Annotated in this window: 50 protein-coding genes, 1 tRNA gene and 1 pseudogene (2 of these 52 running past the window's edge); 32 read left to right on the top strand and 20 right to left on the bottom strand. The window is 42.0% G+C overall.

Annotated elements, in window-relative coordinates:
- The 5 genes from SIB79_RS12410 to SIB79_RS12390 all read left to right on the top strand — a co-directional run.
- Positions 1-664, top strand: the 3' portion of a protein-coding gene (locus tag SIB79_RS12410; protein ID WP_063404178.1) for a glycosyltransferase family 4 protein. The gene continues 533 nt to the left of window position 1, outside the view; the window shows 664 of its 1,197 coding nt (coding positions 534-1,197); its start codon lies off the left edge, out of view; its stop codon occupies positions 662-664.
- Between the two features lie 179 nt (positions 665-843).
- Complete coding sequence (locus tag SIB79_RS12405) at positions 844-1,236, top strand: hypothetical protein (RefSeq protein WP_063404180.1); 393 nt, start codon at positions 844-846, stop codon at positions 1,234-1,236.
- The gene (locus SIB79_RS12400) at positions 1,217-1,495 is read left to right on the top strand and encodes a hypothetical protein (RefSeq protein ID WP_063404182.1); all 279 of its coding nucleotides are present in this window, start codon (positions 1,217-1,219) and stop codon (positions 1,493-1,495) included. The genes SIB79_RS12405 and SIB79_RS12400 overlap by 20 nt, the downstream gene beginning before the upstream one ends.
- Positions 1,496-1,771: 276 nt before the next feature.
- Complete coding sequence (gmd, locus tag SIB79_RS12395; protein WP_063405284.1) at positions 1,772-2,887, top strand: GDP-mannose 4,6-dehydratase; 1,116 nt, start codon at positions 1,772-1,774, stop codon at positions 2,885-2,887.
- A 13-nt stretch (positions 2,888-2,900) separates the two neighbouring features.
- Complete coding sequence (locus SIB79_RS12390) at positions 2,901-3,914, top strand: GDP-L-fucose synthase family protein (RefSeq protein WP_063404184.1); 1,014 nt, start codon at positions 2,901-2,903, stop codon at positions 3,912-3,914.
- 19 nt (positions 3,915-3,933) lie between these two features.
- Here SIB79_RS12390 and rfbB read toward each other — a convergent pair whose 3' ends face one another.
- From rfbB to rfbA, 4 genes are read right to left on the bottom strand one after another with little or no spacing between them, the layout of a single operon-like run.
- Positions 3,934-5,031 carry a dTDP-glucose 4,6-dehydratase gene (rfbB, locus tag SIB79_RS12385; RefSeq protein ID WP_063404186.1) on the bottom strand — a complete coding sequence of 366 codons (1,098 nt, stop codon included), beginning with the start codon at positions 5,029-5,031 and terminating at the stop codon, positions 3,934-3,936.
- Positions 5,031-5,942 (bottom strand): dTDP-4-dehydrorhamnose reductase, encoded by a 912-nt coding sequence (gene rfbD / locus SIB79_RS12380; RefSeq protein WP_063404188.1) that lies wholly within the window; start codon positions 5,940-5,942, stop codon positions 5,031-5,033. The genes rfbB and rfbD overlap by 1 nt, the downstream gene beginning before the upstream one ends.
- On the bottom strand, positions 5,939-6,532 hold the full coding sequence (gene rfbC / locus SIB79_RS12375; protein WP_063404190.1) for a dTDP-4-dehydrorhamnose 3,5-epimerase: 594 nt from the start codon (positions 6,530-6,532) through the stop codon (positions 5,939-5,941). Before rfbC ends, rfbD begins: the two co-directional genes overlap by 4 nt.
- Positions 6,522-7,451, bottom strand: coding sequence for a glucose-1-phosphate thymidylyltransferase RfbA (rfbA, locus tag SIB79_RS12370; RefSeq protein WP_236072687.1), 930 nt, complete (start codon positions 7,449-7,451; stop codon positions 6,522-6,524). Before rfbA ends, rfbC begins: the two co-directional genes overlap by 11 nt.
- 12 nt (positions 7,452-7,463) lie before the next feature.
- Here rfbA and SIB79_RS12365 point away from each other — a divergent pair, with 12 nt between their 5' ends.
- The gene (locus tag SIB79_RS12365) at positions 7,464-7,943 is read left to right on the top strand and encodes a GNAT family N-acetyltransferase (RefSeq protein ID WP_063404192.1); all 480 of its coding nucleotides are present in this window, start codon (positions 7,464-7,466) and stop codon (positions 7,941-7,943) included.
- Positions 7,944-7,945: 2 nt separating this feature from the next.
- Here SIB79_RS12365 and SIB79_RS12360 read toward each other — a convergent pair.
- From SIB79_RS12360 to SIB79_RS12335, 6 genes are all read right to left on the bottom strand, one after another.
- Positions 7,946-8,017 (bottom strand) — tRNA-Gly (locus SIB79_RS12360).
- A gap of 78 nt (positions 8,018-8,095) precedes the next feature.
- Entirely contained in the window at positions 8,096-8,590 is a 495-nt protein-coding gene (gene ribH, locus SIB79_RS12355; protein WP_063404194.1) for a 6,7-dimethyl-8-ribityllumazine synthase, read from the bottom strand.
- Positions 8,591-9,893: 1,303 nt separating this feature from the next.
- The gene (locus SIB79_RS12350) at positions 9,894-11,360 is read right to left on the bottom strand and encodes a glycosyltransferase (RefSeq protein ID WP_155724681.1); all 1,467 of its coding nucleotides are present in this window, start codon (positions 11,358-11,360) and stop codon (positions 9,894-9,896) included.
- A 10-nt stretch (positions 11,361-11,370) separates the two neighbouring features.
- Positions 11,371-12,222 (bottom strand): FkbM family methyltransferase, encoded by an 852-nt coding sequence (locus SIB79_RS12345; protein WP_155724682.1) that lies wholly within the window; start codon positions 12,220-12,222, stop codon positions 11,371-11,373.
- Positions 12,223-12,504: 282 nt separating this feature from the next.
- Positions 12,505-13,437, bottom strand: coding sequence for a hypothetical protein (locus SIB79_RS12340; RefSeq protein WP_155724683.1), 933 nt, complete (start codon positions 13,435-13,437; stop codon positions 12,505-12,507).
- Between the two features lie 56 nt (positions 13,438-13,493).
- The gene (locus tag SIB79_RS12335; RefSeq protein ID WP_196757639.1) at positions 13,494-15,044 is read right to left on the bottom strand and encodes a hypothetical protein; all 1,551 of its coding nucleotides are present in this window, start codon (positions 15,042-15,044) and stop codon (positions 13,494-13,496) included.
- Positions 15,045-15,190: 146 nt separating this feature from the next.
- On the opposite strand from SIB79_RS12335, the gene SIB79_RS12330 reads away from it, so the two are divergent.
- The 5 genes from SIB79_RS12330 to SIB79_RS12310 all read left to right on the top strand — a co-directional run bounded on the left by SIB79_RS12330 (position 15,191) and on the right by SIB79_RS12310 (position 19,071).
- Complete coding sequence (locus tag SIB79_RS12330) at positions 15,191-15,733, top strand: D-glycero-alpha-D-manno-heptose-1,7-bisphosphate 7-phosphatase (RefSeq protein WP_063404198.1); 543 nt, start codon at positions 15,191-15,193, stop codon at positions 15,731-15,733.
- A 132-nt stretch (positions 15,734-15,865) separates the two neighbouring features.
- Positions 15,866-16,744, top strand: a complete 879-nt coding sequence (locus tag SIB79_RS12325) for a thiamine pyrophosphate-dependent dehydrogenase E1 component subunit alpha (RefSeq protein WP_196757640.1) — start codon at positions 15,866-15,868, stop codon at positions 16,742-16,744.
- Positions 16,734-17,789 (top strand): alpha-ketoacid dehydrogenase subunit beta, encoded by a 1,056-nt coding sequence (locus tag SIB79_RS12320; RefSeq protein WP_063404200.1) that lies wholly within the window; start codon positions 16,734-16,736, stop codon positions 17,787-17,789. Before SIB79_RS12325 ends, SIB79_RS12320 begins: the two co-directional genes overlap by 11 nt.
- A 38-nt stretch (positions 17,790-17,827) precedes the next feature.
- Entirely contained in the window at positions 17,828-18,643 is an 816-nt protein-coding gene (locus tag SIB79_RS12315; RefSeq protein WP_063404202.1) for a hypothetical protein, read from the top strand.
- A gap of 23 nt (positions 18,644-18,666) precedes the next feature.
- Positions 18,667-19,071, top strand: a complete 405-nt coding sequence (locus SIB79_RS12310; protein ID WP_196757641.1) for a GNAT family N-acetyltransferase — start codon at positions 18,667-18,669, stop codon at positions 19,069-19,071.
- On the opposite strand, the gene SIB79_RS12305 is transcribed toward SIB79_RS12310, so the two are convergent.
- The 6 genes from SIB79_RS12305 to SIB79_RS12280 all read right to left on the bottom strand — a co-directional run bounded on the left by SIB79_RS12305 (position 19,054) and on the right by SIB79_RS12280 (position 25,280).
- The gene (locus tag SIB79_RS12305) at positions 19,054-20,163 is read right to left on the bottom strand and encodes a DegT/DnrJ/EryC1/StrS family aminotransferase (RefSeq protein WP_074161352.1); all 1,110 of its coding nucleotides are present in this window, start codon (positions 20,161-20,163) and stop codon (positions 19,054-19,056) included. The two genes, SIB79_RS12310 and SIB79_RS12305, sit on opposite strands and share 18 nt — an antisense overlap.
- A complete protein-coding gene (locus SIB79_RS12300; RefSeq protein ID WP_063404207.1) occupies positions 20,160-21,155 on the bottom strand; it encodes an NAD-dependent epimerase/dehydratase family protein in 996 nt (331 codons plus the stop codon). The genes SIB79_RS12305 and SIB79_RS12300 overlap by 4 nt, the downstream gene beginning before the upstream one ends.
- A gap of 118 nt (positions 21,156-21,273) precedes the next feature.
- Entirely contained in the window at positions 21,274-22,377 is a 1,104-nt protein-coding gene (gene rfbG / locus SIB79_RS12295; protein WP_063404209.1) for a CDP-glucose 4,6-dehydratase, read from the bottom strand.
- The gene (gene rfbF / locus SIB79_RS12290) at positions 22,378-23,139 is read right to left on the bottom strand and encodes a glucose-1-phosphate cytidylyltransferase (protein ID WP_063405290.1); all 762 of its coding nucleotides are present in this window, start codon (positions 23,137-23,139) and stop codon (positions 22,378-22,380) included. It abuts the gene before it with no gap.
- 57 nt (positions 23,140-23,196) lie between these two features.
- Positions 23,197-24,084, bottom strand: coding sequence for a hypothetical protein (locus tag SIB79_RS12285; protein ID WP_063404211.1), 888 nt, complete (start codon positions 24,082-24,084; stop codon positions 23,197-23,199).
- Between the two features lie 2 nt (positions 24,085-24,086).
- Positions 24,087-25,280, bottom strand: a complete 1,194-nt coding sequence (locus tag SIB79_RS12280; protein WP_063404213.1) for a class I SAM-dependent methyltransferase — start codon at positions 25,278-25,280, stop codon at positions 24,087-24,089.
- A gap of 1,039 nt (positions 25,281-26,319) precedes the next feature.
- On the opposite strand from SIB79_RS12280, the gene SIB79_RS12275 reads away from it, so the two are divergent.
- The 14 genes from SIB79_RS12275 (at position 26,320) to SIB79_RS12210 (ending at position 42,471) form a co-directional block, all read left to right on the top strand.
- Positions 26,320-27,195, top strand: a complete 876-nt coding sequence (locus SIB79_RS12275) for a glycosyltransferase family A protein (RefSeq protein WP_155724685.1) — start codon at positions 26,320-26,322, stop codon at positions 27,193-27,195.
- A gap of 141 nt (positions 27,196-27,336) precedes the next feature.
- The gene (locus SIB79_RS12270) at positions 27,337-28,263 is read left to right on the top strand and encodes a hypothetical protein (protein WP_063404219.1); all 927 of its coding nucleotides are present in this window, start codon (positions 27,337-27,339) and stop codon (positions 28,261-28,263) included.
- A 59-nt stretch (positions 28,264-28,322) separates the two neighbouring features.
- Positions 28,323-30,167: a carbamoyltransferase gene (locus SIB79_RS12265; RefSeq protein ID WP_155724686.1), complete on the top strand. Its 1,845-nt coding sequence runs from the start codon at positions 28,323-28,325 to the stop codon at positions 30,165-30,167.
- 101 nt (positions 30,168-30,268) lie between these two features.
- The gene (locus SIB79_RS12260) at positions 30,269-31,678 is read left to right on the top strand and encodes a hypothetical protein (protein WP_196757643.1); all 1,410 of its coding nucleotides are present in this window, start codon (positions 30,269-30,271) and stop codon (positions 31,676-31,678) included.
- A gap of 1,239 nt (positions 31,679-32,917) precedes the next feature.
- Complete coding sequence (locus tag SIB79_RS12255; protein ID WP_063404226.1) at positions 32,918-33,934, top strand: GDP-mannose 4,6-dehydratase; 1,017 nt, start codon at positions 32,918-32,920, stop codon at positions 33,932-33,934.
- Positions 33,931-34,533 (top strand): NUDIX hydrolase, encoded by a 603-nt coding sequence (locus SIB79_RS12250; protein ID WP_063404228.1) that lies wholly within the window; start codon positions 33,931-33,933, stop codon positions 34,531-34,533. The genes SIB79_RS12255 and SIB79_RS12250 overlap by 4 nt, the downstream gene beginning before the upstream one ends.
- Entirely contained in the window at positions 34,530-35,261 is a 732-nt protein-coding gene (locus SIB79_RS12245; RefSeq protein ID WP_063404230.1) for a sugar phosphate nucleotidyltransferase, read from the top strand. Before SIB79_RS12250 ends, SIB79_RS12245 begins: the two co-directional genes overlap by 4 nt.
- Before the next feature lie 14 nt (positions 35,262-35,275).
- Positions 35,276-35,788, top strand: coding sequence for a dTDP-4-dehydrorhamnose 3,5-epimerase family protein (locus SIB79_RS12240; RefSeq protein WP_063404232.1), 513 nt, complete (start codon positions 35,276-35,278; stop codon positions 35,786-35,788).
- A 1-nt stretch (position 35,789) separates the two neighbouring features.
- Positions 35,790-36,752, top strand: a complete 963-nt coding sequence (locus SIB79_RS12235; protein WP_063404234.1) for an NAD-dependent epimerase/dehydratase family protein — start codon at positions 35,790-35,792, stop codon at positions 36,750-36,752.
- Positions 36,753-36,826: 74 nt separating this feature from the next.
- Entirely contained in the window at positions 36,827-37,813 is a 987-nt protein-coding gene (locus SIB79_RS12230; RefSeq protein ID WP_063404236.1) for a kinase, read from the top strand.
- A 6-nt stretch (positions 37,814-37,819) separates the two neighbouring features.
- Complete coding sequence (locus tag SIB79_RS12225) at positions 37,820-38,389, top strand: SIS domain-containing protein (RefSeq protein WP_081215689.1); 570 nt, start codon at positions 37,820-37,822, stop codon at positions 38,387-38,389.
- 176 nt (positions 38,390-38,565) lie between these two features.
- Positions 38,566-40,542: a B12-binding domain-containing radical SAM protein gene (locus SIB79_RS12220; RefSeq protein ID WP_063404240.1), complete on the top strand. Its 1,977-nt coding sequence runs from the start codon at positions 38,566-38,568 to the stop codon at positions 40,540-40,542.
- Positions 40,542-41,441, top strand: coding sequence for an aldo/keto reductase (locus SIB79_RS12215; RefSeq protein WP_063404242.1), 900 nt, complete (start codon positions 40,542-40,544; stop codon positions 41,439-41,441). The genes SIB79_RS12220 and SIB79_RS12215 overlap by 1 nt, the downstream gene beginning before the upstream one ends.
- A 118-nt stretch (positions 41,442-41,559) precedes the next feature.
- Positions 41,560-42,471, top strand: a complete 912-nt coding sequence (locus SIB79_RS12210; protein ID WP_155724688.1) for an alpha-1,2-fucosyltransferase — start codon at positions 41,560-41,562, stop codon at positions 42,469-42,471.
- Positions 42,472-43,699: 1,228 nt separating this feature from the next.
- Here the strand turns inward: SIB79_RS12210 and SIB79_RS12205 are convergent.
- Positions 43,700-44,577: pseudogene (locus SIB79_RS12205) on the bottom strand (excinuclease ABC subunit B); the annotation flags it as partial.
- A gap of 24 nt (positions 44,578-44,601) precedes the next feature.
- Here SIB79_RS12205 and SIB79_RS12200 point away from each other — a divergent pair.
- A complete protein-coding gene (locus SIB79_RS12200; protein ID WP_063405292.1) occupies positions 44,602-45,495 on the top strand; it encodes a glycosyltransferase in 894 nt (297 codons plus the stop codon).
- Positions 45,496-45,727: 232 nt separating this feature from the next.
- Here SIB79_RS12200 and SIB79_RS12195 read toward each other — a convergent pair whose 3' ends face one another.
- Together SIB79_RS12195 and psbZ are read right to left on the bottom strand one after the other, a co-directional pair.
- Complete coding sequence (locus tag SIB79_RS12195) at positions 45,728-46,270, bottom strand: hypothetical protein (protein WP_063404248.1); 543 nt, start codon at positions 46,268-46,270, stop codon at positions 45,728-45,730.
- Positions 46,271-46,539: 269 nt separating this feature from the next.
- A complete protein-coding gene (psbZ, locus tag SIB79_RS12190) occupies positions 46,540-46,740 on the bottom strand; it encodes a photosystem II reaction center protein PsbZ (protein ID WP_011129459.1) in 201 nt (66 codons plus the stop codon).
- 156 nt (positions 46,741-46,896) lie between these two features.
- Here psbZ and mutS point away from each other — a divergent pair, with 156 nt between their 5' ends.
- From mutS to SIB79_RS12170, 4 genes are read left to right on the top strand one after another with little or no spacing between them, the layout of a single operon-like run.
- Positions 46,897-49,680 (top strand): DNA mismatch repair protein MutS, encoded by a 2,784-nt coding sequence (gene mutS / locus SIB79_RS12185; protein WP_063404250.1) that lies wholly within the window; start codon positions 46,897-46,899, stop codon positions 49,678-49,680.
- A 54-nt stretch (positions 49,681-49,734) separates the two neighbouring features.
- Complete coding sequence (locus SIB79_RS12180) at positions 49,735-50,496, top strand: peptidylprolyl isomerase (protein ID WP_063405294.1); 762 nt, start codon at positions 49,735-49,737, stop codon at positions 50,494-50,496.
- A complete protein-coding gene (locus tag SIB79_RS12175) occupies positions 50,493-53,420 on the top strand; it encodes a peptidase domain-containing ABC transporter (RefSeq protein WP_063404252.1) in 2,928 nt (975 codons plus the stop codon). The genes SIB79_RS12180 and SIB79_RS12175 overlap by 4 nt, the downstream gene beginning before the upstream one ends.
- Position 53,421: 1 nt before the next feature.
- Positions 53,422-54,597, top strand: coding sequence for an HlyD family secretion protein (locus SIB79_RS12170; protein ID WP_063404254.1), 1,176 nt, complete (start codon positions 53,422-53,424; stop codon positions 54,595-54,597).
- Here SIB79_RS12170 and SIB79_RS12165 read toward each other — a convergent pair.
- Positions 54,580-55,188 (bottom strand): precorrin-8X methylmutase, encoded by a 609-nt coding sequence (locus SIB79_RS12165; protein ID WP_063405296.1) that lies wholly within the window; start codon positions 55,186-55,188, stop codon positions 54,580-54,582. The two genes, SIB79_RS12170 and SIB79_RS12165, sit on opposite strands and share 18 nt — an antisense overlap.
- Before the next feature lie 92 nt (positions 55,189-55,280).
- On the opposite strand from SIB79_RS12165, the gene holA reads away from it, so the two are divergent.
- Positions 55,281-56,291, top strand: a complete 1,011-nt coding sequence (gene holA / locus SIB79_RS12160; protein WP_063404256.1) for a DNA polymerase III subunit delta — start codon at positions 55,281-55,283, stop codon at positions 56,289-56,291.
- A 48-nt stretch (positions 56,292-56,339) separates the two neighbouring features.
- Positions 56,340-57,671 carry the 5' portion of an aspartate kinase gene (locus tag SIB79_RS12155; protein ID WP_063404258.1) on the top strand. It continues 456 nt past the right edge of the window, so the window shows 1,332 of its 1,788 coding nt (coding positions 1-1,332); its start codon is at positions 56,340-56,342; the stop codon falls past the right edge of the window.

Here is a 57,671-nt window from a genome sequence, read left to right as displayed (position 1 = left end):
AGGCGCACGCATTGATCTGTTTGGATACTCAGTCACAGGAATGCCCCGACCCTTGCCTGCCACTGGGTCACCAGATCGTCCCCTAAAAGTCTGTTTTGCCGGACTACTGATGGCAAGCAAAGGAGCCCACACCCTAGTGGAGGCACTGATTCGTCTTCAGCAACAAGGCCTAGCTATACAAGCCTCTTTGGCAGGTGACAAGTTCCAGAGCGGCTACCAGGAACAACTGGAGCAACTACTAATCAGACACGGCCTTGCCGACATGGTGCAATTCGTAGGGCAACTGAACCGGCAGACCCTGGCCCGCTTCTACGCACTGCACCATGTCGGTGTCTTCCCATCAATCCACCCAGAAGCCTTCGGCATCGTGGCAGCCGAAATGATGGCATCAGGTTTAGCTCTGATAACCAGCGGCGTCGGCGGTGCCGCTGAGCTAATTGATGATGGGATTACTGGGCTCAGATTTGCAGCCGGTGACTCAGATGCTCTTAGCGAATGCCTGAAGCGCTTAATACTCCAACCAGAATTTACCGTAAATCTAGCCACACAGGGCCGAAAAAGAGTAGTGGAAAAGTTCAGCGTAATGGTTGCAGCAGAACAACTAGAAGAATGGTTTAAGAGAGAAAGCTTTCATATCAGAAATCAACCTGTCACAAAATTCTGAACAAATAGGAAGTCAAAAAAGAATCAAATTTTAAACTCTGATTGTTTTGCACGATTCCAGGGGTCGCTGAATCTAAATAAATTCAGTCCAAAGCATTTATTCATGCCTGATACTGCTTGAGGTAGCTTGCTAAGGACTGATCTCATGATCATAGCTAATAAGAGTTCAACCAAAATCCGATGCTTCGCTTTTTAAAAAAATTAATCAACAGAAAGCCCCTCAAGGAAAGTGCGGCCGCCCCACCCAGGCGCTGGGAATACAAAGTCGTGCAAATGGTGGCAGAAGCACCTGCCAATGCGAAAGACGCCAGCGATAGACTGGGTGGCGCCTTAAGTGCGGAAGCGCTTAAGGCGCAATTTCCCGAGTACTTCGCCGAAAACAACGGCAGACAACAGATTCAAGATTTTCTCAATCGTATGGGGCAAGAGGGATGGGAGATGATGCAAATCCAACAGGTTGGAGGGTTGCCATTAATGCTCTTTAAACGTCCCTTTGCCATGCATCCTCAAGCAAATGGGACTAAAAAAGAAGCAGGTAGTTCAAAACCATCTCATGCCCCAAAAAACACCTGAAAATCCAGAGTTTACCCATTTAGGCTGGCAACATGGTACTAGTTCACAAGCTACAGAACAGGACCATCTAGTCCTCCACGTTGATCAACCTGCTACATCCGCTGCACCAGAGTTCCAAGAAGTCGAGGATGCGGCGATGCCATCACCAACTTACCTCTGGCCAGCTGAAGATGAGCAATTCACAACTGAAGGGACCTCAATGATTGTGTTCGACGACCAAAACGACGGCCAATCAGCTAACAACCCTGTCTTTAGCTGAACCAGTTAAAACCCCGAAAGCCCAATAGCTGAATAGGGTTGTGAAACAAAGACCTGGATCCATAGCAATGAATTACCAGCGCAAAAGCTAATTAAAAACTAAGAAAATGATTTTTTTTCTTACTGGTTTCCCCTCCAATGGTGCATGAATCTTGAAACCGAGACAACCCAAGCTTCGCATTAGGCTTAAGTTCATTATATGAATGCGGAACTGTTGCAGCAGTTTTGCAAAAACATCAGTGACTTCTTAAACCACTTTCGGCACATTGCTCTCATCATGGCCTCAAGCAAAACTGCCCTAATCACGGGGATCACAGGCCAGGATGGCAGCTATCTCGCAGAGCTACTTCTTGAAAAAGGATATACAGTGCATGGCATTAAGCGCCGAGCCAGCAGTTTTAATACCAGCCGCATCGACCACCTTTATCAGGATCCACACGAGCTGGAACAACGCCTAGTGCTGCATTACGGGGATCTAGCTGACAGCAGCAACCTGATCGGAATCATCCAGAAAATCCAACCGGATGAGATCTACAACCTAGGAGCTCAGAGCCATGTGGCCGTGAGCTTTGAGGCGCCCGAGTACACCGCTAACTGTGACGCCCTAGGCACCTTGCGCATTCTGGAAGCCGTACGCATGCTCGGGCTTTCCAACAAGACCCGCATCTATCAAGCCAGTACCTCCGAGCTCTATGGGCTGGTGCAAGAAATCCCCCAAAGGGAACTGACTCCTTTTCATCCCCGCAGCCCCTATGGCGTCGCCAAGCTTTACGCGTATTGGATCACCGTAAATTATCGCGAGGCCTATGGGATGTATGCCTGCAACGGAATCCTGTTCAACCACGAAAGCCCACGACGCGGAGAAACCTTTGTAACCCGCAAAATAAGCCGCGGCCTAGCCCGAATTGATGCAGGACTTGATGAATGCATATACATGGGCAACCTCGATTCCTTGCGCGACTGGGGCCATGCCCGAGATTACGTCGAGATGCAGTGGCGGATGTTGCAACAAGACACTCCCGAAGACTTCGTTATCGCTACTGGAAGGCAGGAGAGAGTGCGACGATTTATTGAACTAACAGCAGCCAAACTGGATTGGAACACTGTGAATGGCGATTCAGCAATCCACTGGGAAGGTGAAGGGCTTGAAGAAATTGGACGGCGGGCAGATACAGGGAACGTAGTAATTCGCATCGATCCGCGTTACTTCCGACCTGCTGAGGTAGAAACGCTCATAGGTGATCCCACTAAGGCCAGAGAGAAGCTCGGCTGGACACCAACCAGCAGCTTAGAGGAGCTTGTATCAGAAATGGTTGAACACGACCGCGAAGAAGCCCGCAAGGAGGCCTACCTGAAACAAAAAGGCTTCAAGGTCGTTGGGCCCCGCGAATGAACCTTGCTTAAGAATGAGCCTGATACACCTAAGTGATCGCTTCTTTGTGGCAGGTGCCAGTGGCATGGCTGGTGGTGCCATCGTGCGTGCACTTAAGGCAGGCGGCTTCGGCGACAGCTCCCATGGAGGGGCGCTACTGACCCCTGGCCGGAAGACACTGGATCTTCTCGATGACAACGCTGTCAAAGACTGGATGTCTAGAAATCAGCCCGATATCGTCGTGCTTGCCGCAGCCACTGTGGGTGGGATTGAAGCCAATCGAAGTCGACCTACTGATTTTTTACTTCAAAACCTTCGAATCGAAACCCAAGTCATCGAAGCGGCATGGAGGTGCGGAGTGCGCCGGCTTTTGTTTCTAGGCAGCAGCTGCATCTACCCCAAGTTTGCTGCACAACCGATTCGGGAAGAAGCACTGCTCACAGGAGCACTGGAATTAACAAATGAATGGTATGCCATCGCCAAAATCGCTGGAATCAAACTAGGAGAGGCATTGCGGTTAGAGCATGACTTCGATGCGATTAGCCTGATGCCCACAAATCTCTACGGGCCAGGTGACAACTATCACCCTACCGGCAGCCATGTTTTGCCTGCCCTGATACGCAGATTCAACGAAGCAAAAGAATCTCGGGCAGATTGCGTGACCTGCTGGGGGAGCGGTACCCCCTTAAGGGAATTTCTCCATGCCGATGATCTCGGTGAGGCCTGTGTGTTCGCTCTAAAGCATTGGGATCCAGCATCCACTGATGCCCCACGCAATGACGAAGGCACGCCTTTGGGATTCCTCAATGTCGGCACGGGGGTGGATCTTTCGATCAAAGACCTAGCTGAACAGGTAGCTGCAACCGTCGGATTCCAGGGCAACATTCAATGGGACAGCAGCAAGCCAGATGGCACGCCGAAAAAGCTTCTTGATGTCAGCAGGCTGGCAACCATGGGTTGGAAGCCAAAAATCTCCCTGGAAAAAGGCTTGAAGTTGGCCTACGGCGACTTCCTTTCAAGCTTGAAGACAGGAAATTTACGTCGCTAACGCGCTCGAGGATTCATTTCTAACGAGCCTTTCCAATCCGTTCGCCACTGTATCCGGCATTGGCTCGAACTTTCTTGCACCACTCGAAATGATCGAGATACCAGCGAACTGTTGCCTCCAGACCCTGATGGAAATCATGCCGCGGTTGCCAACCGAGCTCAGTACTAATGCGCGTCGAATCAATCGCATAGCGTCGATCATGCCCTGGACGATCAGCAACGCGTGTGATCAAACGCGCGTGAGGTGCACCATCCAGCCTCAGTTTGTCCATCATCGTGCAGATTGCTTCCACAACCTGCTTGTTCGTCTTTTCTCCATACCCACCTACGCAATAGCTGCGACCAAGTTCGCCGCGTGTTGCCGCCAATATCAAGGCATCAACATGATCCTCTACGTACAACCAATCGCGAATATTCGCACCATCTCCATACAGCGGAATTGGCTCACCAGCCAAAGCTTTGAGAATCACCACTGGGATGAGCTTCTCGGGGAACTGCCAAGGCCCATAATTGTTACTGCAATTGGTACGCACAACTGGAAGGCCATAGGTGTGGTGCCAGGCATTCACCAAATGATCACTGGCGGCCTTAGAGGCGGAATAAGGGCTGCGAGGGTCATAAGGCGTGGCTTCTGAGAAATACCCCTCTGCACCCAGCGAGCCAAACACCTCATCCGTGCTGATATGGTGAAATCGAAAGCGGTCTTGACGCTCCTTGGGTAGCTGCTCCCAATGACCACGCACAGCCTGGAGCAACGAGAGCGTACCACTTACGTTGCTAGACAGGAACACCTCCGGGCCGTCGATGGAGCGGTCGACATGGCTCTCGGCGGCAAGATGCAGTACCAGATCAGGATCTGACTGTCTTACGGCGGCAGCGGTAGCCTCGCCATCAGTTAGATCAACACGTATAAACTCATGTCTCTTCTCAGCTGATGATCGGAGCTCCTGCAGTTGCTGTTCAATGCCGCTTAGGTCACTCGCATAACCAATTTTATCTAGATTGAAGATGATGACGCTGGTATCGCGAAGCAAGCGCCGAACCAATGCTCCTCCAATGAAGCCAGCACCTCCGGTTACTAAAACGCGTTCAATAGTCTGTGGCAGCAGGACAGACATCAACTTGATGCTGGCTGGGGTGAGCGCAATTGCTTAACCTCTTTGAAAACCTCCTCCAGTGCCTTGACCCAATGCTGTTGCTCCAGATCAAGCAGACAACGGGTCTCGGTGCAATCCAAAAGCGAATAAGAAGGCCTCCTGGCTGGGGTGGGGTAATCAGCCGAAGTAATCGCTAGCACCTGAGCAGGACTATCAACCAGTGCCAACTGCTTACCAATTTCGCCAACAGCCTGCGCCACGTCATACCAACTCGATGCTCCTGCATCACACCAATGCATCAGCGAAGGCAACACAGTGCCATTCTCAGCCATCTCAATCACGCGCCAGCAGGCCTTCGCCAAGGTGAGTGTACTAGTGGGGCAACCCACCTGATCTGCGACAACACGAATTTCCTCACAGTCCTGATGCAGACGAAGCATTTTAAGAGCGAAATTGCTGCCCACAGGTCCCATCAGCCAACTGGTACGCAATATCAACCCTCGGCCAACATCACCGAGCCGTTCTTCCACGGCCTCTTCTCCAGCGGCTTTACTAGCGCCATAGGCCCCAAGGGGGTTACGGGCCTGAAAAGGGCTATAGGGCCACCCCTGGCGGCCATTGAACACAAAATCTGTGCTGAGCTGTAGCAATCGGCCTCCAGTCTCCAAAAGCGACTCAGCGAAAGCTTGGGGCGCATAGGCATTAATTGCATAGGCCAATTCTGGCTCACTTTCGGCTTTGTCTACCGCCGTATAGGCACCTGCATTAAGCACCCAGTCAGGCCGATTGTTCAGAACAATGTCTCGACATCCCTGCATATCTCCTAAATCAAGCTGTTCCCGGGTACTGGCTATGAGCTCAATCCCATCAGGTTTAGCTGCAACAAGTGCGTGACCTAATTGGCCGGCCGCCCCTGTGAGCAGTACTTTCATGAGAACAATTCCTCGCCCGTCAAAGCCTCTAAGAAGAGCTGAGAGACCTCATCCTTGTTAGATAGCTTTGGAAACCCGACGATCTCCGGCCAGGTAATAGCTAAACGAGGATCATCCCAACGAATCGCCCTTTCACAGTCGCGACTCCAGAAACCAGTGGCTTTATAGAGCACCTCAGCATGGGTACTCAACGTCAGGAACCCATGGGCAAAGCCAACCGGCAGCCAAAGCAGCTTATGGTTCTCATCGCTCAGATGAGCTGCAACCCACTGCCCAAAGGTGGGGGAAGCTACACGGAGATCGACAGCCACATCAAAAATCTTTCCCTGTACACAGCGCACCAACTTGCCCTGAGGATATGGCGGCAACTGGTAATGCAAGCCACGCAAAACACCTCTAGACGAACTCGAGTGATTGTCTTGCACAAAAGCACTAGCTTCCTGCCCATAACTGGCCAACAAGGCTTCCCACCTACGCTGATTCCAACTCTCAAAGAAAAATCCCCGCTCATCGCGATGCACCTCAGGAGACAACAACAACGGTCCATTCAGCTGGATCCCATTCGCAGTATTCAAGATTTCAGCTTGCATCTGCTGACACCTCTTGGGGATTCTCAAGCACCTGCAACAAGTAGTTGCCATAACCGCTCTTGCACAACGGAACAGCCAAATCAGCAAGCTGCTCCCCGGTAATCCAGCCCAACCGCCAAGCCACCTCTTCGGGACAGCCCACTTTGAGTCCCTGTCGATGCTCCAAGGTGCGGATATAAGCGGCCGCCTCATGCAGGGAGTCACACGTGCCCGTATCGAGCCAGGCCATCCCACGACCCATTAATTCCACTTTAAGTAATCCTTCGCTCAAATATTGACGATTGAGGTCGGTAATCTCAAGTTCTCCACGATGAGAAGGTCGAACCCGACGCGCACGCTCGACCACCGTGGAGTCATAAAAATACAAGCCAGTCACGGCATAGCGACTCTTCGGATTAGTAGGCTTCTCCTCAATGCTCAACACCTGCCCATCGACATCGAACTCGACAACGCCATAACTCTCAGGATCACGCACCGGATAGGCAAACACTGTGGCCCCTGCCCCTGAAGCATTGCTAGCCAGAAGCTGGGGGACAAAATCATGGCCGTGAAACAAATTATCTCCGAGCACTAATACCGCTGGAGCTCCTGCTAAAAAATCAGCACCAATCAAAAAAGCCTGAGCCAAACCATCAGGACTGGACTGCACCGCATAACGAATTTCCATACCCCAGGCACTGCCATCACCAAGCAAACGCTGAAATGCCGACTGATCATATGGAGTGGTGATAATCAGCACCTCGCGAATACCCGCCAACATCAAGGTACTAAGCGGATAGAACACCATCGGCTTGTCGTAAACAGGCAACAGTTGCTTACTTACCGCTTGGGTAATCGGATGCAGACGCGTACCACTGCCGCCAGCAAGGATGATGCCTTTGCGCATCATTGAACTCTGTCGCTGAGAGGATGTTGCCATGGAGCTCGATCAATGGCAGCAATCCGCCTAATCCGACACGCCCCTGGAGCGCCTGGACTGCGTTGGTTTGGCCTTGGACCAGGCCTACTACCAACACGCGGCTTACTGAAGTTACAGCGCTTATTCAATAAGCACGCTTTCTGGGCTAGTGACCGCACCATCGCCCAGCTTCGGCGCCTCCTTTCTGGCAGCACGGTAGTGATCACCCTCTGGCGTAACAAACGCATGATCGGCTTTGGCCGAGCTACCAGTGATGGCATCTGCCGTGCCGTACTTTGGGATGTGGTGGTTGCAGGAGACCTTCAAGGTTGTGGCCTAGGCCGCCAAGTTGTTGAAGCCCTGCTCAATGCACCCAGTATCAGCAGTGTTGAGAGAGTTTATCTTATGACAACCATAAGTACAGACTTCTACCAAAAGCTCGGCTTCGAGCAAACCAAGAATCAGAAATTACTTTTTTTAGAACATGTTTTGAGCAGTCCTTTAAATCCTTGACAAGCGGATGAAGAGATTCGAACTCTCGACCCTCTCCTTGGCAAGGAGATGCTCTACCACTGAGCTACATCCGCAAAAAGTGCCTTGGGGATGTCTCCCCTGCAACATCAACAGCATGCACCACCGAAGGGGGACTGGTCAATTCCAATCAATCAGCTGGTGGAAGTGGCTGAGCAAAGCGCTCCCATGAGTGAGCCCATTTCTAAAGCCTGTAGCCCATAACTCCAGCCCAAATTGCTCTTGATGCCAGCCCGTTCAAGCGCCTGCTGCATGGTGTCGGTTGTGAGAACACCAAAAATCACGGGGACTCCTGTCTCCCTAGACACTGAAGCAATGCCCTTACTGGCTTCCGAAACCACAACATCAAAATGGGGTGTATCACCACGGATCACAGCTCCCAGTGTGATGACAACCTGATAGCGACCACTACGCGCAAGATTCTGAGCAACAAGAGGCAATTCAAAAGAGCCAGGCACCCAGGCCAAATCAAGTTGTGAACTGCATGCAGATGTATCGACGCCATGGCGAGCCAAACAATCTAAACAGCCACTTAACAACTTTGTAGTGACCAGATCATTGAACCTGGCAATCACAATAGAAATTCTGAGCCCCGACGCATCCGTGAAGCGTCCTTCATATGTGGTCATCCTAAAAGCGCAACAACTTTCTCCATGATCCCATCAGAAGAGGCAAATTTCTAAATCTGTACGTGCAGAAAGCAACTCATTAGCTGATTAAAGAGCAGCAGTGCGAGCAAAAGAGTGGAGGCAAGCAAGGTCAATTGATTGGGAACGACCACGGTCTTTTTTTAGTTGTATAGAATCGAAACACAAAGAGCATAGCGAGCCACAAGAGGACTATAAAGCATAGGTTTATATTCGCTTGGATAAGTAACAGAGAGCGATGCAGACAAAATGCAAATCCTCTTGTCTAAACAAGATTCAGACGACACAGATTCAGGTATAATAAAAACTTACAAAAAACCTTCCATACGTTGTTACGCTTAAATAGTACCTGAATGCTAAGAACCCGAGCAAGAAAGTTCTCCAAACTATTAAGGTCAGGCAACCGTTCATGGATGAATTTGGTAAAGCTAATCAATCACTGAAGGGAAGTCTTTATATGATGCGCCTGAAGGAGAAAAAACTTAACCAGGTGTTGAGAGATGAACAAAAGCAGAGATAGAGTTAAAGTCAGACAACACTTTATCGATGGCTAGCCGAACCTAATGAAGGAAAAGAGGTTATTAAAAATCGTACACGGGAAAAGAGAATGAAGTAAAAAGTTAACGGTGGGCCTGGCAAAGTGGCGTGGATTGAAATAAATGCTAACAAGGGGGGGTGTTGGATCCGTTAAACCTCAGAAAAAAATAAGGTAATTTAAAATCATGAAAACGTGTAGCTTCAAAGAATCTAAATCTTAAACAACGTGGACATTATGCTAATATGTTAGATAATTGAGCGATAATGGTATCATTGACTAGAGCTCATCTTTGAGGGTAGAGTCGCAATGAAGAATCTAAAGTAGTGTAATGCTAACACGAACATAGCCGATCCTCAGACCCTGGCATGAGTAGACTGTTTCATTAGGCTCGAGTGTAAGACCTGGGAATGCTGAGTTGGACAACTAAAAACCTCGATAGGCGAAGTGATGTGGAAATGTTCTTACAACTCCAAAAAATGTAGTAAAATTATTTAGGATGTAGCGAAAGGCAAAAGTGTGCGTAATCGTTTACCTAGGTGCGTAAGAGTAGGGGTGGGTAAGAGTAGATGAAAGCTCAAGGGCAAAACAGTTCTAAAAACAAGTGACAAATCTATTATTCAGAGGATAAAAAAGATCTTAAAAGAGGGAAAAAGGCAAAGAATGAATTTGCAGCAAGAAAGGTGATGGAATTGAAGAAATTGTCAAGGAACATTAAATAAATAAAACTGATTTTATGATAAAAGTGAATTATTGATTAATCAACCTAAAGCCGGAAGAAATCAATTGCTGAAGTGGGTAGTCCATAAGCGAGCCTTTTCCAGATACGGAAATCGCTTCGTCTCCTGAACCAGCCTGAGCACCTTTGGTGCTACCCCAAAAACTCATATCATCAGCAGGGTGTGGAGGAACTTTGGTAGGTATACCTAACAACTGAAGAGCATAGGAAAAATGCATATCTTCTCCGCAGTAGTCAGTGCCAATAAAATATTCTTTATGTTGCCAATAAGTACGAAGCCATGATGTCCTAAAAAACCAACTATGTCCGACTATATCTACATACATTGAGGTGGTATTAGGATTGGGCCAACCATGGCGGTCATGATCCATATAATGAGAAGAAGAGCGAAAAATAAGTCCTACAGTGCCATACAAAGCTTCTTCAAGGGTCATTTCTCGTAAACAGTTTTCGATCCATTTATTGCCAGGTATTGTGTCATCATCAAAGACAACAGTGTATTCTGTTAAATTATTAAGGGAATAAGCGAACCGGGCCCAAACGCCAAGATTGTCTTCGCAATAGACAATACTCAAAGAAGGAAAAAGATTTTTTAATCTGGTGATATCAGTAATACCAGTACCTTGATTTATCCAGACAATAATATTAGATGCGGGGACAGTCTGGGCGTGAAGAGAATTAATGATCTCGACAACAGAGTCAAAACGCCTATAGAGATTGATCACAGCTGTGACCTGACCCTTATATAAAAGATTCGATGACTGTTGACATAAATATTGTGTAGAAGAAGAAGTGGGCATATGAATGCTTGTATCTGGCAAAAATAAGTCACTTGAAGTAGAAGTTACAAGGGATGATGTTGATACGCGATAACTAAAGATATCTGCACATAGAATTACAGATTTTAGAGGAAGATTATACAAGCATGAAGCTAATATCGAAGATGCAGATCCAAATGATTCATCAACGACGAAAAAATTGTAATCATTATGATTGACAGACGAGAGCAAAAAAGAAATATAGGTTTTATAAAGAGTAAAAGTAGACTTGGAAGATTGGCAAAATTGTGAATATTCTGATTCTAAAAAGGCGGGAAAATGAAAGACATTGTCAAAAAGGTGATTCAGTAGTAAGCTTGAATGAAAGCTGGATGGACAAAGAAAAGTCTTCTTGATGTCAGCAATTAAATAAGAGTGCGTGATATGTTCACCGAAACTTGAAATAATTTCAGTGACACTATTTATATCTAAGAAGACAAGAGAGGTTTGTCCATATGCAGAAATCACAATGTTAGAATCTAGGAGATTAATATCAGCTTGGCTTAAGCAGTAGATCCAATCTTTGCTAGAACATATTGGATAAGAAGGGTCAATTGAAAGCTTATTGGGAGATAAATAAGGTTTGGAAATTACAAGTTTAAAGAAATTATCTCTCCTAGAGTCTATTAGTTGTGATAAAGAGTGGATTTTTTTATTCATGTGAGATTAATTAATTTATAGAAATCTCTGAAGATAAATGTTTAAGATAATAGGAAACAAAAAGCTCTCGAAATTCCTGAAGATGTGTGGGATGGATCGAGCCTCCGATATGTGAAAAAGGAAGGAATTGCCTATCCCCAAGTGAAGTAAGTAGAGAAGGTGTTAAAGTGCGTAAATCATTTGGTATATCTTTCGGTAGAACGGTACGAGAAAATTTATCTCGAAGAATTTTGAGGTGGGGTTTAATATATGTAAAATTACATTTTGAATTGAAAAAGAGATAACTTTCAGTGATGCCTTGAGGGTGTATTATTGGTTCAAAACCTGCTTTTAAAAGATGCAATGTCACATGCTTCCAATTGTCCTTAGACACAGAATACTGAAGTGTATCTGTCATTAGCTCTACATCAATAACCTTGAAATGGTGTGACAGAAAATCAATAGGGGTTGAACAGAGTATTTCTCGCTCAAATCCTTGTGTATCAATACATAAATAATCAATAATGGAATGCTTGAAAGTTAATAACGTAAGGTCAAACAAAGAAATTGTCGAAACGTGATACTCAATAAAATTATCGCCTACGAACTCTATTGTTCTAGAACCTGGCTGAACCAAAGAAGATTGACCACCTCCATTGGCATAAAAATTCAAAGATTGGTCAGATTGTGAAGAACATGCCTTTGGAATGACAAGAATCTCCATCGGTTGTGAGATGTTGCGGGATGTATAATCAGAAATGTTTTTATTTAGGGTATCTAAACATGAGATGTCTGGCTCTGAATAAACTAACTTAGAAACACCTAGGTTAGCATAATAGTATATCTCACCAGACGAAGCTCCAACATGAAGAACATTTGGCATTAATGTCTAATAATTCAAATATATTCTAGGCAAGTTATCCTATAAAGTCAAGGCAAAGGTTGATTTAAATATTGATTATGTTAACACAAAAGGCATAAAGATACCATTGAAAGATCAGGCAAAGTTAAGGTAGTTTTTGTATAGAGCAGAAAGTGTGCAGGCTAAATATGACAAGAAGAACGACTAAACTGCTAAAAGATACTAAGAGCTGGGTAGAGTTTAAATTAGAAGTTAAAAAGGATTAGAAAAAATTGACGAGCACAAACTGTACGTAACGAAGGCTCAGAGTTGCTTGGAGATCTGATCATGTATCTGTGTTGCGACTATTCTCGAGATGGAATGCAGGTCGAGGCAATTAGATCTGGCAAGGTCTAAACATTTAGAAGCTGTATAGCATCGTTCTATATAATCTGAATCTGTCATAGAAGAGAGGATATCAGAAATTGATCTGGAGCTATGATTAGAGGCATCAATAGAAATATTACGAAGCCCTGTCAATAGGTTTTGGCTAAAATCATTAGTAGGGATATAGTTGAAATGATAAATTGGAATACATTTCATAAAAACTGAATGCAAGATCTTCTCAGTAATATAAGATGGTGCTGCGCTATTTTCAGAGCAGATATTATATTTATAGGATCTCAAGATTTGTAGTTTTGTAGAAACCCAAGAGTCAAGGTCACGAGTTGGTTTAGAAAATAAAAAGGACTTAGACCAACCTTTGCCTAGGATATCACATAAATTCTGTAGCCAAAGCTTAATCGCTAGTGAGCAACGTATAGTACAAATTGATTTATTATTGGGAAGATTATACTTGAAGACTGGTTCTTGGCGATATTGGCCAAGAAAAATAGCCTTATCTTTTTTGGAGTGCAGGGAATCTAACGATGGAGCAGAAAACAAAGAGGGGAAATAATAATTAGAGAGGAAAGCATGGATTTGCCAACTAAAATCACAGTTAATATGAGTCACAACAGCAATTTGCACGGAATAGATTTGTCTTAATTCAGAGACGTAAGACATAATATCAAAACCATCTAAGCCAAGCCAAAGGGGTTCATCGCACCATATCAAATAACGATATTTATGAAGATAGTTAAAAATATAAGGTAAAATTTCTGAAATAGTAGAACAACAAATTATTTCTACTTGATCTGAAAGCTCTGTGGTAATATTAAGGTGTGAAGAATCTGAGGAAAGAAAACCATTATTCAAGTGGAATTCGAAAGAATAATTAGATCCTGGTGGTCTATAAATAGTAAGCATAAGAGCTAGGAAAACATTTCTGTTCGAGATGCATTGCGCTGGTTATAACGCAAATCTGAAATAGATGATATATTTTCAGTTAATAAATATACAAGATGCGCTACTGATGATGGAATAAACCAATAGTGGTTGTTGTCAAAGTCATTCGTGAACCCTTTGTGATCGAGAAAAAGAATATTGTCATAGTTAGCTCGTAAAAGGTTAGACTTTACATCAAAAGTGCGTTCCATTAGTTGTTGTTCAAATAAAAGGATGCGTTCTGAATGATGTTGTTCTGGCCTGTACTCAATCAAAGGAACTGAGGTAAGGTGTGCCATCAAGCACCAACCAGAACCGAATGGATATATTCCTACATTTGCATCAGTCATATAATTAATTTTTTGTTGCATTGTGAAACCTAACAAGGAAGTTAAAGAGATATTGGAAGGCAAGTCACTATGAGATAAGGAGTCCCAGATATTTTTTTCCAAAAGGGCAACAGATGATTGGGAAGAAGTGTCGAGAAGGGAAGAGTCAAAGTCAAAGGTATGAAAATCAAAGGCAAATTCTATATGAGGGAGTTCTTGATGACAAAAGTAAGAATTGTAGTGATGGGCAAAAGTCTTGATGATATTAGAATCTAACTTAGAATGTATACCTAGCCTTTCATGTACTCTAATTCCAAAAATAATTTTACGATGGTTTGAATATTTATGTAATTGGGGTTGAATAGTAAGGCCAGAAGGATGCAAAAGATGATAAGATTTGGAGGTTGATTGAGCTAGTGGAAAGATGATATTAGATGATGCTGGAATATATCTTATAGGCGATTGAAAGCTATAAGACATTGAATCAAGCCTAGAAGGAAAATAGGTAACGTCTAGATGTTGTTTATCTAGAAATAAGGCACGTGTCCCGAAAGTATGAGAATGTATGTAGGAAACATTAGGGTCATAGCCAAATTCATATAAGGTATAAATATTATTAATACAACTCATTTCTTCTTGTATGAAATGACCAATGGATTTAGTCAAACCAAAAAAGATAGTGTTTTTGGATTTGACTGGATTAAGAGGAAGAAAGTATTTCAGAAAAGATGCAATACGTTTAAGCTTGGTAAAGTCACCGAAAAGGCGTTTCAACATGTGGGGGTCTGGTGATTGAGTAAAAAAAGATATTTCATCATTGAAGATTAATGTAATAGCCAAAAGTGGAAAAAAATATTCTCCGACAAAAACTAATGCTATAAGGGAGTTATTTAAATCTTTAAAAACAGAGATCACTATAGGAGAAGATCTATTTGCAGAAGGAATAAGAAAGTCTCGATAGTGACAAAACTCAAGAGAATAGGTGTGATTAAATGGGTCAATAATTCTAAGACGTTTATCACATGAAAAAAGTTCTTGCCAAAAAAGCTGTTTTGAAACTGTTGTATAATGTTGTGGTTGGAAATAAGATTTTGCTATAAGATCGTCAAATTTGTCTAGTAGTTCTACTTGAAGACGATATATAGAATTCTTCATCAAGCTAGGAATAGCAGCAAAGTTCAAGATTTTTCTATGTATCAGAGCTGTCATGGAATTATAATTTATTAAATAATATTTTTTTACTATATCATATGGTTAGAGGTTGCTGTTGAAGGGGTACTGATGAAATACAATAAAACCTCACCTTATGTTAGTAAAGATCCTATTAACTTTTAGAGTATGGAGGGACAAATAGAATGAAAGGCAAAGCGTTATTCTTGGATAGAGATGGTGTAGTGAACTACGACTATGGTTATGTGCATTCTGTTGAAAAATTAGAATTCATAGAGGGTATATTTGACATATGCAAAATAGCTAATACATTTGACTATAGTATTATTATTATAACAAATCAATCAGGAATAGGGAGAGGCTACTACAGCGAAGAAACATTCAAAATTTTCATGGCATACATATTGTCTAGTTTCAATATGAGAGGTATAACAATAACCGATTATTATTACTGTCCATATCACTCTGAGAAAGGAATAGGTAAGTTCAAGAAGGAATCGTATTTCAGGAAGCCAAATCCAGGAATGATATATAAAGCTGCTTATGATTATTCTATCTCTTTACCGCATTCATTACTAATTGGGGATAAAATGACGGATATAGAAGCAGGAAATAGGGCAGGGATTGGCAGAAATATATTATTGAATAGAAAATCGGTGGCACGTAAAGGAAGTATAAAACACTCAGAAATCAAAGAATTACATGAAGTCGTAAAATACTTCAAATAAGAACAAGCTCTGAATTAAGGGTAAGTAGAGAATAGACATCACTATAGCTCATGGTATAATATGTGTATATATAAAATGGTAACAGTGTTAAACAAAAGGAATCAATTGCTTTATGAATGCCTAAGAATAAGAATGGTAGAAGAAAAAATTATTGAACTGTATCCGTCAGACCTAATACAAAGCCCCGTACATTTGTCGATTGGACAAGAGGCAGTTGCGGTTGGTGTTTGCGATAATCTCTTAAACAAAGACCAGTTATTTATAAACTATAGAGGTCATGCTTTTTATCTTGCGAAAGGGGGACCAATGGCACAATTTTTTGCAGAACTAATGGGAAAAGTAACAGGATTAAGCAAAGGGAAAGCAGGGTCAATGCACTTAGCAGCACCTGAGAAAGGTGTAATGGGATCTTCTGCAGTTGTTGCCTCAACAATTTCACATGCAGTTGGTGCAGCATTAGCGTCTAATATTAAGGGTGAGAAAGAAAAAATCTGTGTATCGGTATTTGGAGACGGTGCGATGGAACAAGGGGTGTTCTATGAATCACTTAATTTTGCGGCATTGCATGAGACTCCTGTACTGTTTCTTTGTGAAGATAATGGGTTGGCAGTCCATACGCATTTAAACGAAAGACAGGCATTTGATATATTGGGGTTAATTTCAGCATTTGAAATACCAATGTATAGCGTAAGTGAAGGGTATGATCCTGAAATTGTCAGCAATAATTCAGAAAAAGCTATAGATTATGTACGCCGAAAGCGTAAGCCTGCATTTTTAAAGATAAAAACAGCGCGCTATCGAGAACATGTTGGGCCAGGAGAAGATTTTGAGTCTGGTTATAGATCATTAACAGAAATAGCTCAATGGAAAGAAAAGGATCCACTATTAGTGCATAAGGAAATATTTAATGAATTCCGAAGTAAAATCGCAATAGAAATTGATGACGCCCTAGAATTTGCAATTAATTCACCTTCACCAACCATCAAGGATTTATTAACTGATGTCCTCTAAAACTTATCGAGAAGCACTAGCTGATGCAATGCATAATGCAATGGATAACTATGACAACACGATAATTATCGGACAGGGGGTAGCTGATTTCAAAGGATTATTTGGAACAACATCAAATCTTGCAAAGAAGTACCCTAAAAGAGTAATTGAGACACCACTAGCCGAAGACTCCATAGCAGGGATATGTTTAGGTGCTGCCCTGAACGGAATTTATCCCATAAATACACACATAAGAGCAGATTTTGGGCTACTTGTTTTTAATCAATTAATTAATCTGGGAGCAAAATACAAATATATGTTCGGGGGGTTATTTGAAGTGCCCATAATGATGAGAATGATTGTTGGGAGGAGTTGGGGACAGGGGGCACAACACTCACAAAGCCTGCAATCATTATTGGCACATATACCAGGCTTGGTAGTAGTAATGCCATCATCTCCAAAATCAATAATCCAAAGCTACAAATATGCAATAGAAAAACATCGCTCGCCTGTGATAATGCTAGAACATAGATTACTGTATGAAATAAGTTTTGAAGATAACGATCCAATGTATAAAAATGTAAGCATGTTTGGTTCTGTAATTGCAAGGATCGGAAAAGATCTAACTATCGTTGCAACATCGATAATGGTTCTGGAATCGAAGAGAGCAGCTCAGTACCTTGAAAGATTTGGATTAGATATAGAGATTATTGACTTGAATTCAATATCACATCCGGATGAATCATTGATAATAGAAAGCGTACGGAAAACTGGAAGACTTCTTGTATGTGATACGTCGTGGAAAGCGTATGGAGTGGCTGCTGAAATAAATAGAATAATAAATGAACATGATCCTAAGCTACTAAAAGAACCATCAAGAAGTCTTAGTATGCAACCATCACCATGCCCAACAGCAAAGGTACTTGAAGAAATGTATTATCCCGACATGAAAGATATTGTTTCTGCGGCTATTAATTTAATTAAGGGAGATATGCAAACAAATATAGAGTTGCCAAAAAAAGAATCCATGACTTCATACTATAAACATTTTAAGGGGCCATTCTAGATTGATTAGTAAATTAAGTAATCTTATTAAAATGAAAGATGGATTTCATTAAATCACTAGAATCACACGATCCGGCGAAACACTTAAGAGGACTGGTGTACAACTTAGGCTGCAAAATACCATTCCAGTTTACAAGATTTAGTGATGGGGAATTATTTATGCTTTCGAATAAAGAAATTCAACTTACACCAAGGGGAGCTTGGGTAGATGGAAAACAAGTAAATGGGCAAAAGTACGAGGATCATGATTGTAAAACGTTTTTTCCGTATGCAGATGCTGAAATATCCAGTATGCTTAGGGAATCACTATATTCTTCATCATCTAGTTTTGTATTAGGGCTGCCTCTCCCTTGTTGCGCTGGAGAAACTATGTACAGAGATTTTAAGTTAAATAATAACATAAAGTCTACAAAGATTACCACAGCGAACTTATTAATTAATCATAATTATCCGTACTTTGTTACCAAGTGCTTGCCAGTCCTACATATAAGGCCGATCGTAATGGTCGCTAATAGACGAGCTGATCTATCCTGCTTTCCATCTGTAATTAAACATATAAAAATTGGAGACGACGCAAAGGCTGATATCGAAACGTATTTAAGCGAGCTGATTGAATTTCTAAAGAGTTTAAGCATGTATGATCAACAAGAGCTTATAATTTTATTTGCCGCTAGTTATTTTAGTAATATATTAATTTCAAAGCTATCAAATACGCATGAACATGTTACGATGATAGACATAGGCACTGCCCTCCATCCACAAATGAATCTTGGTCTGATAAGACACTATCTTCAATTATATTATTTAAATAAAGAAAACTATGAGTACCACCAGTGTAGTACAAAAGATATATGAGTTTTAAAATAAAAAAGGCAACATTGAATGATGCTCTAAAAGTCTACAATCTTCGTTTTTTGCAATCAGATCTGAGAAATTATTTTAGTCAGGAGGTAGTTACATATAAAGAACATCAAAGCTTTTGGATTAAAAACTATAGGCATTACCATATAGGAGTGATAGGGGTGGAATTTGCTGGTTATTATGGCTACGTAAACAATGATTTTAGATATGCAGTGATCCCAAAATATAGAGGAAGAGGCATAGGGAAAAAGTTAGTTGCAGACGCACTAAGAAATTACCATATCAAAACAATAAGGGTAATCAAAACGAATTTATCGAGTATAAAGTGCTTAAAAAAATGTGGTTTTAAAGTAAACAGCATAAGGGAATTTAATGGTATTAAATTTGTTGAATTAGAAAATAGTTTAGGCAGAAAGTATTGAAATGACACACGAGGCTATATATTCAATATCAAGTTCTGAAAGATGGGGACCTAATGGTAGAGTGAGAGCAGATCTTGAATAAAACTCAGAGTTAGGTAGAATTATATTAGAATTGTAGAGGATTGATTTATGAAGAGGCGGATAGTGATAATAGGCGCCTATGGAGAGTTTATTCAAAGAGTTAAATAGATGATCTCTCTTGTCATGAGGGACTAATATAATGTAAAGATTAAAAGCACTAGTAGAAGGATGAGCGTGGGTTTTTATAGCTGGGGTTTCTGAGAAAATTTTATTATACAAAGACGTCTGATAACGTCTTGCCTGGACAAAAGAGTTAAGCTTGTCTAATTGCACAATAGCAATTGCACTCTGAATATCTGTAAGATGAAAATTACTGGAAACGGTTAAAAGTTCATAATTTGCTTTGTGGATTCCAGCTAAAGCGTTCCTTCGTACACCACCTGAGCGGTATAAATTTAGTAGCTCATGTATTTCAGGATGATGAGTTGTAATTATACCGCCCTCACCACAAGTAATATTTTTGGCAGGATGCATGCTAAAGGTAGCAGAATAAGAATTAGAACTACTGCCGATGGGTCTGCCGTCAATGTATTTTCCACCAAGTGCATGTGCACAGTCTTCAATAATTTTCAAGTCATATTGGGTAGAAAGTTGCCAAATTGGTTCTAGGTCAACAGCTATACCGCCGAAATGAACTGGAATAATAGCTTTAGTTCGATCGGAGATATTACTAATAATAGAATCATAGTCTATACAATAATTGTCAAGAGAAATATCTGCGAAGATAGGTTTTGCTCCTACCATTGACACAGATGTCGCGGTTGAAACCCATGTTATTGATGGAACAATGACTTCATCTCCATATCCAATTCCAGCTGCTCTTAGGGATATCTCAAGAGCAGCACTTCCATTACTGCAAGCTGTTGAATAAGAATGGCTGAGTACCTCAGAAAATTTTTTTTCAAAGCTAGTAGTCGTTGGGCCTCTCGCTATACTTTTATTAGATAGGATATCAAGGGCTGCAGATATTTCACATCTGTCAAAAAGATGCTTTGCATAAGGATATTTCATTCGTCGACTTCGGAAAAATAAGATGTATTTAAGTGATTTTGATAGGCTAATTGATGGTCAACCATTTTTTGTAATCCGGTTTTTAACTGTACTTTAGGTGACCAGTTAAGTTCGGCTAATGCAAGAGAATAGTCAGGTACTCTTCTAGGTATATCTTCGTAAGACGTACCGATTGCTTTCGAGTGAGGTAGATATTCAATAAAGTGTATGGGATCTAATTCAAGAATCTCGCATGTTAGCTTAGCTAACTGAATTATTGATGTTTCAACATTATTACCTATATTATAAAACTTATTCGAAGTGGCTTTAGATGTTGTGAGAGTAGATAAAGCTAAAATTAAATCATCAATATATGTAAAACATCTGGTCTGAGATCCATCTCCATGGATTAGTAGCTTTTGTTTATTAATGGCAGAATTAACGAAGGAGTCAACGACTCTTCCATGAAGGCGAGGTCCGTAACAATTAAAAATGCGAACTCCTGAAAAATCAAGACTACCTTCTTGGTGACAGGCATATAAATAATGCTCAATCATTGATTTAGAAGTAGAGTAACACCAACGGTTAATATCAGTACTACCGAGCACTCTATCATCCAACTCCTTCCAAGGGATGTTAGGGTTTTTACCATAAATCTCTGAAGTTGAGGTATAAATGATTTTTTTGCCAGTGAATCGCAGTGCTTCAATAATTGAAATCGAGGCGTTAAGGTTAAGGTCAATAGTGCGTTTAGGTTCCTTTACATAATACTCTGGACTTGCAATTGCAGCCAAATGAACAACAACATCAGAGCGGTCGATGAGCTTATTAAGTAGGCTTTGGTCAAGAACACTACCTACAACCATATCTACATTACCAGTAAGTGAAAATATAGATTTAACTTCATTAGAAAACCCAAGATCTAAAGCGCAGATGTTATGCCCACTTCTTGCTAAAGAGTCGCAAAGATGAGATCCGACAAAGCCTGCTGCACCCGTTACAAGGTAATTCATATTTAAGTAAAGAGAATACGATAGGAGGGTAAGGTTAAGAGAAGCAACTAGGGGAGAACAACTTCATACTAATTAATATATATATGAGAGTAGAAAAAGATAGTAGCTAATGCTAATTTCAGAATGAGTCAATCGAAAAATAGTTAGAAATGTCATTAAGGCAGCATGTAGTAGCTGCATGCCCACGTAGCATGACATTTTTGTACCACATGGAGGTTCGTTCTACTGTATAGTTAAAGCTCCAACGAGGTGACCAGTGCAGTAAGTTTACGGCCTTATCGATATTCAACTGTAGTGTTGAAGCTTCATGAAAAGATTGTTTGTCTGAAACATCTGTCCAAGTTCCAGACCAATATTTGAAAAAACAATCCAATAGTTCATTCACTGAATTCGAAGGATCATTAAGAGGGCCAAAATTAAATGAGGTTGTAAATTTTGAAGTGGAGATAGGTGTTTGTGAATCACTTAGCAAGGCCTCGGCAAGAATCAAATAACCAGTTAAAGGTTCTAATACGTGCTGCCAAGGCCTTATATATTTTGGATTACGAATATTGATAATTTTACCAGCAATTAACGAGCGAACTACATCAGGTATAAGTCGATCTTGTGACCAGTCACCGCCGCCTATGACATTACCTGCTCTGGCTGTAGAAATAAGTAAGTAAGGGTTCTGATGCTTCTGTGTTCCACAGAAGCTCCTCCTCCAACTTTCCACAAGTATTTCAACCGCAGCCTTACTAGAACTATAAGGATCCCAGCCTCCAAGCTTATCGGATTCTGTATAGGCATAATGATTTTCATTATTTTCGTAGACCTTATCGGTTGTGACAACAACAACAGCACAAGGCTTGGAGGATTTTAATAGAAATTGCAATAAGTTTAATGTTCCCATGACATTTGTTTGCCAAGTTGAAACGGGAGAACGATAAGATTCACGAACAAGAGGTTGAGCAGCCATGTGGAATACTACATCGTAATCAGGAGTAAGAGTATTAGAAAGAGGAGTTGAAGCAATATCGATAAACATATTAGTATTTATTTTCTCTATTAGATTTAATTGGCTAAAAAGATTAAAGTCGCTGACCGGTGGCAGACTGATACCATTAACATCGCAGTTAAGTTGATTGAGTAAAAAAGAAAGCCAAGATCCCTTGAAACCTGTATGGCCTGTAACAAGTACTTTCTTTCCTCTCCAGAAACTAAAGTTGGGATTTGAGAACATCTACCAAACCTTCCAATCAGCAGAACCTGAATCCCACAACTTATTAAGTCTTTGTTTATCTCTTAGTGTGTCCATTGGATGCCAAAATCCGGAATGAAAATAAGCATTGAGCTGGTGATTAGAAGCCAGTTTTTCTAATGGATTTTGCTCCCAAATGGTGTGGTCGTCTATAATTAGATCTAGAACTTCTGGTTCAAGAACGAAAAAGCCGCCGTTAATCCAACCACCATTCATAGGTTTTTCTTGAAAACGAAGTATACTAGCTCCATCAAGTTCTAACAAACCAAAACGACCAGGAGGTTGAACTGCTGTAAGTGTGGCTTTTTTTCCTGAATGAATATGGCAATGTACTAAAGAATTAATATTCACATCGGCTAATCCATCTCCATACGTAAAGCAAAAAGTATCCTCTAAATAATCCCTTGCCTTTCGCAATCGACCACCGGTGTTAGTGTTGATACCAGTGTTTAGAAGCGTGACTCTCCAGGGCTCAGAATTTCGTTTATGAATAATCACTTCATTATTTTTGAGGTCAAAGGTGACGTCACTTGTATGTAGAAAATAGTTGGCAAAATATTCCTTTATAAGGTAGCCTTTATAACCGCAACAGATGACAAAATCATTAATATTGTAATGGCTATAGATTTTCATGATATGCCATAAAATCGGTTTACCTCCTATCTCAACCATCGGCTTGGGTTTTAAATGAGTTTCTTCTGACAATCTGGTTCCCAAACCGCCAGCTAGTATTACTGCTTTCATTTTTTGAGATTTTAGCATAGAGTAAGATCAGAAGAAAAGTATTAGCAAGCAATAATATCAAATTATTCGCATCTGCAACTCGATTCGCTCCCATAGATCCAATGTTGCAAACAAAAGGTCTGGCTGGAATAGTAGGGAGGATTTAAAAGTCATACCTTGTAGTAATTCTTTTATCAATATTTGGCGTGAGTCGTTAGTAATAGAGTGATAATTTACTATCGGACTATTGGATATAAAAAATCTACGGTTGCCAGAGGATATAGTAAAAGTAGGTTCTGATGAATTCGAGTCAATATCGATTATTATCACTTTACCTGAAGTATGCTGAAGCTTTATCGAGCATTTCTGCCATAAAAGATCTCTAAAGGAATGAAGAACTTCAGTGAAACCTAAATAAGTGGCAATGGCTATAAAATGTATACCATAAAAACTTAAAACGCCTCCTCCTTGAGAAAAATCACTTTTCCAAGTAAGTAGATTATTAACAATATGGTGGGCTTTAAAATTCCAAGTTAGATGAAAAGAATCGTCATTCTTAAGCTGATGCTCAAGAATATCAAACCAATAGCAAAAAAATAATAGGTAGCAAATACAAGTCTTAGAACTACACTGAAGCGCTTTATGCAATATTGTCTTTGCTTTTAAAGGGTTAACTGCAATAGGCTTTTCAAGGTATAAGGTTTCTACATGTGATATATTCTCAATGATATTTAGATTTTGTGCCGGCCTGCGCGCAAGTACAAGTTCATCGGAACCTTGAATGATTTCGGATTCGACATCGAAATAATTTATCTTTTTAGAGTCGGCGTCAAATTCATTTCTTGAATGAATAATTCGTTTATATTTTGATGGCAATAAAATTAAAGAGTACTTGTCGAGAGACAAAGCAGTAGCTGTATAACCATAAAGACCAAATCCCCCCCCTAGGATGCCTAAAGAAGTCATAATTACAAAATATTGATTATATCTGCAGAGAAGCCCTTGTTTTTTAAATAAACTGATATTTCATCACCTATATGCCATGCTAAGTTAATTATGGGCTGTTGTTCAGTTTTAAAGTCTATTGATTCATCTGAAAGAATAGGGATTTTAGTACCAGGAATATAATGTCCAATCTTTGGCGAATTAGGCTGTTCATAAGTAGCAGAAATATGAGATGTATCTAATTGCAATAGCTTTATCAAAATTGCTGCTCTACCTGGAAATGCTTTAGCCTTAAGTGGACCGTATTGGGTTACTAGTGAATTAATCTCTGAATATTTACTAATTTTCCAGGATTTTATGAAATCTGTCATTAAAGCCAGTTTATTACAAAATTGGGATTCGTTTAAAATTAATGAGTCAAAGGTGGTCTCATTATCCTGAGATGAGTTTTCCTTACTTTTAAGAATTACTCTGATGTTACCACCGTATCTCTTGGGAAACTCAACACTAGATATGTACATAGACAAAGAATCTGCTATAAACTCAAAAGATGAAAAACTGTATGTTCTTGGATGTTCGTGATAGAAAGTGTCAAACTGGTTTTTATCTAAAATACTTCCAAGATAATGATTTTCAATTGCGAGAATAGTATGAGGTTGTTTTAGGAGGAGAAGAGATTGGATTACCTTATTAAGGTCTTCTATATGAGCAAAGACATTAGTAAATGTGATTATGTCAGGACAGCCTAGTTCACTCTTAATCTTATCAATGTTATCAATCCCAAAAAAAGTATTAATAACATTGTGGCCTTTTGCTGAAGCTTCTTGACAGGCGCCTGTCGGTTCAACGCCTGTGGTAATCATTCCCTTTTCCTTAAATATGTCTAGCAAAGAGCCATCGTTACAGCCAATATCCAAAACAACCTTGCCATTGAGAGAGCCATAAGTGTTCTCTATACTATCTACTAAGTTAAACATGCCATTTATAACATCTTGCGTTAGGGCTGACCTATAGTGATAAGTAGAAGGAAAAAGATCTGCTTTGGGGACCCGAAAGCCTTGATGTGCTGTGTAGCATTTGTTACAGAACAAAATATCAATGGGATATTCAACACAAGTACGATTTTCTCCAATTGGAATGAGATCATCACACAATGGGTGAGGGCCTAAGGACATCACAATGTCTAGGTCTTTGAGGCCACAAACTTCACAATCCATAGTTTATGAATTAATAGATCAATAATAACATTGAGTAGGTAGACAATATATATTAAAGGACAGTCAATGTATTGTTGTTGAATTTCTTAACAATATATTTTATTGAAACTAAGGCATATAGCGGAAGATGACGTATTGGCAACAGACAAGCAATAAAAATAATAAGTAGGTTAATTCTGAGATATAATATAAATAGTATCGAATACTTGGAAAGAGATTTAATAGACCATGGGGGGAATAGTAAATTAGTTTGACTTTTAAACTTGAGGAGGTAAAGTATAGGAGCCGCAGAATAAATGAAAGAGTGAAAAATTTAAATAGTAACTGGCTTGGCTTTGGTGGGTAGAGAGCTGACTAAAGACTTGGCATTGAATGTAAATCGTGCGCAATATATAGATAAGACGATAATCTATTTGAATATTATAAATAACTATAGAGTTAGTATAAAATTAGAATTGAGTTTGATTATTAAAATATTGAGAAAAGTAATATTGAGCCAATTCAAGAAGCGTAATATAGAATAAAGGAAGCAAATAAATTAAACTAGGGAAAGCGGAGGGTTAAACATTGTTTTAATAAAAATTAAGTTGATTGAAAGATTTATAAAAAAAGGAAGAATTGAATCTGAATTGATCGAACCATAGCTTTCAGTTTATAGAAAATGGTAAATTTACTGTATTGTAAAAAAAATTTTTAAGTTGATATTGTTTAGCAGGTTTTTTTGTTGAGGCAATCCTTATAGATATCCAGGTAGAGAATTAATCAACACTAATAATATGAAATGAATTGGTAAAGGAAAAATGTGGAAAATCTAATATATAGAATTGATAAAGACCAAAATATAATAGATTTTGTTTGGGAAACAAAAAGAAGAAAAGCGCAAATGCAGAATAGGGGTTTTGAATTCAATGCAGATCAAAGCCAGGCTACTGCAATGTGTAATAAAGCGAAACGATTCGTTTAAAGTGAAAGCGAACTATGGAAAAATCATAATAAGCATATAGTCGTTAGAATATAAAAAAGGAGCTTATTCGAGCTTATGAAAAAATTGACAATTGTCATGCCAGCCAAAAATGCCTCACATTACATAAGAAATACACTGCAAAGCATAGCTCTTCAGACGTGCAAAAATGAAATTCTCATTTCAATGCTATATGCTGAAAGCAACGATGATACTTTAGAACTATTCAAATTAACCTGTGCAGAGTTTGGTATTGACTATGAAATACTTTACGAAGGGAATTCATATTATCAATCTATATACGATCTGTACCAAAATGTAAAAACAGAATATTTCTCAGTTACATGTTTTTCAGATGCTTATATAAATCAACATTACCTCGAAGAGGCAATGTACATCATGCGCAATAATAAGAATATTTCCTATGTCCACGCTGATTTATATACAAAGGCTCTTAACGGTCAATTGGTACCTGCATTACAACAAAGACTTGTGGTGAAACCAGAGTCAGGAAGTAGATTTCACGCAAACATAATAATGCTAAATGATGGAGTAAATGAACTAACTTGGGTTGGAAGGACTCAGCAGATGCAAGAGCTTCAAACTATTGGAATAAAATCAAATAGTTTGAGATACAACGTAATTGGAGGATGTTTTGTAATGTATATGATAATGGGCTGTACTGGTCATTATGTTAATAGATACTCGGCATTTGGTAGGCATCACCATGATAGTAGGAATTTCCAGAAATCAATTCAGAAAGACGATCAAAAGTGGGCTTATCTGTTTGAATATGCGACAAAGCAAGCTGAATTAAAGCTAAAAGAAGACTCATATATTTGGAGAGATGCCTACTTACAGAAGCTAGATTCAAGTAACAGAGAAAGATTCAATCAAGAATATAGGTCTCAACAAGATTATATAAATATGCTTCTAAGCAATTCATGGAAATAACTCAGAAAATCTTATGGAAAGTATATTTTAGTTGATCCTTGAAGAGGAGTCGCTGTTGAGAAAGGGATCGATCATCCGAAAATTTCATGGCCTGTAGATAGTATATGATATGGTAAAATAACTTTAAAGGCAAGTAATTCAATGAAAAAGATTAATGTCGGAGATCTAAAAAAGTCATTTGGAATTGGCCATAATGAGAAACTTCCAGATGATACTATAACATTATATGAGGGTATGGATCTTGATTACGAAGAAGTCTCAACGGAGCAACAAGAAAAAATAATTGATAAAATCTATGCTGAAATAAACCATGGATTCTCTCGAGTAGGTAAAGAAAGAAATAATATATGGGAGCTGGCATGGAAAGATTTAAAATGTTCATTTATTGAAAATATGTACGATGTGGATTCTCTGATACCGTCATATATCAGCAAGCATGAATTCATACGCTATGGTGGTAAGTATATAAGACCTAAAAGTAAGAATTTTGAGGTAAATTACTTTAGTATATTTAGAAGCTGGCTCTTTTGGAAATATATAAAGGAATATAGTCACATATACGAATTTGGGTCTGGAAGTGGCTATAATATTATTAGGGCCAGTGAAATGTTTCCGGAGAAGATGTTAACAGGATTCGATTGGTCCGAATCGTCCATAGAAATTCTAAATCTTTACGGTAAATATAAAAACTCGAATGTTTCTGGAAAGTATTTAAATTTTTATGAGCCAGATTATAACATCGAAATAGAGCCAGATAGCGTTGTAATGTCATTCTGCGCATTTGAACAAATAGGCAGTGATTTTCAAGAAGTACTTAAATTCATAATCAAAAAAAAACCTGCGTTGATTGTCCAAGTAGAACCGACAAAAGAATATTATGATCCTTCAAAAAAATTCGATCAAATCGCTATAAGATACCATGAGCATAGAAATTATCTAGACGGGTATCTCAAAGAATTGAAATGGCTGGAAGTTAAGGGCAAATTGCGAATACTAAAATCGAAAAGACTATACTTTGGTAATATATATAATGAGTGTTTCTCCTATCATATCTGGAAGCCAATTTAAATAATAAGAGGTACATGAAAGCTAGACAAGGATAAATAAGTACAGACCTACCATTATTGTTGGGTAAAGAAGATGCTAGAATTAATGAAGTAATCAATAACAGGATGAACGTAATAGTTGGATTGTCTTATTCATATCATGATGCTGCAGTAGCAATTATAAGCGAGTCTACAGGTGACATTCTCTATGCAGCACAGGAAGAATTATTTACTAGAGTTAAACACGATCCAGTCATACCATCAAATGCACTTAAATTTGGAATTTGCGATCAAAAGATTAAGCCATCAGATATTATGGCAATAGGGTTCTTTGAAAATGAAGATATTAAGCTGAGAAGAAAAATATTATTTAGATGCAAGGAAATTCAAAATCAGACGGAAAATGATTGGCCTATAGATTATAAAGAAAGTTCACTTAGATGCAATTTGCATATTACAAAAGAGATTATTAACCTATTGTCAGAAATATATCCAAGAAGCAAAGATAGGGTCAAATCGATACCCATACACTTCTCGAGCCATCACTATTCGCATGCGTTGACTGCAGCAAAGATGTCAGGGTTCTCCGATTCGCTAGTCATTTCAATTGATGCCGTTGGTGAAATGCAAACTGTGACAAGTTATAACTGGAAAGAAGGAAGATTAGAATTAGATACATCAATTGATTTGCCTATTTCACTAGGGTTATATTATAGTGCTATCACTAACTTCCTAGGATTTGCCGTAAATGAAGGAGAGTATAAAGTCATGGGGTTATCATCCTATGGGAAGCCGAAGTACCTGGAGCAGTTAAGAAAGGTTTTTAGTCTAAATGATTTAAGAAGTCTGAATTACTTTCAATTTGAAAAACTGGAGTCTTCAAATCGACTTTTTGGTCCGAAGTTGGTTGAATATTTAGGACTTAGCCCGGCGAGCAATTCTAAATGGGCACAAAATATTAGAGATGGAGATAATCCGTTAAGTGAATTAAGTGATAATGAAGCAAATTATGTTGATCTTGCATGCTCTGTCCAAAGACATTACGAAGAAATGCTGATAACCCTAGTTTCAACAATGTTGAAACGCAGCAATGTCAGTTCAATATGTCTGACAGGTGGTTGTGCGTTAAACTCATTGGCTAATCAGAAATTACATGAATTAGTACCATTGCCATTTTATATGCACCACTCTCCTGGAGATGCAGGATCAGCAATTGGTGCGGCATTGCACGCTCAAGAGATGACATCTTCCAAAAAGATTAGTTCAATCCAAAATAGTCTATACACGGGACCTTCATATACAGACGAAAATATAGAACAAGCGATGACAAGCTATGGTGAGTTGATCGTAGTAAATAAGTCTGAGTCAAAAAAAGAATTAGTTTATAAATGCTCTAAAATGCTTAATCATAAAAAGGTCATTGGGATATTTAATTCAAACCATGAATGGGGCCCGAGGGCCTTGGGCAACAGATCAATAATTGCAGATCCATCGTACGGAGATATGAAGGATATCGTTAATACTAAAATTAAATTTAGGGAACCTTATCGACCTTTTGCACCAATAGCTCTAGAACAATATGCCCAGAAGTATTTTAATCTAAGGGCTAAAATTCATAAAAATGATCCATATTATGCTATGATTGAAACATGTAATGTGACCGAAGAGGGAAAATTAAAATTCCCATCAATATCACATCGTGACGAAACAGCTAGAATACAGCTAATTCCTGCAAATTCCAATTTACTAATAAAAGAAGTACTTGAAAGGCATTATCAAATGTACTCACGTCCAGTATTACTTAATACGTCGTTCAATTTGAAAGGGGAGCCCGTTGTATGCACTCCAAATGATGCATTAAGAACCTTTGTTATGTCAGGTATGGATGCACTGTTAATCAACTCTTTTTTAATAACAAAACGATGAACACTTTTGTTACAATTCATTGGCCTACACTTAGTTACTATAATCGGGATGCCTTTAAGAATGCCTCTCCATTTAATACTACATTTTTAATTTCGAGATTGGTGGAAAGATTGGTTAATCTACATGGTAATATGAAATTTCTGGATTTATTTTTAGGAGAAGAAAATAGTCAAGACCCGATTTTAAGAATATTTAGAGAACAGAGTGATAAGTTAATTCGAGATTCTATAAGCTTAAAAGGTGATAATGAGAATTTATTTTATTACATTACTCACATTAATCCCTTTCTAGATGAGGAAAAAGCCAAGCAAGAGGGTCATAAGTATTTGAATGTAGCAAACACTAGTTCGTCTAAGCAAAATATTTTTGAACTCTCTGATATAAGTGGAGCTTCACACCAAATGCCTTGTAAAAAGATAAATGAGGGTGGCTATGATAAACTTTATATCATTAATTCATACAACTTAAGTCGATTTGCATATTATGAGACTAGTCGCACACTATATACAAATTTAACGCACTCACTAAGGCGGTATTCATCTAACCTAGAGCCTCATTATTCAAGTTTTAGTCCAGTGGGTGGTCAATATGTATATTATGATTGCTGCACTGAGAATATTTCAACACTAGGTCACAGGTTTAATGATCAAAAATTTCAACTCATAGCAAGTAATCCAGAAAGGTATTGTGTAATTGCAATATTTGGTGGAAGTGCTGCATACTCAATATTCTGTGATGATAATCAAAATTTCTCCTCTGTCCTGGAAGGAAAGTTAAAAAATCGAGAGAAAGATCCTGTTAATAAAACGATTGCCAGTAAAATGCGAGGGAAAGAAATTGTTTGTATTAATTTTGCATTACCAGGAACATCGATTTTTGAAGCTCAGCTATATTACACATTAGAGGCATTACGAATTCATCCCACGATTACAATAATGCATCTTGGCTGGAACGAGGCTAGATTAGCAGCAACGACCCATCCATCACTAGGTAAATTAGGTGTTTATGTAAATAATTTTGCACACACAGCATTGCTAAATGCTAATAATAGGTCTAAATCATATTTAGAAGAAGATGTATACAATCTACCAAATATTCCTGCAACCCCACATGAGCTAGTATGCAAGAATATACTTTCCTCAGTTACACAATTTTGTCAACAAGTAATTCAAGACAATGGAGTTGCAATCATTGGTCTTCAGCCAATAATTCAAGCGTCACGCACTTATGAAAATCCGATAAATGAATTAATGCGTATGAGTGCTTCTCATTTTAGTCATCTAGATCATTACAATGAATTTTTTTATAGTAACTTTCCATCTGAGTGTAGGAATATAGGCAATGGCTATTTTTTAAATGTTGATCAACTCCTATATTTTGAAGAACACAAATATCTAAATCCAAACGAATTTTTGTTTTATGATTCATGTCATCTAAGTCCTACTGGAGATAAGTTAATCGCAGAAATTTACTATGATTTTATTCTTTCAGCATCGTTTGGACAATCATGAACTTATCTAATTATTCTCCAAGAATCAAGGATTTAGTTGTGAAGATAACGAATTCTAAAAAAATAGATAGTGTGCACATTAAAACTTTTTCTACATATAGCTTGAATGCACAGCTTTATAACAACATTGAATCAACATATACTTATTTAAATGATGATTATAAATCACTACATGAGGACTTTTATAAGTATATAGAAAATTTATTGACTAAAGAGCCAAGATCAAATGATGTTGATATAGTTTTGACAATAGCACTGCCAATGTTATTTGCACAATTTTTATACACTTATTACGAGGATCTAATGAATAAGTTAAGTTCTGAAATGCTTCTTAGTTTTCATAGCAGTGCACAATCATTAACTAATAACAACTCTACTCATAAATATCACAACTAGGTTAATTCACCATTGCATCTCTATATTAATTGAAATTCGTTATCTTTAGCATATGGTTGAAATAATGAAGTAGGTTAAGAATGTCTATCTATGCACACTTATAGTTCGTCAGAAGAGCATTGAACATAGCGGAGTATTAGATTAGGACGAAGGCTTTATACATCCGAAAGATGGAGCAATTAATACAGTGTACGGACACTACTTATAATGTAGCAACTAATTTTGGTTATATTATGATATATATTATTACTAATAATTATTATATCAAGTTATTTAATTATTGTCAGAAGAGCCTAAGGCTACTTTATGTAGATGATTTATCAGGTAAATTGAGGAAGTTAATATATACTCCAGCCGGTAATTTAAAAGAGGAATTAAGATTTTGCATTAGTTTTGTAAAGTATTAGGCATCCATGAAAAGTGATAAAATAAGAAATTGTTTAATCCTCTGACTAAATAGGGTTTCGACACTTTGTATTTGCGGTTTACGAATTGAAAATCATTTGTATCTTCAAAGCTTAATAATTAACTTATATTGAAATTGCATTTTGATATAAGGTAATCTTTTAGAATTTATGAATTAGCGTTTATTGCCATATCTCTACAAGAATCATTAAAGATCCGACAAATATTATATAGTCTACCCTTAAGAGTTGGTTCAATAAATATTGAATCTTGACTAAGATAGAGCTTCGTTGGTTGTTAATGATCAAATTATGCGTGCATTAATTGCTGTGTTCTAGAATTAAGCCTAGATTACTTTTAAAAGCTTACATTGCTTACGCCTAACGTTAGAGGTGAGCATTGGTAGACTATAGTAACCTCAGAAGTAATTGTATGGCAGATGACGAAGAAGGCACTAATCACAGGTATAACTGGAATGGTAGGTTCGCATCTGGCTGACTACATATTGGAGGAGACAAATTGGGATATAGTAGGCATGACAAGATGGAGGAGCCCACTAGAAAACATATCTCACCTAGTTGAAAAAATAAATAATAAAGATAGAGTTGATCTAATATATGGAGATTTAAGAGATTCAATATCAATTGAAAATGCTATAGCCAAATCAATGCCAGACTATATTTTTCACTTGGCTGCTCAAAGTTTCCCTCAAACAAGTTTCGAATCACCATTGGACACGCTGGACACCAATATCCAAGGAACAACTAGGGTACTCGAAGGGGCACGCAAGCATGTGCCTAAGGCTACGATACATGTATGCGCATCATCGGAAGTTTTCGGAAGAGTATCTCGCGAAAAGTTACCAATCGATGAGGAATGTACTTTTCATCCAGCATCTCCCTACGCAATTTCTAAAGTTGGTACTGATTTAGTTGGGCGTTTTTACGCAGAAGCATATAATATGAAAGTAATGACAACGAGAATGTTTACTCATACAGGGCCAAGAAGGGGTGATGTTTTTGCAGAATCATCATTCGCCAAGCAAATCGCACTAGCAGAGGCTGGCTTTATAAAGCCAATAATTAAGGTGGGAAATTTAAACAGTCTTAGAACAATTGCGGATGTTCGTGATGCCGTAAGAGCGTACTATTTATTGGTGACTGTTAATCCAGTTGCAGGTGAATATTATAATATAGGTGGAACGTACTCTGCCGAAATAGGAGATATCCTGAAATTTCTAATTGGCTTATCAACAATAAAAGATAAGCTTTCAATTGAGGTAGACAAAAGCAGGCTTCGTCCAATAGACGCTGACTTACAGCTTCCTAATACAGATAAATTCAAAAATCATACTGGTTGGAAGCCGAAAATCAGCTTCGAACAAACAATGACAGATTTGCTTTCACACTGGAGATGGAAAATTAGTTCCTATGGTAATCAATATTTAATGCGATGAAAGATAGAAATCATTTCTTGGGATTTAGACCCATACTACAAACTCCATTTTTTTCTCTTGAGGAAGCAAATCACACAGCAATTGAAAATGCTTCTTACTACAGACTCACTGGTCAAGATTCAGTAATAACTTGTATTTTAGATCAAAATGATCAATTTGTTATGGTAAGACAATATAGACCTTCGTTAGAAATGTTAACTCTAGAAACACCAGCGGGAGGAGTAGACGATCATGAATCTCCTCTCGAAGCAGCTAAACGTGAAATTTCAGAAGAAACCGGACTCTCCGTGTCGATCCTTCCCATTAGAGGAAGGTACAGCTTGATGATGAATAGAACAAATATTCGAGACTATTTATTTTTTTGTATGTTCCCAAAAGAAATCCCTGGATTTAAAAAAGAACCAGAGCTCGAAATCATTAGGGTCGAAAGAAAAGAGTTGCTATTAAAGTCAATGACTGGTGAATATATGCAACTTGCCGCATTAGGACTTCTTCAAGTAACAGCTGGTATTCTGAATGTAGATATATGGCATGATTCTTATGCGGATATAGAATCGGCATTCATTCAATGCAATGATGTTATTAGAAATGATGCATGAGTTTTAGAGTCAATAACACAACAACGGCTGTCATTCTTGCTGGCGGACTTGGAACTAGATTGCAATCTGTTGTATCAGATCGGCCAAAGCCAATGGCGTTGGTAAATGGAAGGCCTTTCTTAGAACATCTAATAAAATATTGGATTGCACAAGGGGTCAAAAGATTTATAATATCAGTTGGTTATATGCATAGCACCATATTAGATTATTTTGGAGACTGCTTCTTATCTTGTAAAATAGTATATATAATAGAAAGCTTTCCGCTTGGCACCGGTGGGGCTCTGATTAATGTATTGAAGGAAACAAAACTATCCGAAAGATTTCTGTTGCTCAATGGTGACACATATTTTGAAGCAAACTTGAAAGACTTAGAGAAAGTTTCATATGAAAATGATTCAGATTGGACTTTTTCTTTATTTGTTTCGGAAGATAGAATGCGTTATAAACCAGTCATATTGGATAGACACAATATTTTAAAGTTTGATCCTGTCTCAGAAGAATATAAAAAAGGAAAATATTTGGTTAATGGTGGTATATACTTGGTTCATCCTCGAAGCTTAAAAGCCTTTATGGATTCTGAACTTCCCATATCTCTAGAAGAAACTATGTTTTCTAGAGCAGTTGATTGCGGTCAAGTCTTTACTGGTGTATTATTTAATAAACTATTTATTGATATTGGGATGCCACATGACTATTCAATGGCGCAAACGCTATTTCCATTTCGTTAATTGGTCTATTATCAATGCTTAAGATTCACAAAACATCTCTAAACGATGTAATTTTGATTGAACCACCTACAAATTTTGAAGATTTCAGAGGCTCTTATGTTGAAATATATAACCAGAGGTTATATAATGAGGCAGGGATATCGCAAGAATTTATTCAAGATGACATATCTATATCTAGGAAATATGTACTTCGTGGAATTCACGGTGACCTAAAAACCTGGAAATTAGTTACTTGTTTGCAAGGTTCATTCTATATTGTTGTCATTAACAATGATCCAAGCTCAAATCAATATAAGAAATGGGAAGGATTTACTTTGTCAGAAACAAAACGACAGCAAATTCTGATTCCACCAAAATTTGGCAACGGTCATTTGGTGATGACGGAAACGGCAATCTTTCATTACAAACAGACGAGTGAATATAATAGAAATGGACAGTTTACAATTTCTTGGAATGATCCAGAGTTTAATATTTGGTGGCCAATCACAAATCCTTTAGTTTCTTTTCGCGACAAAGGAATTGAATAATATGTTAGAAAGCTTTTACAAAGGGAAAAAAGTATTAGTTTGTGGTGCGAGTGGATTCGTTGGGAGTAATCTAACTAAGAAGTTAAATGAATTAGGGGCGGTAGTAACCGGGACTTTCTACGAGAATAAACCACAATATATGAATGATCATATTAACTATATAAGATGTGACCTTAGCTTGTTTAAAGATTGCATGCAAGCAACTCATAACCAAGATTATGTTTTTATGGCTGCCGCAAATAGTTCTGGGGCTGCAATTATTGAAAATCACCCGTTAACTCACTTGCATCCAAATATCATAATGAATGCAAATATATTAAAGGCTTCGTGCAATAATTATATAGATAAGTTTTGCTTTTTAAGCTCTAACGTAGTTTATCCACAATGCAATAAAGCAGTAGAAGAATCAGACTGTAACAACCAATTTTTTGACAAGTACTATATAGTCGCTTGGATGAAACGATTTACAGAAATCATGTGTGAAATGTATTCGTCCAAGATTTCATCACCGATGAAATCTGTAGTCATTAGACCGGCAAATTTATATGGACCTTACGATAAATTTTGTTATCCAAAGTCAAAAGTAATCCCTTCTCTTATTCGAAAGGCCATTGAGCGCCAAGTTCCACTTATTGTTTGGGGTAATGGGCTTGATGTTAAAGATTTTTTGTATATAGATGATTTTATAGAAGGTCTACTATTGTCATTTCTTTTTTCGGATGAATATGATGTCTTCAATATATCATCAGGGCAGTCTGTTACAATAAATCAAATTTTAGAAATTATAATCAACGTATCTGATTATAAAGAGGCGATCATAGAATATGATATGAACAAGCCGTCAATGATCCCTTTTAGATTAATTAGCAGTCGAAAAGTCAAGAATCTCACAGGGTGGTCGCCTAAAGTCAGTATTGAAGAAGGAATTAGCAGGACTATTAAATGGTATAATTTACATCATTGATATATTTACGAACCTGCGATATAATTACTTTAATTCATCTTCATATAGCATGTATCTCTTTATAATCCATTAAGATGCTGATTTGCAGAACTCCCTTTCGAATTTCATTTTTTGGTGGCGGAACTGATTATCCAATATGGTATCAAAGCAACAAAGGGCAGGTAATTAGCACCACAATCAACAAATATAGCTACATAAATGCAAGATGGTTGCCACCATTCTTTGATTATAAATACAGGATCAGATACTTCAAGCAAGAATATGCAACTATGCTTGATGATATTCATCACCCATCCGTAAGAGAATCAATTAGATACCTTTGTGTAAATGGAGGACTTGATTTAGTACATAATGCAGACCTTCCGGCTCAATCTGGATTAGGCTCAAGTTCGACATTTACAGTAGGAATGCTTCATTCACTGTATACATTGAAAAATTATATGCCAACAAAAAGAGAGCTAGCACTTGAGGCAATTCATGTAGAGCAGAATATAATTGGAGAATTTGTTGGATCACAGGATCAAGCTTCGGCTGCATTTGGAGGTCTGAACCATATTAAATTCAACAGCTTACAATCAATAGATGTAGATCCTGTAATAATATCAAAAGAAAGAAGTAAAATGCTAGAGGAAAATCTACTATTATGCTTTACAGGCTTTGCGCGAACTGCTTCCACAATCGCAGATCATCAGATAAAGAGTACAAAGCATAAGTATAATGAATTGAACTCGATAAACCAACTTACTGAGCATGCCCTATCTATTCTCACTAATGAGAAAGTTTCTATTGATGAATTTGGTTCACTCTTAGATGAGCAATGGAAGATTAAGCGATCTCTCACGAAATTTATTTCAAATAAACGAATCGATCATATGTATGACGCAGGCTTGGCCTCTGGTGCGTTAGGAGGCAAACTTCTTGGGGCAGGAGGTGGAGGTTTTATGTTGTTTTATGCTCCAAAAGAAAGACATAAAGCGATAAAAAAATCATTAGACGAAAAAATGTTTGTTCCTTTTCGTTTTGAATCTACAGGGTCTAAAATAGTGTATTTTACTCATTGAATCATTATGAAAGACTATCTACAGAAACATTATGCATATGTTGAGGATTTAATGGACGACAAATCCTTCCAGGCTAGAGTTTTTGATACTATCAACTTGATCTCTGACTGCTTGCTAAGAAATGGTACTGTATATGTTTTTGGTAATGGTGGTTCAGCAGCTGATGCGGTACATATATCAGCAGAACTTGTTGGTAAATATCTTATCGACAGGAAAGCCTTAAATGTCATTTGCTTAAATTCAAACACATCAATCTTGACAGCCTTAAGTAATGATTATGATTTTTCTACAATCTTTTCTAGACAGTTAGAGGCCCATCATCAAGACAAAAATGCTGTGTGCTGGGGAATATCCACGAGTGGTAACTCCAAAAATGTCATTGAAGCGTTTAAATATTCAAAATCTTCTGGCATTAAAACAATTGGACTTACAGGTCAGGATGGCGGCGAGTTAGCGGAGTATTCAGATATCCTTCTTAATGTCCAATGCTCAAAAACTCCTTTTATTCAGCAACTTCATCAAATTATCTATCATTACATATGTGAAAAAGTTGAGGAAAGGGCTTCATTCTTATAGGTAAAAGGGTATTTCAATACACTTATATGTATTGAACATGAAATGCTATAACAGTAGTGGCCATCATCTCCAATGCTAGGTATTAGGGGTTCATGGCGTTATGCTATTAGTTAATGATAGGATAAAGATTAAAAATCATTTCCCCTTATCATTGCCTCTGTGGAGGGAGCTTTACTATGAGAGTTAAAAATGTCAGTCTCATACAGATTAACAATTCCTTTTCTGGCCAAAATTACCTACCTTATTCAGCTGCGATATTAGCAACATATTTCAAGTTCACCTCTTCTGCTTGTGATCAATATTACTTTAATCCATATATTTATAAACGCGCAAATATTTCAACGATTCTAGCTGCTTTAGAAAATACAGATGTACTAGGACTAAGCCTTTATGCTTGGAATACTAACTTATCGTTAGAAGTTGCCAAGAGGTTTAAGACCCTAAATCCCAATGCACTCATATTTGCTGGTGGGCCATCTGTTCCTGATTTATCCGAGGGATTCCTGCGTCGTCATCACTTTATAGATATTGCGCTACATAATGAGGGCGAAGTATCTATGAAGATCTTATTGGAAGAATTCATTGAAAACAAGAACTTTTTCAATGTACCTTCTGCCAGCTTTATTTATGAAAACAATTATATAACAACTGATAGAGCACCAAGAATTAAAGATCTAAGTACAATACCATCACCATTTTTATCAGGAGGATTTGAATCCTTATTTAAGCAAAATCCTAATGAAAATTGGATTGGTCTGTGGGAAACGAATAGGGGATGCCCATTTACATGTACCTACTGTGACTGGGGTTCGGCTACTGGTTCCAAAATAATTGGTGTATTCCCAGAGGAAAGGCTTCAAGAAGAAATGAACTGGTTTAGCACAAATAAAATAGAATTTATTTTTTGTTGCGATGCAAATTTTGGCATGTTTTCTCGTGATCCGAAAATAGCCAGAATGGCTGGATTAACAAAAGAAAGAACTGGTTATCCACATGCTCTTTCTGTTCAAAATACAAAGAATAGTACAGATAGGTCTTATGAAACACAAAAAATACTATGCGACTTTGGACTAAATAAAGGGGTTACTCTATCGATGCAGACAATGTCTGATGAAGCACTTAAAAATATCAAAAGATCAAACATACGGCTTTCATCGTATTTTGAACTGCAAAAGCGATTTAAATCTGATGGTGTGCCAACTTACTCCGATCTTATCTTGGCGCTTCCAGGTGAAACTTATGATAGTTATCTTTCAGGAATGTGCAAGCTTATAGAGTCAGGTCAACATAACAGAATTCAGTTTAATAACCTTTCCATTCTTCCAAATGCAGAAATTGCTCGGCCTGAAGAAAGGTCAAAGTATGGAATAAAAACTGTAATTTCGGATATCGTAAATATGCACGGATCCTTGTGTGAAGAAGATGAACTGACTCGTGAAAAGCAAGAGTTAGTGATCGAAACAGCTTCTCTTTCCGCTTCTGATTGGAGAAAAGTTAGATCATTATCTTGGCTTACTGCCTTTTTATATTTTGATAAAATCGCTCAAGTTCCACTTGTTATTGTTAATTCTATATTCTCTTTACCAATTTCCGACATATTAGATTCGTTCGTCAATATCTCCACTGATTATCCATTGCTTAATTCTTTGATATCATTTTTAGATAATGAAGCAATGAACATTAGCCGTGGATCCGCTGAATATATTCACTCTGCAACTTGGCTTGATATTTACTGGCCGGTTGATGAATACCTTTTTATAGATTATTGCACGAATAATAAGTTGAAACAGTTTTACAGTGAAATTTCAAGTCACCTTTTTTCTCTCGTCAATCATTCAAATAATGAGTATTTCCATCACATCGGGCCAGACGCCTCAAAAGAAATAATTAATGAATCAGTAAATTTTAACCATTGGCTACTTAATACGCCATTTTCATTTGAAAAATCTCAATTTTCTCTATCTTTCAATATAGATGAATGCTACTCTTCTCATATTGAAGGTTGTTTTGTAGATCTCACACGGAACTGTCGAAGGTTTATGTATTCGAGGAATAGTAAGTGTTATACTGATCTTAATGACTGGCTTAGAGAAGTGGTTTGGTATGGAAATAAACGCGGTTCTTATCTAAGATCCTTTGACATTATCAAATAATGAATATTTGTCTAGGTATTTACGCTATTTCAAAATATCATAATGATCTATCAGGGTATGGTGTAGTTACTAAGGCTGAGGCTCTAGATATTTTATTTACTTCACTACAGAGAAACATTACACTTATTGATACAGCTCCAGGGTATGGGAATGGCAGAGCAAGTACTCTTTTAAAATTGTGCGCTGATAATGGCTACAACTTTCAAGTAAATACAAAAGTTGGTCTCGATATTGATACTGGCAAATTTTCAACTGATTTAATTACATATCATTTAGAGCATATTGCTAAAACTAAACCAATTGATTATAAGACAATTTTTTTACATAATCCACCCTCACAATTACTCAATGATTTAAATTTTCTAGAACATTTTTCTTCAGTCGTGCGTGATTATCTAGGCTCACAAATTAAAGTGGGAATATCGCTAGGCAGTCCTAATGACATCATCAATATTCACCCATGTTTTCATTTTCAGGCAATACAATGCAACTTAAGCTGGATAGATCTCAGACTTCTTGAGTATGCTAGCTCCCTTGAATCTCTTGAAGTATACCCTCGTTCGATTTTTGGATCAGGGCTCATTCCTATCTTATTATCTCAATTAAATTCCTCAGATGAGTTTGATTTATCCTCTATCAATTTTCCAGTCAATGATATTAGAAGTAATTGGGACTTAGACAATCTTTTATTACGTCTTTCACCGGATATTGATCGGCTAAAAAGAATTTCTAGATTTCTTAAATCTACAGATCCCTCTATTATTGCTACGTCCTTGTATGAACATTTACCTTTTTCTACTATTCCAATTATTGGCTGCATGAATACTCAGGAGTTAGTTCAAACCGTTAGCGCTTTTAAGCTATCTCATTCTAGAGACTTAAAAAAATTTCTTGTCTAATCTATTGATTTTTTATACTCCTAAAATTTTATATTTTGCTGGTCCATATCTAACGCTACATGCGTCGCTAAGTTTATTGTATTATTGATATATTCCTTCCAGCTAGCAAGTGAAGTATTTGGTTTCTTCGCCCGATCGTTATGGTAGATTTGGACATCAAACAAACTCGATAATTGCCGCTTATTTATTAGCATATATTTCAAGCTCCAAATTAATATTACCAAGATATATGTATTTCTGCGATAAGTGGAATAACGTAATTGATTGGACTAAAAGTAAATATATTGTTTCTTCGATTGAGAAGCCTGTTTCTGATATAGCATATATAGAAGCAGATCGAATAGATGGGGTTGGAAGTCGCAGATGGGACTTTCATTCCATCACAAACCTTGTCCATGTCATAAAACTTATTGAGACAAGGCCTAATAATACTATCACATTTTTACCCTTTGACCAGAGTGGAGGTTGTCTTTACAATCTTTTAAATCTTCCTTTGATAAAATATGACTTAGCCAAAATCTTTAACGTAGAAGCTACGACAAGCCTAAACAAGTATATTTGCATTCATATACGACGAGGTGATGTAAGTGATACCAAGCATCCGAGCTGGTTTGTTGACAATGATTTTTATCTTAATCTATTATCTTCTATCAATATAGTGGCGCCTTTAGAAATACCTATAGTGATATGTACACAAGGTGATGCATCTTGGATTGATATTGTGGCCAATCAATTGGTCAGGCAAGGGCGTCAGATTTTCGTCTCAACTATCATGGATTCATGGATTAATTCAAATGAAATTAATGATTTTGCTTTAATGCTCAATTCCGACGTATTGTTCATGGCTGGATCTAGCTTTTCTCATATCGCTGGTTATTTTGGAGGACATGGACTATTATTCGATATTGACAAAGGTGGCACTAGTTACCAGCACAAAGTTCACCATATCTGTAGCTCACCTCAAAAATTAGAAGCATCCCTAGAGGATATAAAATGTATACTGAAAGACTATTATATGATCGATATTTGATTGCATCTAAATCTGTATTTAACTTATCAATGTTTTGAGAGAGTCACATAACCAGTGTTAATTGACTTTAAACGTGCATCAAAGATGAAAATCATGAGCCTCTATTCTTTGAGAATTCTGCAGGCAAAATATGATTAACATTAGAACCAAATTGCTTTTCTATGGCTATATAATCAGACTTTCTAATGGCATGCATCCAAGAAAGATCAGAAGGTTAACGAAATCACAACGATCATATATAATCTGAGATTAGGCAGCTGAAGCTAACTCCCTATCTTTTCAGGGCTCGCCAAGTCATGATTTTACATACCTTGCTTTTTGATTAGTGGGCCAACCAATCCTGCTGCCTCAACCGGTCATGAGTCCATATATTTGACATCAGGTGATTAAAGGTTCAAGGTCCTTATCGGTGCAGCAGCCATAGGTGTTGCTCCTTATCCAACTGCAACAAAGAAATGGTGCAACTGCCGCTTAGTTTTCTTAACTTACAGTGACTCTTGCTAAATGCTTAACTTACCAGTATGGCGATTGCGTCAGTGCCAAGGACCTCGGCTTCTGGCCTACTTAGGCCAAACAACGGCTTCTAACTACTAGGACCTCTATAGACTTACCAAACCGCGGAGCTCCAAGATTCGATGATGCTTACCTTCACCAATGCGATACTTGGCGAGGTGAATTTAAGAATTAGTGTAACTGTGCACTTTATATTTGCCCTCTCGTTTTTCATTATCCCTCAGCAAACCGCTATCAAACTCCCAAGCTTGAACTATTGACGGTGGGAAGCCTTGAGCCTCACCATCCCAAACGTAGGGAGATTGTGACTGATTTGTTGGCTTGAGAATGTATCCCGTTCGATAGCGCCACAAATGATCAACTGGGACACCGGTGTCACTTATCACCGCCTCCACTCCCTTACTGGCCTCTAAGACCACCACTTCAAAGTTAGGATTCTCTCTTCAGATTAAGGCGCCAAGGTTGATCACAAGCTGATCGATCAATTCGGGCCAAACCGGCATCGGAGTCAAGGCCATCGACAGTCCTCCCAACGATCTCAACCAAATCCTAGTCAGCGCCATATTTTTTTGTAAGCGCAGGGCTAACTCCAAAAAAGGGAGCTCGAATTGCTGTCTCTCTTGCCCGCAGGCTTTGACAAGATGCCATACGCTTGCTGTAAGTGGTCTTCAGCACCCGCTATTGCGGGCTTAATCACCCTTGAAATCACTTGCTATTGAGCACAGGTCACATGACTTTCTTCAACAATCATCAGCCAATCACTTGGGAAGTAATCAATCTAATATTTGGGCGGCGCTCCCTGAGGAAGACCAGCAAGATGTCGCGCATAGTTCTCGACACCATTACAATAGCCAACCTCCCATGACATCTCCAATTCATAAGCCTTACTTTGCTGAAAATACTGAGCTTCCAAAAGTACCTTAACCATTGAAAACATCCAAGCGATCCCGCAACTAATCTCTAATCACCTACACAGCCACCGAAAGGCGATCCTTTAGCGTCACAAATATTTTGCAGAATAAACATTAATTGTCTCTAAAAGCTTAAACATTTCGGCTTTGGTGGGGTCAGCATAACGAATGAGCACAATCTCATCGCCAAACAACTAAATACGAACCAAGTGATCCTCATAATCAGGGCCAATCTTAGACACATCCCCTTTCACACGAAAGCGACCACGACCAATCTCCAAATAATTGTGATCATATTAGTTATTAACCATTTCTCGCAGCAAGCTACGCAAATCAAGAATAACTCCGGCCTAAAATTTAACTGGTGCATTGAGATATTTACTAGGAATTCCTAAACCATACATATAGCTAATTGAGGCCAAAGCAATCAGATCACGTCGCTCAAATAAAGCACGGGATACCAAATGACTAGACATCTCAGCTTCTTCATTAATGGAGGCTATTTTGGCAAATGCGTATTACTGACCAGCCAATAAGACTCGAGCTGAGGATAACTGTAACAAGAGATGAAATATTCAATGTAATTATTAGTGAAAACCTTTCCCAACTCATTACAAAGCTGTACCACAAGCGTTTTGTTATGCGCCAAAGCAAGAGCCGGCCTGCAAGTCTGGGTAATCAGTTTTTTCCGCTTGAGAATCAAATAATGACTGTAACCACCATCCTTTTTCACTACGGAGCCTTTCAACCGCTCTGGCAGCAACAAGGGCTTTTGCAAGCAGGCCCACAGATCGCAAACCAACCCCATGGACTTTCAGTGCCAAATCAAAGAGTCGACACACTCATCTCGGCTCTTCAGTATCGAGGTCTGCCCATAAAGGGTGTACTGCTGCACTACACAGATCCTTTTCTAATTCGCTCTGCACCTCTACGAGGCTTAAGGGAGTGGCCAGGACCCCGACTACTCGCCTGCGGTGATCTGCACCATGGCTCTCAACCAATCAACTCGCTAGCCGATTACCTCACATCAGAATCCCATGACGCTGTGCTGTTGACTTTCAATCCTGCGCTGGTTGATGAAGTCAGTCGGCGAGTCTCAATACCGGTACGCGCCCTTCCGCCGACGTTTTTCCGCTACCCAAGGGCTATCCCGGACACTCATTCCCAGCGCCTAGAGCTCCTGCACGTGGGCAGCCTTGGGCCTCATCACCCCCAACGCCGAGAATTAGTGACGGCTTTGCATTCACGCGGGCAAGTGCCATGTCGCCATGCAACGACAAACACCGCGGAAGAAGCTGCAGAGCTTTATGCGCAGCATTGCCTAGTACTGAATGTGCCACTAAATAACGACCTCAATCACCGCTTCTTCGAAGTGATGGCCGCAGGTGTCCCCCAAGTGGTGTTTGGCGACCCTGGACTTGTGGGTGATTACCTAGCACTGGCAGAGCGGCCAGATGTGTTTTGGGCCTCGTCCATAGAGGAACTAGAAACATTAGTGCTGAAGTTATTTGCCGAACCCGAGAAACTAAGAAGCATTCCTGTCAATCCGCCGACCTATTTGGCGCTAAAAGAGCTTCTCAAAGCTGCACTGGCTCCCTAAAGCTAAATCATCAAACTAGAGGCTAGAAACAATAAGTAAAATAAAATGCTAATCAGGAACGAGCTATTGTTCAAAAATATTAGAAATAAATTGCTACTCCAATTTGAATGCTGGTCAATTATCAATTCCTAATGCTTCCCACTTTGATTTACTACAAATATCGATTGGCAGCCCACAACTTATATTTAAGTAGCAGCATTAATCCCTAAATTTCAATCCACTGGCTTAATAATCAACCCGGCACCGGCGTCGCCCTTAGCATGCGCAGTACATAGCCCGCACTGTTCTGATAGTGATAAGCCTCGGCTTCTTGTATTACCCCGGTGCTCTCTATGAGCTGAGCTGATGCAGGCCAACCCAACGGTGGCACGCCCTTAAGGTCACCGTGAATATGCTGCAGCACATGAATAAACTCATGGCTAATCAACTGGCAGCGCACTTCAGCGCTCATCGGCCTTGGTTTCAAGGTGATCATGCCCAAACGGCCATGTTCTGCTCGATAGGTGGCGTCTTTACCCTGCAATTGAGGAGTACCTGAAATGACCTTGATACCAAGACGCTGTCCCTCCAATAGCAAGTCCTGATCAAGTGAAGGGTCCTGATCACAAGTGGTGCCCGTTCCAGGAGGAGGCACAGTCAAGTCAGGGAGTTGTTGTTGCTTCTCCTTCTGGATCAACACCTCAGCCGAATGAGGAGATTGAGAAGTAACCGCCAATCGCCAGCTGCCGATCAACAACACGCTGAGCGGCAACGCCAACGGCAACAAGCTACGCATGCGTCATGATCAAGGCTGCACGGGTGACGTCCACATCAACTAGTCAAGCACCTGCAAAACAATCATCCTTCTCAGAGGGTATGGGGCCCCAAAGAAGCTGGCACTAAGCAGGCAATTCTTTAGGCGGAAACAATCAATCAAACAAGTGACCAATCCAAAGGCGATGGTCGTGATCCGCCAATTACAAATCAAGGGACCTGGCTAAATCAAGCCAAATTTAAGGATGTGATTGCCCAAAGCGGACCAAGATCAAGCTTCAAGTGATGGGCTCAAACCACCAAGAAGCTGATTGCTCCGTTGAGCAAAACAAGATGGAACCAAACCCCACCAATGATTTCGATCTTCTTGATTTCAGGGTTGCGGCGATCGCCAGGGTTTTTTTGGGTTGCATAAAGCACCGGAATCCCAACAACCAAAAGCAATGATGCGAACAACAGGGCGTTCACAGCGATGTCGGAAATGATCTGCATGGAGTTGAGGCGGCGGAGCCAATGCTCTGATCTTTGAAAATTCTCCCACGACGCCGAGGCTTCTCATGAAAAGGCCTCCACGGGTGTCGCGAGGCTTCACATCCTGCCCAGCACAACAGCCTTACGATGCCATGTATTTACTGGCAGGATTCGCCGATGGCTGCCAACGCTGAGTCGTTGCAAGGCAGTCTGTTTGGTGATGTGGAACCGCAGGCAAACGCTGAAAGCTGCCAAGAAACCGTTACTAGGGCTCTGGGTATCGATCTCTCTGATCAAGAACTCGTCAACGAATCACTGAGACGACCCCGCAATCGACATAAGCCAACATCCGTTCCAACCATCCCACTTGATTCTGAAAGCCAAGAGCAACTCGAAACAGCCGATCAAGACAACGACCTGCCCGCCTGGGCACACCACAGCCTTGTTGACCCTGCGCAGCTCACGCCAATGCTTCGTCACTACGTGGAACTCAAGGCCAAACATCCCGAAAGGATCTTGCTCTACAGACTCGGCGATTTTTTTGAATGCTTTTTTGAAGATGCCATTCAGCTCTCAAGGCTGCTGGAGCTAACTCTCACAGGCAAGGAAGGAGGTAAAGGGATCGGCCGTGTGCCGATGGCAGGCGTCCCCCACCACGCTGCAGAGCGCTATTGCGCCGAATTGATCCACCATGGGCTAAGCGTGGCCATTTGTGACCAACTGGAAACAACCCCAAGCAAAGGCGCACTACTCAAACGTGACATCACCAGGGTGCTCACCCCAGGCACAGTGCTGGAAGAAGGCATGCTTACAGCTCGCCGCAACAATTGGTTAGCAGCAGTTGTGGTTGAGCCAGCCCAGGGCAACCGACCGTTTTGCTGGGGTCTAGCCAACGCCGATGTCAGCACAGGCGAATTCCTGGTCACACAACGGGAGGGGAGCGCTGAGCTGCACCAACACCTGAATCAGCTCGAGGCTTCTGAACTGATCATTGCTCAACAGATCGAAGAAAGCAGCAGGCCTGCCTGGTGTCCAGAGCAGCTATTCCTGACAACGATGGCCACTACCCCCTTCAGCCAGCCTGAGGCCGAGCGCACGCTGCTCAATCATTACCGGCTCAGCACCCTTGACGGTCTAGGGCTGCAAGAGGTGCCTTTAGCACTAAGGGCCGCCGGAGGACTGCTGACTTATCTAAGGGACACCCAACCCCTTGCTGAAAATGTCGCTGACGGCATCGCCCCGATGCCCCTGGAACATCCGCTCACAGTTTTCGCCGGCGATGCCTTAGTGCTCGACGCCCAAACCCGACGCAACCTAGAACTCACAAGCACTCAACGGGACGGCCAGTTTCAAGGGTCACTGCTGTGGGCCGTAGACCGTACCCTCACCGCAATGGGAGCCCGCTGCCTGCGTCGCTGGATCGAGGCCCCCCTCCTAGACAGCAAAGCGATCCGCGCCCGTCAAGCAGTGGTGAACCATCTCGTGGAGACACGCTCCCTGCGGCATTCACTGCGACGCTTGCTACGAGCGATGGGAGATCTAGAACGGCTGGCCGGCAGGGCAGGTGCCGGTCATGCTGGTGCCCGTGAGCTAGTGGCTATTGCCGATGGCATTGAACGATTACCACTGCTAGCAGAGCAACTACACAATGCATTGAGCTCTGCCCCACACTGGCTCGACAACTTGCTGACTCTGGATAAGAGCCTGCCAAAGCTGGCGGCGAGTATCCGCGAGCAATTGATCAATAACCCACCGCTCAGCCTCAGCGAGGGAGGCCTCATGCACGACAACGTCGATCCGCTGCTAGATGGCCTGCGCAATCAACTGGATGACCAAGACACCTGGCTTGCAGGTCAGGAAGTCCAAGAACGCAAACTCAGTGGCAACCCTAATCTGCGCCTGCAATACCACCGTACCTTCGGCTACTTCCTAGCCGTAAGCAAAGCCAAGGCTTCCATGGTGCCGGACCACTGGATCCGCCGGCAGACCCTGGCCAATGAGGAACGCTTCATCACTCCAGATCTCAAAACCCGTGAAGGGCAGATCTTCCAGCTCAGAGCAAGAGCCTGCCAACGGGAATACGAACTGTTCTGCCAGTTGCGCGAGCAAGTGGGAAAACAGGCAACTTCAATCCGTAAAGCAGCCCGGGCAGTAGCAGGACTCGATGCGCTAGTCGGGCTAGCAGAAGTGGCCGCGACTGGAGACTATTGCTGCCCAGAAATCGATAACAGCAGAGAACTACAGCTCAAAACCTGCAGACACCCAGTGGTGGAACAACTACTAGTAGAGAGATCCTTCATCCCTAACGATGTAGAACTTGGCAAGGACATCGACCTCGTCGTACTCACAGGCCCAAACGCCAGTGGCAAAAGCTGCTACCTGCGTCAAATCGGCCTCATACAGTTGCTAGCCCAGGTGGGTAGTTGGGTACCTGCAAAGCAGGCCCGTGTTGGCATCGCAGACCGCATCTTCACCCGCGTCGGCGCCGTCGATGACCTAGCGGCGGGACAATCCACCTTCATGGTGGAAATGGCAGAAACGGCCAACATTCTCCATCACGCCAGCGATCGTTCCTTAGTGCTTCTCGATGAGATTGGACGTGGCACCGCCACCTTTGATGGCCTTTCGATTGCCTGGGCGGTGAGCGAACACCTGGCAACAGATATTAGAAGCCGCACTGTGTTCGCGACCCACTATCACGAACTCAACGGGCTGAGCCAAGAGCTGACCAATGTCGCCAATTCTCAAGTTTTGGTGGAGGAAACAGGCGCCGACCTGGTTTTCCTGCATCAGGTGGCCGCAGGCGGTGCAAATCGCAGTTACGGCATTGAAGCTGCCCGTCTAGCTGGTGTGCCTGATGACGTGGTGCTACGAGCAAGGCAGGTGTTGGCTCAGCTCCAAGACGATGACTCATCTCTCCCAGCCCTGCCAAGCGCGAAAACAATCAAAAGACAATACTGAGAACCTTTCGACTAAACACCGACCAACTAGCCTCAATTGGCACCCAAGAACATCGTGGCCGACCTCCAAGAGACCGTTCGGGAGAGCCTCAACAAGCTCCCTAAAGACATTGTGGTTCTGCTTCGCAATAAAAACCTGTTGAGGTCACTCGTCCAGAGGATGATCATTGATCAAGCCTGCGCAGCTGTTCAGTTACCGGCAGAAAAACTAGATCAGGCGATTGCGAGCTTCTGCGAGCAGCATGGGCTAAATGATGAGGACCGTCTCGAGCGATATCTCTCTCATCAAGGTCTGATCAAGCCAGACCTCATTCATCAACTTGGGATCCCTTTGAAAGTTCAATATTTAAGTCTTAAAGAATTCAGCGCCAAAGCCGAAGCGCACTTCCTGAAACGCAAGGAAGAGCTTGATCAATTCACCTACAGCTTGCTGCGAGTTGAGGATGCTGATCTGGCCCATGAGCTTTACCTGCAGATCGAAGCAGGAGAAGCCGACTTCACGGTGCTGGCAACTGAACATTCCCAGGGCCGAGAAAGAGCGTCCCACGGCCTCGTAGGGCCTGCAAGCCTAGGCAGAGCCCATCCCCTGCTTCGCCAGCGCATGCGCACAGCAACCCCAGGAGTCTTGTTGGAACCTTTCAATATTGAGCATTGGTGGGTAATAACACGCCTTGAAGAGCGACAACTGGCCACATTTGACTCCAATATGCAAAAACGCATGGCGATCGAATTATTCGATGACTGGGTTGAACAACAAACCAATGACCTGATCTCAACTCTGCGCGGCGATCAATTTGAGACTGGTGCCCTCACATGACACTGGCCACCCCCAACTACCCCCTTGCTCCACTGCAAAACGCTTTAAAAAGCAAAGGTGAGCGACTGAAGTTTCAAATCGGTCAATCCCTATGCGAAGAGAATTACCTCCCTGGTCATGTGTTGCTGATCGAAAGCGGCACCGCCCGTCTGCTTGGTAGCAGTGATGGTCGCTTAACCACACGGATCAAACTTGAGTCCGGCGCCTTAATCGGAGCAGCCTCTCTACTAAGAGGTGAATCTTGCGAAGCCGTGCGAGCTGCAACAGAGCTTGTGGCTTGGAGCATCACAGACGCAACCTTCCAACAGCTCTACAACTCTGAAAAAGACATTCGAGACTGTTGTGAGGCTTATCTCTGGGACGCAGAAGTCGCTGCCCTTCTCCAGGGGATCCGAGCAAGCACAGCCAAGAACCACCATTCCCTGGAGGCATGGCTGAAGGTCCTCGGCCCTCTGGCCATATTAATTAGCGCGAATAACGATGAAGCAGAAGCAGCCCTAAACAATGGCAAACGTCTATTCCTCGCCTCGTCGATACCCAGCTGCCCGATCAACACTGAGCTGGACTCAATCGCAGCAATTCGCGAGTTAAGCAAACCCCAATCTGGTTTCTGCCTAAGGCTGATTGCCCTACCAGCCGACTCACTAGCCACTCTGCTCAGACCAGCAGTCGATAGCAAGAGCAATAGCACTCTGCAGAACGACGAAGAGACCCCTGAGAAAGCACTGTCACTCGCACCATCAAGACCACCCGTCAGCAGCCTCAATAGCCCCTCAAGCTCCGAAGACTTCTTCGTTGGCGGTCAAGGCCCACTCCAAGAAACCCTGGCCTGCTTCCAGATGCTGGCCAAGCTGATGAAGCTGCCATTCAGACGCGACTCGATCGAGAAAATGCTGCGTGACAGTCTGCGCCGCGGCCAAACGCCCACCCTGCGAATGTGCGGCCAGATCGCAGCCGGGCTTGGCTTGCACGTTGCTGGAGCCAAGGTACCAGCCCTGATGGGCACTCGCTTACAGACGCCCACCTTGGTGCCATGGCAGCAAAGCTTTGCTCTAGTAACCCGCAGCGATCAACTAGGCCTCACCCTGGCCTCACCAAGCGAGGGTTTTATCAAGCTAGATCCGAGTCAGCTGGAGGAAGCCTTTCCTGAAGGTATCGAACTACTGCTACTCGACCGTTCCAACACCACTCCTGAGCAGGCCTTTGGTCCGAGTTGGTTCTGGCCAGCACTGCAGCGCTATAGGGGTGTCTTAATCCAAGTCTTGATAGCAGGTTTCGTGGTCCAGCTGTTCACGCTGGCCAACCCCCTATTGATCCAAGTCATCATCGATAAGGTCATCAATCAACGCAGCCTCGACACACTGCAGATCCTTGGCTTTGCCCTTGTCATCGTGACTGTCCTGGAAGGTGTGTTGGGCAGTCTCAAAACCTTTCTCTTCGCTGAAACCACCAACCGCATCGACCAACGCCTAGGCGCTGAAGTGATTGACCACCTACTGCGTCTACCACTGGGCTATTTCGACAAGCGCCCAGTTGGCGAATTGGGCTCAAGGGTGAGCGAACTGGAGAAGATCCGCAACTTCCTCACCGGCCAAGCATTGACCACCCTGCTTGATGCTGCCTTCTCTGTGATCTATGTGGTGGTCATGGTGATCTACAGCTGGCTGCTGACCCTGATTGCCTTGGCTGTATTACCGATTCAAATCGGACTCACTCTGTTGGGAGCACCTCTTTTCCGGCGTCAATTCCGACAAACTGCCGAGGAAAATGCCAAGACTCAAAGCCACCTGGTTGAGGTGCTAACAGGCATCCAAACAGTGAAGGCTCAGAACGTAGAAATGATCAGCCGTTGGAAGTGGCAAGAGCGTTACGGCCGCTACATCAGCCGAAGCTTCGAAAAAACAATTAGTGGCACCGCACTCAGCCAAACCAGTCAGGTACTTCAAAAAATCTCCCAATTACTCGTGCTTTGGGTAGGCGCAAGCATGGTTTTGGCTGGAGAGCTAACCCTTGGACAACTGATCGCCTTTCGCATCATTTCCGGCTATGTCACCCAACCGCTGCTAAGGCTCTCAACCATCTGGCAGAGCATCCAAGAACTGAGGGTGAGTTTTGAGCGTCTTGCTGATGTGATCGACACCCCTCAAGAATCAAACGACCTTGATAAAGGCAAAGTTCCACTACCACCGCTTGAAGGAGATGTGAGCTTTGAAGATCTCAGCTTCAGCTTCAGCAAATCGGCAGCACCAGTCCTGAAAGACATCAGCCTAAACATCAAGGCCGGTACCTTTGTGGGCATCGTCGGTCAGAGCGGCAGCGGCAAGAGCACATTGGTGAAGCTGCTGCCTCGTCTCTATTCCCCAGATCAAGGCCGCATCCTGATCGACGGCTATGACATCGACAAAGTGGAGCTCTACTCCTTACGACGCCAGATCGGGATCGTGCCGCAAGATCCTCTGCTGTTTTCAGGCTCGATCAGCGAAAATATTGCGCTCACGCAGCCTGATGCCGATAACGACGAGATCATCATGGCTGCAAAGTTGGCAGTCGCTCACGATTTCATCATGACACTACCGAGCGGCTACAGCACACCGGTTGGGGAACGGGGCTCTTCCTTAAGCGGAGGGCAACGTCAACGGATCGCCATCGCGCGCACGCTCTTAGGCAATCCCAAGCTGCTGGTGATGGACGAAGCCACCAGCGCCCTCGATTACGAAACCGAACGCAAGGTTTGCGACAACCTCGTCAACGCCATGCATGACTGCACGGTTTTTTTCATCACCCATAGGCTCTCCACCGTTCGTCGAGCCGACGTAATCGTGGTGATGCATCAAGGGGCAATCGTGGAAATGGGCACTCACGAAGCCTTGATGGAAAAGCGAGGTCGGTACTACGCCCTCTATCGCCAACAGGAGTCGAGCTGAAATGACCAACAAGCCCAACCCCGTCGGCGGACTGATCCGCAGAGCTCAGAACCAACTAGAGCAGAAAGTGAACTCTGTCTCACACGATGAAAGCGTGCTCCAGCAAAGCCGCTTTTGGATGCGCGCCGTGACCTGGAGCCTGATGGGCACCACTGCCTTTGCTTTGGGCTGGTTGGCCATCGCGCGCACGGAAGAAATCGTTGTCGCACAAGGCAAACTTGAACCAGTAGGCGATGTAAAAGAGATTCAAATCCCAGTTGGAGGAGTCGCTAGGGACATCCTTATCAAAGGAGGTGATCGCGTCAGTAAAGGTCAAATTCTGATCCAACTCGACACTGAAACATCCTCAGAACAAGTGAACTCCTTAGAAGCTCAGTTGACAAAAAAACAGCAACAACTAAAGCTCAAACTTGAAGAACAACAGGGAACGCTAGATCTCAGCCGAGAACAAGTCGCCACAACCAGAGATAATCTGGCCCTTGAACAACAAATCCTTAGCCGGTTTGAATTTCTTAGCGCACAGGGCGCTTCCTCTGAGCTTCAGTATTTACAGCAACGCAACAAGGTACGAGAACTGCGTGGAAGGGTAACCAAAGAGAAATTGGATGGCGCTCGCCAACAATCAATCCTCAATCAAGACATTGAACAGCTCAATTCCCAATTAGCCCAGCTTAAGGCTCAACTCACTGAAGCAAAAGTAACGCTGAAATACCAGTCTTTGCGTTCTCCAGTGGATGGGGTGGTGTTTGATCTCAAGCCAACCACTCCTGGCTTTGTCGCCCAGTCAAGTGAACCGGTGCTCAAGATCGTGCCCTTCAACAACCTGGAAGCCGATGTGGAAATCCCCAGCAACAAAATTGGTTTCGTTCGCGAAGGCATGTCCGTTGACATCAGTATTGATTCCTTCCCCGCTACAGACTTCGGGGTACTGGAAGGCAAGGTGACCTCGATTGGCTCCGACGCACTTCCACCCGATCAACAAGAACAGCGACAGGAATACCGCTTCCCAGCCACCATTCAGCTCGACAGCCAACAACTCAAACTCAAGAACGGCACCACGCTTCCCTTGCAAGTAGGAATGTCGCTCACTGCAAATATCAAACTGCGCAGTGTGAGCTATTTACAACTACTACTTGGCCAGTTCCAGAGTAAAACCGATTCACTCAGGCAACTTTGACGCCCGCAACAGAGCATTGACCGTCGCTGCAACCAGACCAGCCCCACCACGACTGCCCTCAAGACGAATCTGAGCCAGCCCACTAGCCGAAAGCCTGCGCTTGCTTTCAGCCACACCGACAAACCCCACAGGCATGCCGATAATCAAACTAGGTGGGGTGGCCCCTCTAGACACCAGATCCAACAAAGCTTCCAAGGCCGTTGGTGCACTCCCAATCAACACAATCGGCGCTTGTTGATCCACATCTTTAGCCACCAATTCTTGCCATGCAGATCGCAAGCCCTCGGCTGTACGCGTGGAACCGTTTGGTGCCTCATCCGGCGCCCACTCCAGCACGCAGCGAACTGATGTCTTGAGTGTGCGTCGCGCCATCCGCTGCACTGCTACAGCTGCCATGGCCGTATCAGTGAGAATTGGCGCGCCGGCCTGCAAGGCAGCCAGCCCAAGCTCACAAGCCTCTGGACTAAAGCGCAGCAAAGGAGTTAGGCCAAAATCCCCACTGCTGTGAATCAAACGCTCCAACACCTGCTGCTGCAAGGGATCCAAACCCGTTACCCCCAACTGCTCCCGAATGCGACGAATGCTTTCCATGAAGATCGGATGATCAAGCGACTTCACGTTTCTGCCTTAAGCCGGATAGACATCAAGCATCATCAGATAACGATCTTCGGTCTGCCGCTGCAATGCCGATCCATCTCATCTGGGGCGATGATGCCGCCGCCCGAGACCACGCCATCGAGACTCTGATCGGCGATGTTGTCGATCAAGCATGGAGCAGCATCAACCTCAGCCGCCTCGATGGAGCTGATGCTGGGCAAGCCAGCCAAGCCTTGGCAGAAGCACGCACACCACCCTTCGGAAGTGGCGGACGACTTGTGCTGTTACAGCGCAGTCCGTTCTGCAACGCTTGCCCTAGCGAACTTGCCAATCGTTTCGAAGACGTGCTGGATCTGATTCCAGAAACCAGCCACCTGGTGCTATGCAACCCCAACAAACCAGACGGCCGACTGCGAACAACGAAGGCCTTACAAAAGCTTGTGAAGTTGAAGCAAGCCAGCGAAAAAAGCTTTCAGCTGCCGGCGATCTGGGATGGTGCCGGTCAGCAGGAGCTGGTGGAACGCACCGCCCGCGACTTAGGTCTGCAGCTGGAGCCTGAAGCCACTACAGCGCTGGTGGAAGCCATCGGCAATGACAGTACGCGACTCACCGCAGAGCTGCAAAAACTGGCTCTCCATGCCGACATTCGCCAAGAAAGCGCAACTGCTAACCAATCACCAACTTTGATTAAAGCCGAAAACGTAGCCGCGCTGATTGAGGGAATGGCCACCAATGCACTACAGGTTGGCGATTCACTCTTGGCAGGCCATGCCGGAGAAGCGATCGCACGTCTGGATGCACTCCTTGATGCCGGTGAGCCAGCACTTCGCATCGTGGCCACCTTGACAGGCCAAATCAGAGGGTGGCTTTGGGTGAGTTTGCTGGAGCAGCAAGGGGAACGAGATGTGAACGTGATTGCCAAAGCAGCAGGCATTGGCAACCCCAAGCGGATCTACGTGATGCGCAAACAGCTACAGGGCCGACCACCGCAGCGATTCCTCACCCTGCTCAGTCGCTTGCTTGAAGTAGAAGCCGCCCTCAAGCGAGGTGCAATCCCTACTGATGCCTTCCGCGACGGGTTACTCAGCACTCCCTAATCCAGTGACGACACGCTGAAATAATCAGAACGTGTGTCAAAGGCATGGATGGCGTTGCTGGTGCAAAAATTCGGCGGATCATCCGTCGGCAACGTCGAGCGCATCCAAGCCGTCGCTGAGCGGATTGCGACCAGCAAAGATCTTGGCCACGACCTGGTGATTGTGGTATCCGCTATGGGCCAAACCACTGATGAACTCACAGCCCTAGCGAAAGTGATCAGCAGCAATCCCCCTCAACGGGAAATGGACATGCTGCTAGCCACCGGAGAACAGGTTTCGATCTCCTTGCTTTCAATGGCACTGCATGAACTGGGTATACCAGCCATTTCGATGACTGGAGCCCAAGTGGGCATCGTGACAGAGTCTGCCTATGGCCGCGCTCGAATCCTCGACGTCCGCACTGAGCGCCTGCAATCCCTGTTGAGCACTGGCAAGGTGGTAGTCGTAGCAGGCTTCCAGGGCACAAGCCTAAGCAGCGTTGGCACCGCAGAGATCACCACCCTCGGCCGCGGTGGTTCAGATACATCTGCAGTTGCCATAGCAGCCGCCCTAGGAGCAGATGCCTGCGAGATCTACACCGATGTACCAGGAGTGCTCACAAGTGATCCACGTCAGGTCAGCGATGCCCAACTAATGCAAGAAGTGAGTTGCGACGAGATGCTTGAGCTGGCCAGTCTGGGCGCCTCTGTGTTGCACCCCCGTGCAGTCGAGATCGCCCGCAACTTTGGAGTCGCCCTAGTCGTGCGTTCTAGCTGGAGCAACGAAGCCGGAACCAAGCTCACAAGCAAATCAAAGCGCCCCATCGGTCGAGAAGGTCTAGAGCTTGGTAGGCCTGTGGATGGCGTTGAACTTGCCGAAGGTCAAGCCGTGATCGCCCTCTCTCACGTGCCAGATCAACCGGGTGTCGCAGCCACACTTTTTGAGAACCTCTCTAGCGATGGCGTGAATGTGGACCTAATCATCCAATCAACCCATGAAGGCAACAGCAATGACATTGCCTTCACAGTGGCCGAAGCCGACTTAGCGAAAGCCCACTCACTTTGCGAAGGGCTGCTTAAAACCATCGGTGGCCAACTCTCAGCTGAAGCCGGAATGAGCAAACTAAGCATCAGCGGAGCAGGAATCATGGGACGCCCCGGTATCGCCGCAAGCCTTTTCGACACGATCTCACGGGCAGGAATCAACCTACGGCTGATCGCCACCAGTGAGGTGAAAGTCAGCTGCGTCATCGATGCAACGCTGGGAAGCAAAGCCCTGCGTGCAGTCAGCACAGCCTTTGAACTCAGCGACAGCCAAGTACGCATCAATCCTTTGGTCAACGGCAAAGGTGAACCAGAGGTTCGAGGGGTAGCACTCGATCAAGGTCAGGCCCAGCTAAGT

Origin of the sequence: Prochlorococcus sp. MIT 1342 (assembly GCF_047304495.1) — a bacterium.
GTDB classification, from domain to species: Bacteria; Cyanobacteriota; Cyanobacteriia; order PCC-6307; family Cyanobiaceae; genus Prochlorococcus; species Prochlorococcus marinus_D.
This window is presented reverse-complemented; position numbering and strand designations above follow the sequence as displayed.

Excerpts from the sequence above, each read along its gene's own strand:
- rfbD (WP_063404188.1), bottom strand. The coding sequence starts at position 5,942 with ATGAAAGTACTGCTCACAGGGGCGGCCGGCCAATTAGGTCACGCACTT.
- SIB79_RS12235 (WP_063404234.1), top strand. The coding sequence starts at position 35,790 with ATGTTAGAAAGCTTTTACAAAGGGAAAAAAGTATTAGTTTGTGGTGCG.
- SIB79_RS12195 (WP_063404248.1), bottom strand. The coding sequence starts at position 46,270 with ATGCGTAGCTTGTTGCCGTTGGCGTTGCCGCTCAGCGTGTTGTTGATC.
- SIB79_RS12240 (WP_063404232.1), top strand. The coding sequence starts at position 35,276 with ATGCTTAAGATTCACAAAACATCTCTAAACGATGTAATTTTGATTGAA.
- psbZ (WP_011129459.1), bottom strand. The coding sequence starts at position 46,740 with ATGCAGATCATTTCCGACATCGCTGTGAACGCCCTGTTGTTCGCATCA.
- rfbA (WP_236072687.1), bottom strand. The coding sequence starts at position 7,451 with ATGGCAACATCCTCTCAGCGACAGAGTTCAATGATGCGCAAAGGCATC.
- SIB79_RS12275 (WP_155724685.1), top strand. The coding sequence starts at position 26,320 with ATGAAAAAATTGACAATTGTCATGCCAGCCAAAAATGCCTCACATTAC.
- rfbG (WP_063404209.1), bottom strand. The coding sequence starts at position 22,377 with ATGTTCTCAAATCCCAACTTTAGTTTCTGGAGAGGAAAGAAAGTACTT.
- holA (WP_063404256.1), top strand. The coding sequence starts at position 55,281 with ATGCCGATCCATCTCATCTGGGGCGATGATGCCGCCGCCCGAGACCAC.
- mutS (WP_063404250.1), top strand. The coding sequence starts at position 46,897 with ATGGCTGCCAACGCTGAGTCGTTGCAAGGCAGTCTGTTTGGTGATGTG.
- SIB79_RS12230 (WP_063404236.1), top strand. The coding sequence starts at position 36,827 with ATGCTGATTTGCAGAACTCCCTTTCGAATTTCATTTTTTGGTGGCGGA.
- SIB79_RS12270 (WP_063404219.1), top strand. The coding sequence starts at position 27,337 with ATGAAAAAGATTAATGTCGGAGATCTAAAAAAGTCATTTGGAATTGGC.
- SIB79_RS12215 (WP_063404242.1), top strand. The coding sequence starts at position 40,542 with ATGAATATTTGTCTAGGTATTTACGCTATTTCAAAATATCATAATGAT.
- SIB79_RS12320 (WP_063404200.1), top strand. The coding sequence starts at position 16,734 with ATGTCCTCTAAAACTTATCGAGAAGCACTAGCTGATGCAATGCATAAT.
- SIB79_RS12365 (WP_063404192.1), top strand. The coding sequence starts at position 7,464 with ATGGCAGCAATCCGCCTAATCCGACACGCCCCTGGAGCGCCTGGACTG.
- SIB79_RS12170 (WP_063404254.1), top strand. The coding sequence starts at position 53,422 with ATGACCAACAAGCCCAACCCCGTCGGCGGACTGATCCGCAGAGCTCAG.
- SIB79_RS12200 (WP_063405292.1), top strand. The coding sequence starts at position 44,602 with ATGACTGTAACCACCATCCTTTTTCACTACGGAGCCTTTCAACCGCTC.
- SIB79_RS12315 (WP_063404202.1), top strand. The coding sequence starts at position 17,828 with ATGGATTTCATTAAATCACTAGAATCACACGATCCGGCGAAACACTTA.
- SIB79_RS12400 (WP_063404182.1), top strand. The coding sequence starts at position 1,217 with ATGCCCCAAAAAACACCTGAAAATCCAGAGTTTACCCATTTAGGCTGG.
- SIB79_RS12350 (WP_155724681.1), bottom strand. The coding sequence starts at position 11,360 with ATGAATAAAAAAATCCACTCTTTATCACAACTAATAGACTCTAGGAGA.
- SIB79_RS12345 (WP_155724682.1), bottom strand. The coding sequence starts at position 12,222 with ATGCCAAATGTTCTTCATGTTGGAGCTTCGTCTGGTGAGATATACTAT.
- SIB79_RS12220 (WP_063404240.1), top strand. The coding sequence starts at position 38,566 with ATGAGAGTTAAAAATGTCAGTCTCATACAGATTAACAATTCCTTTTCT.
- SIB79_RS12325 (WP_196757640.1), top strand. The coding sequence starts at position 15,866 with ATGGTAGAAGAAAAAATTATTGAACTGTATCCGTCAGACCTAATACAA.
- ribH (WP_063404194.1), bottom strand. The coding sequence starts at position 8,590 with ATGACCACATATGAAGGACGCTTCACGGATGCGTCGGGGCTCAGAATT.
- SIB79_RS12390 (WP_063404184.1), top strand. The coding sequence starts at position 2,901 with ATGAGCCTGATACACCTAAGTGATCGCTTCTTTGTGGCAGGTGCCAGT.
- SIB79_RS12305 (WP_074161352.1), bottom strand. The coding sequence starts at position 20,163 with ATGAAATATCCTTATGCAAAGCATCTTTTTGACAGATGTGAAATATCT.
- SIB79_RS12250 (WP_063404228.1), top strand. The coding sequence starts at position 33,931 with ATGAAAGATAGAAATCATTTCTTGGGATTTAGACCCATACTACAAACT.
- rfbC (WP_063404190.1), bottom strand. The coding sequence starts at position 6,532 with ATGCAAGCTGAAATCTTGAATACTGCGAATGGGATCCAGCTGAATGGA.
- gmd (WP_063405284.1), top strand. The coding sequence starts at position 1,772 with ATGGCCTCAAGCAAAACTGCCCTAATCACGGGGATCACAGGCCAGGAT.
- rfbB (WP_063404186.1), bottom strand. The coding sequence starts at position 5,031 with ATGTCTGTCCTGCTGCCACAGACTATTGAACGCGTTTTAGTAACCGGA.
- SIB79_RS12300 (WP_063404207.1), bottom strand. The coding sequence starts at position 21,155 with ATGAATTACCTTGTAACGGGTGCAGCAGGCTTTGTCGGATCTCATCTT.
- SIB79_RS12245 (WP_063404230.1), top strand. The coding sequence starts at position 34,530 with ATGAGTTTTAGAGTCAATAACACAACAACGGCTGTCATTCTTGCTGGC.
- SIB79_RS12225 (WP_081215689.1), top strand. The coding sequence starts at position 37,820 with ATGAAAGACTATCTACAGAAACATTATGCATATGTTGAGGATTTAATG.
- rfbF (WP_063405290.1), bottom strand. The coding sequence starts at position 23,139 with ATGAAAGCAGTAATACTAGCTGGCGGTTTGGGAACCAGATTGTCAGAA.
- SIB79_RS12165 (WP_063405296.1), bottom strand. The coding sequence starts at position 55,188 with ATGGAAAGCATTCGTCGCATTCGGGAGCAGTTGGGGGTAACGGGTTTG.
- SIB79_RS12330 (WP_063404198.1), top strand. The coding sequence starts at position 15,191 with ATGAAAGGCAAAGCGTTATTCTTGGATAGAGATGGTGTAGTGAACTAC.
- SIB79_RS12175 (WP_063404252.1), top strand. The coding sequence starts at position 50,493 with ATGACACTGGCCACCCCCAACTACCCCCTTGCTCCACTGCAAAACGCT.
- SIB79_RS12405 (WP_063404180.1), top strand. The coding sequence starts at position 844 with ATGCTTCGCTTTTTAAAAAAATTAATCAACAGAAAGCCCCTCAAGGAA.
- SIB79_RS12255 (WP_063404226.1), top strand. The coding sequence starts at position 32,918 with ATGACGAAGAAGGCACTAATCACAGGTATAACTGGAATGGTAGGTTCG.
- SIB79_RS12335 (WP_196757639.1), bottom strand. The coding sequence starts at position 15,044 with ATGACAGCTCTGATACATAGAAAAATCTTGAACTTTGCTGCTATTCCT.
- SIB79_RS12285 (WP_063404211.1), bottom strand. The coding sequence starts at position 24,084 with ATGACTTCTTTAGGCATCCTAGGGGGGGGATTTGGTCTTTATGGTTAT.
- SIB79_RS12280 (WP_063404213.1), bottom strand. The coding sequence starts at position 25,280 with ATGGATTGTGAAGTTTGTGGCCTCAAAGACCTAGACATTGTGATGTCC.